This window comes from Asticcacaulis sp. P4_H10 (assembly GCF_056400965.1).
Map to the genome: position 1 here is coordinate 7,501 of NZ_JBFUKH010000010.1, position 56,449 is coordinate 63,949.

General features: G+C 61.4%; 53 protein-coding genes (1 of these 53 cut by a window edge). 39 read left to right on the forward strand and 14 right to left on the reverse strand.

What is annotated here, in order from left to right:
- Positions 1-133 precede the first annotated feature (133 nt).
- Genes hfaA through hfaD form a run of 3 tightly spaced genes read left to right on the forward strand, consistent with a single transcriptional unit; the run spans position 134 to position 2,838 of the window.
- Positions 134-604, forward strand: coding sequence for a holdfast anchoring protein HfaA (hfaA, locus tag AC1DON_RS17990; protein WP_476936195.1), 471 nt, complete (start codon positions 134-136; stop codon positions 602-604).
- Complete coding sequence (hfaB, locus tag AC1DON_RS17995) at positions 594-1,640, forward strand: holdfast anchoring protein HfaB (RefSeq protein WP_476936196.1); 1,047 nt, start codon at positions 594-596, stop codon at positions 1,638-1,640. The genes hfaA and hfaB overlap by 11 nt, the downstream gene beginning before the upstream one ends.
- Before the next feature lie 22 nt (positions 1,641-1,662).
- Complete coding sequence (gene hfaD / locus AC1DON_RS18000; protein WP_476936197.1) at positions 1,663-2,838, forward strand: holdfast anchor protein HfaD; 1,176 nt, start codon at positions 1,663-1,665, stop codon at positions 2,836-2,838.
- A gap of 65 nt (positions 2,839-2,903) precedes the next feature.
- Here hfaD and AC1DON_RS18005 read toward each other — a convergent pair whose 3' ends face one another.
- Positions 2,904-4,154, reverse strand: a complete 1,251-nt coding sequence (locus AC1DON_RS18005) for an SGNH/GDSL hydrolase family protein (RefSeq protein ID WP_476936198.1) — start codon at positions 4,152-4,154, stop codon at positions 2,904-2,906.
- 165 nt (positions 4,155-4,319) lie between these two features.
- Between AC1DON_RS18005 and AC1DON_RS18010 the strand changes: the two genes are divergently transcribed.
- Positions 4,320-7,208, forward strand: coding sequence for a M16 family metallopeptidase (locus tag AC1DON_RS18010; protein WP_476936199.1), 2,889 nt, complete (start codon positions 4,320-4,322; stop codon positions 7,206-7,208).
- 85 nt (positions 7,209-7,293) lie between these two features.
- On the opposite strand, the gene AC1DON_RS18015 is transcribed toward AC1DON_RS18010, so the two are convergent.
- Positions 7,294-8,100, reverse strand: a complete 807-nt coding sequence (locus AC1DON_RS18015) for a hypothetical protein (protein WP_476936200.1) — start codon at positions 8,098-8,100, stop codon at positions 7,294-7,296.
- Positions 8,101-8,246: 146 nt separating this feature from the next.
- Between AC1DON_RS18015 and AC1DON_RS18020 the strand changes: the two genes are divergently transcribed.
- From AC1DON_RS18020 to AC1DON_RS18055, 8 genes are all read left to right on the forward strand, one after another.
- Positions 8,247-8,831, forward strand: coding sequence for a PAS domain-containing protein (locus AC1DON_RS18020; protein ID WP_476936201.1), 585 nt, complete (start codon positions 8,247-8,249; stop codon positions 8,829-8,831).
- 57 nt (positions 8,832-8,888) lie between these two features.
- Positions 8,889-9,671, forward strand: coding sequence for a polyphosphate kinase 2 (ppk2, locus tag AC1DON_RS18025; protein WP_476936202.1), 783 nt, complete (start codon positions 8,889-8,891; stop codon positions 9,669-9,671).
- A 185-nt stretch (positions 9,672-9,856) separates the two neighbouring features.
- Entirely contained in the window at positions 9,857-10,450 is a 594-nt protein-coding gene (locus AC1DON_RS18030) for a hypothetical protein (protein ID WP_476936203.1), read from the forward strand.
- 73 nt (positions 10,451-10,523) lie between these two features.
- Positions 10,524-11,510 (forward strand): 4-hydroxybenzoate octaprenyltransferase, encoded by a 987-nt coding sequence (gene ubiA / locus AC1DON_RS18035; protein ID WP_476936204.1) that lies wholly within the window; start codon positions 10,524-10,526, stop codon positions 11,508-11,510.
- Between the two features lie 99 nt (positions 11,511-11,609).
- Complete coding sequence (locus tag AC1DON_RS18040; RefSeq protein WP_476936205.1) at positions 11,610-12,440, forward strand: DUF3298 and DUF4163 domain-containing protein; 831 nt, start codon at positions 11,610-11,612, stop codon at positions 12,438-12,440.
- Complete coding sequence (locus tag AC1DON_RS18045) at positions 12,437-13,090, forward strand: class I SAM-dependent methyltransferase (RefSeq protein WP_476936206.1); 654 nt, start codon at positions 12,437-12,439, stop codon at positions 13,088-13,090. Before AC1DON_RS18040 ends, AC1DON_RS18045 begins: the two co-directional genes overlap by 4 nt.
- The gene (locus tag AC1DON_RS18050) at positions 13,087-13,428 is read left to right on the forward strand and encodes a VOC family protein (RefSeq protein ID WP_476936207.1); all 342 of its coding nucleotides are present in this window, start codon (positions 13,087-13,089) and stop codon (positions 13,426-13,428) included. Before AC1DON_RS18045 ends, AC1DON_RS18050 begins: the two co-directional genes overlap by 4 nt.
- 15 nt (positions 13,429-13,443) lie before the next feature.
- Complete coding sequence (locus AC1DON_RS18055) at positions 13,444-14,673, forward strand: tetratricopeptide repeat protein (RefSeq protein ID WP_476936208.1); 1,230 nt, start codon at positions 13,444-13,446, stop codon at positions 14,671-14,673.
- Here AC1DON_RS18055 and AC1DON_RS18060 read toward each other — a convergent pair.
- Positions 14,630-15,529 carry an NAD-dependent epimerase/dehydratase family protein gene (locus AC1DON_RS18060; RefSeq protein ID WP_476936209.1) on the reverse strand — a complete coding sequence of 300 codons (900 nt, stop codon included), beginning with the start codon at positions 15,527-15,529 and terminating at the stop codon, positions 14,630-14,632. The two genes, AC1DON_RS18055 and AC1DON_RS18060, sit on opposite strands and share 44 nt — an antisense overlap.
- Before the next feature lie 201 nt (positions 15,530-15,730).
- Here AC1DON_RS18060 and AC1DON_RS18065 point away from each other — a divergent pair, with 201 nt between their 5' ends.
- The 3 genes from AC1DON_RS18065 to AC1DON_RS18075 all read left to right on the forward strand — a co-directional run bounded on the left by AC1DON_RS18065 (position 15,731) and on the right by AC1DON_RS18075 (position 19,683).
- Entirely contained in the window at positions 15,731-15,985 is a 255-nt protein-coding gene (locus AC1DON_RS18065) for a YjhX family toxin (RefSeq protein ID WP_476936210.1), read from the forward strand.
- 149 nt (positions 15,986-16,134) lie between these two features.
- Positions 16,135-17,676: a UbiD family decarboxylase gene (locus AC1DON_RS18070; protein WP_476936211.1), complete on the forward strand. Its 1,542-nt coding sequence runs from the start codon at positions 16,135-16,137 to the stop codon at positions 17,674-17,676.
- 99 nt (positions 17,677-17,775) lie between these two features.
- Positions 17,776-19,683, forward strand: coding sequence for a rhamnogalacturonan lyase (locus AC1DON_RS18075; RefSeq protein WP_476936212.1), 1,908 nt, complete (start codon positions 17,776-17,778; stop codon positions 19,681-19,683).
- 18 nt (positions 19,684-19,701) lie between these two features.
- On the opposite strand, the gene AC1DON_RS18080 is transcribed toward AC1DON_RS18075, so the two are convergent.
- Positions 19,702-21,681 (reverse strand): putative bifunctional diguanylate cyclase/phosphodiesterase, encoded by a 1,980-nt coding sequence (locus AC1DON_RS18080; RefSeq protein ID WP_476936213.1) that lies wholly within the window; start codon positions 21,679-21,681, stop codon positions 19,702-19,704.
- Positions 21,682-21,825: 144 nt separating this feature from the next.
- Positions 21,826-23,664: a putative bifunctional diguanylate cyclase/phosphodiesterase gene (locus AC1DON_RS18085; protein WP_476936214.1), complete on the reverse strand. Its 1,839-nt coding sequence runs from the start codon at positions 23,662-23,664 to the stop codon at positions 21,826-21,828.
- A gap of 295 nt (positions 23,665-23,959) precedes the next feature.
- Between AC1DON_RS18085 and AC1DON_RS18090 the strand changes: the two genes are divergently transcribed.
- The 3 genes from AC1DON_RS18090 to AC1DON_RS18100 are packed head-to-tail and all read left to right on the forward strand — an operon-like array spanning position 23,960 to position 26,384.
- Positions 23,960-25,333, forward strand: coding sequence for a TldD/PmbA family protein (locus AC1DON_RS18090; protein WP_476936215.1), 1,374 nt, complete (start codon positions 23,960-23,962; stop codon positions 25,331-25,333).
- Positions 25,333-26,139 carry an inositol monophosphatase family protein gene (locus AC1DON_RS18095; RefSeq protein ID WP_476936216.1) on the forward strand — a complete coding sequence of 269 codons (807 nt, stop codon included), beginning with the start codon at positions 25,333-25,335 and terminating at the stop codon, positions 26,137-26,139. The genes AC1DON_RS18090 and AC1DON_RS18095 overlap by 1 nt, the downstream gene beginning before the upstream one ends.
- 14 nt (positions 26,140-26,153) lie before the next feature.
- The gene (locus AC1DON_RS18100; RefSeq protein ID WP_476936217.1) at positions 26,154-26,384 is read left to right on the forward strand and encodes a DUF4170 domain-containing protein; all 231 of its coding nucleotides are present in this window, start codon (positions 26,154-26,156) and stop codon (positions 26,382-26,384) included.
- Here AC1DON_RS18100 and AC1DON_RS18105 read toward each other — a convergent pair whose 3' ends face one another.
- The gene (locus AC1DON_RS18105) at positions 26,385-26,888 is read right to left on the reverse strand and encodes a CYTH domain-containing protein (protein ID WP_476936218.1); all 504 of its coding nucleotides are present in this window, start codon (positions 26,886-26,888) and stop codon (positions 26,385-26,387) included.
- Entirely contained in the window at positions 26,888-27,577 is a 690-nt protein-coding gene (locus AC1DON_RS18110; protein WP_476936219.1) for a protein tyrosine phosphatase, read from the reverse strand. Before AC1DON_RS18110 ends, AC1DON_RS18105 begins: the two co-directional genes overlap by 1 nt.
- Before the next feature lie 187 nt (positions 27,578-27,764).
- Between AC1DON_RS18110 and AC1DON_RS18115 the strand changes: the two genes are divergently transcribed.
- The 8 genes from AC1DON_RS18115 to AC1DON_RS18150 all read left to right on the forward strand — a co-directional run bounded on the left by AC1DON_RS18115 (position 27,765) and on the right by AC1DON_RS18150 (position 35,668).
- Complete coding sequence (locus AC1DON_RS18115; protein ID WP_476936220.1) at positions 27,765-29,597, forward strand: ABC transporter ATP-binding protein; 1,833 nt, start codon at positions 27,765-27,767, stop codon at positions 29,595-29,597.
- Positions 29,594-30,382: a lysophospholipid acyltransferase family protein gene (locus AC1DON_RS18120; protein ID WP_476936221.1), complete on the forward strand. Its 789-nt coding sequence runs from the start codon at positions 29,594-29,596 to the stop codon at positions 30,380-30,382. The genes AC1DON_RS18115 and AC1DON_RS18120 overlap by 4 nt, the downstream gene beginning before the upstream one ends.
- On the forward strand, positions 30,379-31,647 hold the full coding sequence (locus tag AC1DON_RS18125) for a 3-deoxy-D-manno-octulosonic acid transferase (protein WP_476936222.1): 1,269 nt from the start codon (positions 30,379-30,381) through the stop codon (positions 31,645-31,647). Before AC1DON_RS18120 ends, AC1DON_RS18125 begins: the two co-directional genes overlap by 4 nt.
- A gap of 2 nt (positions 31,648-31,649) precedes the next feature.
- Positions 31,650-32,651, forward strand: coding sequence for a tetraacyldisaccharide 4'-kinase (gene lpxK / locus AC1DON_RS18130; protein ID WP_476936223.1), 1,002 nt, complete (start codon positions 31,650-31,652; stop codon positions 32,649-32,651).
- Positions 32,652-32,688: 37 nt separating this feature from the next.
- A complete protein-coding gene (locus AC1DON_RS18135; protein WP_476936224.1) occupies positions 32,689-33,738 on the forward strand; it encodes a glycoside hydrolase family 5 protein in 1,050 nt (349 codons plus the stop codon).
- Entirely contained in the window at positions 33,738-34,778 is a 1,041-nt protein-coding gene (locus AC1DON_RS18140; protein WP_476936225.1) for a glycoside hydrolase family 5 protein, read from the forward strand. The genes AC1DON_RS18135 and AC1DON_RS18140 overlap by 1 nt, the downstream gene beginning before the upstream one ends.
- 1 nt (position 34,779) lies before the next feature.
- Positions 34,780-35,091 carry a hypothetical protein gene (locus AC1DON_RS18145; protein WP_476936226.1) on the forward strand — a complete coding sequence of 104 codons (312 nt, stop codon included), beginning with the start codon at positions 34,780-34,782 and terminating at the stop codon, positions 35,089-35,091.
- 64 nt (positions 35,092-35,155) lie between these two features.
- On the forward strand, positions 35,156-35,668 hold the full coding sequence (locus AC1DON_RS18150; protein WP_476936227.1) for a hypothetical protein: 513 nt from the start codon (positions 35,156-35,158) through the stop codon (positions 35,666-35,668).
- A gap of 111 nt (positions 35,669-35,779) precedes the next feature.
- On the opposite strand, the gene purD is transcribed toward AC1DON_RS18150, so the two are convergent.
- A complete protein-coding gene (gene purD, locus AC1DON_RS18155; protein WP_476936228.1) occupies positions 35,780-37,045 on the reverse strand; it encodes a phosphoribosylamine--glycine ligase in 1,266 nt (421 codons plus the stop codon).
- A gap of 149 nt (positions 37,046-37,194) precedes the next feature.
- Between purD and AC1DON_RS18160 the strand changes: the two genes are divergently transcribed.
- From AC1DON_RS18160 to AC1DON_RS18195, 8 genes are all read left to right on the forward strand, one after another.
- Entirely contained in the window at positions 37,195-38,547 is a 1,353-nt protein-coding gene (locus tag AC1DON_RS18160; RefSeq protein ID WP_476936229.1) for a glycoside hydrolase family 27 protein, read from the forward strand.
- Positions 38,548-38,582: 35 nt separating this feature from the next.
- The gene (gene xseA / locus AC1DON_RS18165; RefSeq protein ID WP_476936230.1) at positions 38,583-40,211 is read left to right on the forward strand and encodes an exodeoxyribonuclease VII large subunit; all 1,629 of its coding nucleotides are present in this window, start codon (positions 38,583-38,585) and stop codon (positions 40,209-40,211) included.
- A 59-nt stretch (positions 40,212-40,270) separates the two neighbouring features.
- Entirely contained in the window at positions 40,271-40,489 is a 219-nt protein-coding gene (locus AC1DON_RS18170) for a DUF2093 domain-containing protein (protein ID WP_476936231.1), read from the forward strand.
- Positions 40,468-41,328, forward strand: coding sequence for a M23 family metallopeptidase (locus tag AC1DON_RS18175; protein WP_476936232.1), 861 nt, complete (start codon positions 40,468-40,470; stop codon positions 41,326-41,328). The genes AC1DON_RS18170 and AC1DON_RS18175 overlap by 22 nt, the downstream gene beginning before the upstream one ends.
- A 191-nt stretch (positions 41,329-41,519) precedes the next feature.
- Positions 41,520-42,014, forward strand: a complete 495-nt coding sequence (locus AC1DON_RS18180) for a response regulator (RefSeq protein ID WP_476936233.1) — start codon at positions 41,520-41,522, stop codon at positions 42,012-42,014.
- Between the two features lie 114 nt (positions 42,015-42,128).
- The gene (gene tipF / locus AC1DON_RS18185; protein ID WP_476936234.1) at positions 42,129-43,400 is read left to right on the forward strand and encodes a flagella assembly cyclic-di-GMP phosphodiesterase TipF; all 1,272 of its coding nucleotides are present in this window, start codon (positions 42,129-42,131) and stop codon (positions 43,398-43,400) included.
- 101 nt (positions 43,401-43,501) lie between these two features.
- Entirely contained in the window at positions 43,502-43,867 is a 366-nt protein-coding gene (locus AC1DON_RS18190) for a hypothetical protein (protein ID WP_476936235.1), read from the forward strand.
- Between the two features lie 74 nt (positions 43,868-43,941).
- Positions 43,942-44,814 (forward strand): TIGR01459 family HAD-type hydrolase, encoded by an 873-nt coding sequence (locus AC1DON_RS18195; RefSeq protein ID WP_476936236.1) that lies wholly within the window; start codon positions 43,942-43,944, stop codon positions 44,812-44,814.
- A 131-nt stretch (positions 44,815-44,945) separates the two neighbouring features.
- On the opposite strand, the gene AC1DON_RS18200 is transcribed toward AC1DON_RS18195, so the two are convergent.
- Both AC1DON_RS18200 and AC1DON_RS18205 read right to left on the reverse strand, forming a co-directional pair.
- Positions 44,946-45,851, reverse strand: coding sequence for a protein phosphatase CheZ (locus AC1DON_RS18200; protein WP_476936237.1), 906 nt, complete (start codon positions 45,849-45,851; stop codon positions 44,946-44,948).
- Positions 45,852-45,904: 53 nt separating this feature from the next.
- Positions 45,905-46,291: a response regulator gene (locus AC1DON_RS18205; protein WP_192618472.1), complete on the reverse strand. Its 387-nt coding sequence runs from the start codon at positions 46,289-46,291 to the stop codon at positions 45,905-45,907.
- Between the two features lie 346 nt (positions 46,292-46,637).
- Between AC1DON_RS18205 and AC1DON_RS18210 the strand changes: the two genes are divergently transcribed.
- Complete coding sequence (locus AC1DON_RS18210) at positions 46,638-47,063, forward strand: MaoC family dehydratase (protein WP_476936238.1); 426 nt, start codon at positions 46,638-46,640, stop codon at positions 47,061-47,063.
- Positions 47,064-47,067: 4 nt separating this feature from the next.
- Positions 47,068-48,090, forward strand: a complete 1,023-nt coding sequence (gene ribF / locus AC1DON_RS18215; RefSeq protein ID WP_476936239.1) for a riboflavin biosynthesis protein RibF — start codon at positions 47,068-47,070, stop codon at positions 48,088-48,090.
- On the opposite strand, the gene AC1DON_RS18220 is transcribed toward ribF, so the two are convergent.
- The 4 genes from AC1DON_RS18220 to AC1DON_RS18235 all read right to left on the reverse strand — a co-directional run bounded on the left by AC1DON_RS18220 (position 48,062) and on the right by AC1DON_RS18235 (position 51,933).
- Complete coding sequence (locus AC1DON_RS18220; protein ID WP_476936240.1) at positions 48,062-48,682, reverse strand: GyrI-like domain-containing protein; 621 nt, start codon at positions 48,680-48,682, stop codon at positions 48,062-48,064. The genes ribF and AC1DON_RS18220 overlap by 29 nt on opposite strands.
- Before the next feature lie 71 nt (positions 48,683-48,753).
- Positions 48,754-49,512 (reverse strand): glycosyltransferase family 2 protein, encoded by a 759-nt coding sequence (locus tag AC1DON_RS18225; RefSeq protein WP_476936241.1) that lies wholly within the window; start codon positions 49,510-49,512, stop codon positions 48,754-48,756.
- A gap of 48 nt (positions 49,513-49,560) precedes the next feature.
- A complete protein-coding gene (locus AC1DON_RS18230) occupies positions 49,561-50,721 on the reverse strand; it encodes a DUF3089 domain-containing protein (protein WP_476936242.1) in 1,161 nt (386 codons plus the stop codon).
- Between the two features lie 99 nt (positions 50,722-50,820).
- Complete coding sequence (locus AC1DON_RS18235) at positions 50,821-51,933, reverse strand: PQQ-dependent sugar dehydrogenase (RefSeq protein ID WP_476936243.1); 1,113 nt, start codon at positions 51,931-51,933, stop codon at positions 50,821-50,823.
- Positions 51,934-52,413: 480 nt separating this feature from the next.
- On the opposite strand from AC1DON_RS18235, the gene ileS reads away from it, so the two are divergent.
- The 3 genes from ileS to AC1DON_RS18250 all read left to right on the forward strand — a co-directional run.
- On the forward strand, positions 52,414-55,380 hold the full coding sequence (gene ileS, locus AC1DON_RS18240) for an isoleucine--tRNA ligase (RefSeq protein ID WP_476936244.1): 2,967 nt from the start codon (positions 52,414-52,416) through the stop codon (positions 55,378-55,380).
- Entirely contained in the window at positions 55,373-55,921 is a 549-nt protein-coding gene (gene lspA, locus AC1DON_RS18245; RefSeq protein WP_476936245.1) for a signal peptidase II, read from the forward strand. Before ileS ends, lspA begins: the two co-directional genes overlap by 8 nt.
- 75 nt (positions 55,922-55,996) lie before the next feature.
- Positions 55,997-56,449, forward strand: partial view of a DUF3035 domain-containing protein gene (locus AC1DON_RS18250; protein ID WP_476936246.1) — the 5' portion only. 105 nt of this gene lie beyond the right edge of the window; 453 of the gene's 558 nt are visible here — the first part of the coding sequence; the start codon lies at positions 55,997-55,999; its stop codon lies beyond the right edge, outside the window.

Here is a 56,449-nt window from a genome sequence, read left to right on the forward strand (position 1 = left end):
GCCAGAATCCCTAAAAACACAAAGAAATACGCCGCAGTACACGTAATTTTTAGGGTTTACGGCGACAGTGGCATCCGAATTGCTGATGGGACATTCGCCTGAGACGTGAATGTCCCAGGCCTGGAGCGTTACAATGCCAAACCTGCACACCTTCGGCCGTCTGGCCTTCATCTCTGCGGTAGCCATTGCCATTCCTGGCATTGCCTCTGCCCAGGCGACCTCCTCGCGCGGAGTATCGGCCTATGAAACCGGCTACGGCATGAGCCGCAACCAGATGCAGCACGGCGTAAACCCGTCCACTCGCGATGCCAATGGCAACCGCGTTCTGATGGACGGCACGATCGTGACGGAAGAGAGCGTCTATTCCTACTCAAAGACGCTTGGCGCCGGTGATTCCTATTCGGGCGCAGGCAATGGCGGGGCCACGGCCATCGGCAACTATCTGAATGTCACGGTCAACGGCAACTACAACACCGTCATCGTCAATTCGACCCAGACCAATAATGGCAATGTTACTGCCAACAATAATGGCACCACCAAAACCGGCGCCAACGGCACAACCAATGACACAACTTCTCTGAACGGACAGCTCAATGGCTTCTAACAGCAAAACGCATACGGGTGGCTTCAAACGCATCGCGACCCTGCTGGCCGGAACGGCCATGATCGCCGTCACGCTTTCGGGCTGCGTCTCGGCGCCTGGCGTCAACTCGGCTGGCAATTACAAAACGCCGATCGGCCGCGCGCCGGTCACCAGCAACGCCACCGCCTATTCCGATGCCCTGGTCTGCCTGGGCGAGTATGCCCGCGCCCGCCGTCTGGCCTCGCCGCGCCTGGCCGTCGGCCGGATCTCGGACTACACGGGTAAGGTCTCGCTGGAAGGCGGCCGCGAAATCACGCAAGGCGCCTCGCTGATGGCGATGACAGCCCTCGCCAAGGCCGGCGCCCGCCAGGTTGAGCGTTTCGACACCTCGGTTGGTGAGCTGGAACTGAAGTATTCCAACAACAAGCTGATCACCGACGATCAGGTCGCCAACCCGACCAAGCCGGCCGATTACCGCAAGATCATGGCCGGCCAGGTTGCCGGTTCCGACTTCTTCATCGTCGGCGGCATCACCGAGCTGAACTACAATATCCGTTCGGGCGGCTTCGATGCCCTGGCAGGCGAGACCGCCTCGACCGGCATCAAGGGCATGGCCTACAACCGCACCTATGTGATGAATGTCGCCCTGGACCTGCGTCTGGTCGATACCCGCACGCTGGAAGTGGTCGACGTCATCTCGTACCAGAAGCAGGTTGTCGGCCGCGAAGTGAAGGCCGGCGTCTTCGACATCTGGAACGGCAATATCTTCGACCTGTCGGGCGGCGCAGGCGCGCTTGAGCCGATGCAACTGGCGGTCCGCGCCATGATCGAGCGCTCGACGCTGGAATTCATGGCCAACCTGTACGGCGCCGCCGGCCCGCAGGTATGCCTCGATCCGCAAAACGACTTCCTCTACAGCGACTCGCTCGGCGCGACCGGCGGCCTGACCCCTGCTTATGACAATCTGGAGACCAACAATGCTGGTACGCGCGCCGATCCGAACCGTTGGCAGAACATTGCGGACAAGCCTGGTCACAAGCATAGCGGTAAGCACTAGTCTTCTGCTGGCCGTTCCCGCCTTGGCGCAGGAAGTCATCGACAATATCCAGGATGAAAACCGCGTCATCACGTCGGCCAACACCCTGAATGTCGTGCAAAATGACGGCCTGTCGCAGGCGAAGTCCTATGCCACCGGCAATGAAATGCAAGGCGGCAACCAGGATGTCGATGCCACACTGAATTCGACCCAGACGGTGCGCGGCTCGATTCGCGCCTCGGCCGACATCCTCGGCCAGGGCACGAACGATGATGGCCGCCAGTCATTAGGCACGCCGGTCTATGCATCGTCGCAGGCCACGGGCAATTATAACGGTTTCACCACCGAAAATGCCCGCGCGCAATCGACGTCCACCCAGACTTCGACAGCGCCTGAGATCACAGCCGCAACGCACGTCATCGCGCACAACAACTCGATCTACGTCAGCGGCGAGGCCCAGGCTTCCGCGGAGGCGAACCACACGGCTTACGAAGTGCGCAACGGCCGCCTTGACGCCGCGTCTTGGCAGTCCTCCACCAGCGACGTAAAGGTGAATACGTCGGGTGAAGTTCACTATTCGCCCTCGCCCAACCTCTACGCGGCGAAGGCAGGCCAGAACTACTACGGATCTTATTCAGACGACCGCGGCTCGCAGGAGCACGAGGTTCACCAGACTCAGTCGGGCCAGACGAATTCGCGCGCCGAGCTTTACGGCGGCAATATGTGGAATGTCGCCACCGAATCGACCTCGGTCGCCAACAACGTCAACCTGCAGAATCAGGGCGGCTCACTGGTCGTGACCAATGACCAGCATCAGGTCGGCGCAGTCCTTTCGCAGGCGGTCACCAGTGCTTATGAGTACGGCGAGGCCCACGCCACGGCTACCGGCATCGGCAACCAGCTCTCGGCCGGCAATAACGACATCTATGTCCGTCTGGATAATACCCAGATTTCGGACGGCGGCGTCGATGTGCTGGCGGAGTTCGAAGGCAATACGGGCTACGATGCCTATATTTCCGCCGAAGCCTACGGCAACCAGGCCCTGGCTTTCGCCTGTGCCGACTGCCGTGCGGACATGGGCGTCAACTCGACCCAGATCAATAACAGCGACGTCAATGCCGTGAGCAAGGCGACAGTGACCGGTCAAGGCCGTTCGATCGTGTCATCGGCCCGCGCCGTCGGCAACAGCGCGACCTACTACGTGTCCGGCAGCAAGTAATAGCTTCGACCAGCTATGAATTAGGCCTCATGCGGATTACCGCGTGAGGCCTTTTCTTTGCGAGGTTACCGGCGCTTGGCGCGCTTCAGCACGTCGAGCGGAATCGACGCGGCCATGGCAGCGGCTCCGGCCGCATTGGGGTGCAGGTGGTCGCCAAGATCATAGGCCGGCAGCATCCAGCCGGGACGCACCGGGTCTTCCAGAGCCTTGTCGAAGTCAAAGACGCCATCGAACACCGCCGATTGCCGAATCCAGGCATTGATCGCCAGACGCCGCTCTTCCTTTTCGTCGGCATAATAGTCCTTGAAGACCGTCCCCTTGAACGGCGTCAACGTCGCTGCGTAGACGCGCAGGCCGCGATCGTGCGCCCGCGCCGCCATCTGGGTCATGGCATCGGTCATCTGTCGGGCTGAAACATATTCCGTCGTTTCCGGCCCGCCTGCATGCCCCAGGTCATTAATACCGATCAGGATGACCACCGCCGCCACGTTAGGCTGCATCAGGACATCGCGGTCGAAGCGCGACAGCCCGCCTTCGCCGAACCGCACCCACGACCCGTGGTGCAGGATGCGGTTGCCGCTGATACCGGCATTGACGACGTTGAGGGGAATCTTCGCCGCGCGCAAGCGCGCCGACAGGACGTCGGGCCAGGTACCGCCGCTGTCAGCCGGAATGCCAAAGCCATCGGTGATCGAATCACCGAAGGCAACAATGACGCCGCGGTTTTTCGGCGCCACGACCTCGACCTGAGCCAGCCAGGGGAAGGCATTGCCAATACCGATATCGGTCCTGGCTTCCGGCAGTTGGTCTGCCGACGCCAACGATCCGGACGCCGTGTAGAGCACGCCGCGCTGGATATCGTGGACCGTGGTCAATGGCGCCGTCCCGGCGATGAAGACGCTGACAGACAGGTCTGAACCCGCGTCGGTTTTCAACGCAACCGGATCGCTCATCATATAGGCGCCGGGCGGGATGACGACCCCGGCGCGGCCGTTAAAGGTCACGGCCCTGTCCGTTGCAGTATCGATTCGGCTGCCCGCGAGACGGCGCGCCACACGAACGTCGTCGAGCACAAGCGGCGTCTTGCCATAGGCGTTGCTAAGCCGCAGACGCAGGGTTTCACCGCCTTCGGAGATGCGGACGATCTGGCGCAGGGTGAGATTGCTAACGGTGGCTTCGGTTCCCGACGGCTCAGGCGCGGCGTACCAGGCTGGAGTCCAGTTCTGAGGCTTTGTGTCGGCCAGCGCCTGGGTGTGCACTGTGGCAGCCAGAACCAAAGCCAGGGAAAAAGCACACAGGCGCGACAGCTTCATCATCTTCCTCCACCTCTTTTGCCAAGGCTTAGACGACGGGAAGACGGCGTGCAAGCCGGCCGTGCGGCTGCAATTTTAACTTTATTCGGCCGGAATTTCCTGCAAGGGTCCGCCAAACCGCGCGGTGTACGAAAACACCGCGACGAAGCAGCCTGGAGCGCGACCTTGATGTCCAAAGACACACCGGTAAAGTCTGTCCTGATTTCCGCCTTTGCCGTTCTTGCCTTGACCACGACGGCGCTTACGCCGGTCCGGGCTCTGGCCGAGGCATCCGCCGCCAAGGCGGTCGCGCCCGATCCCACCAAGCCGGTGTCGTTTGCCCAGGATTTTTCCGACCTGAAGCCCGATCCTGCGGTGCGCTTCGGCCGTCTGCCCAACGGCATGACCTACGCCATCATGCGCAACGCCACACCGCCGGGGACGGCCGCGATCCGCCTGCGCTTCGAAGCCGGTTCGCTGATGGAAAGCGACAAGCAGCTCGGTCTTGCCCACTTCCTCGAGCACATGGCGTTCAATGGCTCGAAGAACGTCCCCGAAGGCGAGATGATCAAGATTCTCGAGCGTCATGGCTTGCAGTTTGGCCCGGACACCAATGCCCATACCGGCTTCGGCGAGACCGTCTATGAGCTGGACCTGCCCAAGACCCACGACGAGATCCTCGATACCGGCCTGATGCTGATGCGCGAAACCGCCGGCAACCTGCTGCTCGACCAGGGCGCCATCGACCGCGAACGCGGCGTGATTCTGGGTGAAGAGCGCGCCCGCGCCACGCCATCCTTGCGCGACTATGTCAAATGGTCCGAAACCGCCTATGCCGGCCAGAAATACCCGGCGCGCCTGCCGATCGGCAGCACCGACATCATCAAGAACGCCAAGCGCGCCGACTTCGAAGACTACTATAACGCCTTCTATCGCCCCGAGCTGGCAACCCTGGTCGTTGTCGGCGATATAAACGTCGACGCGGTCGAAGCGAAGATCAAGGCCAAGTTCTCGGACTGGACCGCGCGCGGCGACAAGCCCCTGCGCCAGACAGCATTCGGCGACTACAAGGCCAAGCCCCAGGCCAGTGGCGTCTATACCGAAACGGGGCTGCCGGATGGTATTTCGCTCACCTGGTCCAAGCCGGCCGACGAAGCCTATCAGTCCAAGGCCAGGAGCACGGACGACTTTATCGATTCCATGCGTCTGGCCCTGCTCAATGACCGGCTGGAACGCCAGGCCAAGCTGCCGGAGACGGCCTTTGCCGCTGCCGGCGTTTATCAGGCCGGTGCCGAACACACTGCCGAAAGCGTCCAGCTGAACATTACACCCAAGCCCGGACAGGCCAAGCCTGCCCTCACCCAGGCCTACACGACTGTGCGTCAGTTCGCGCTTTATGGCGCCGACCAGTCGGAACTCGATCGCCTGCTGGCCGATTACGAAGCCATGTTCAAACAGGCCATGCAAGGGGAGAAGACGCGCAACAACCGCGGCCTGGCCGAAGGCATCGTCGAAGCGGTCGGCGAACACGAGGTCTTCACCTCGCCCAGCCAGGACTTCGCCTTTTTTCAGGAACTGAAGCCGCGCCTGACGCTGGGCGCGATCAATGAAGGCGTGCCGGCCCTGTTCGCCAGCGACGGCCCGCTGTTGTGGCATAGCGGCGAATCGACCGGCGATCTCGATGCCGCTGCACTTACGGCGACCTATGCCGCCATCCAGGGCGCGCAACTGGCAAAGGCCGAAGTCAGCGCCGCCAAGCCGTGGCCCTATGATAATTTCGGCGCGGCCGTTCAGCCCGCAAAGCGCGAAGAGATCAAGGCGCTGGGTGCCGTACAACTGACCTGGCCCAATGGCGTCAAGGCGACGATCAAGACGACCGACTTCAAGGACGACGAAATCGGCGTCACCGTGCGCTTCGCCGGTGGCCTGGCGGCCCTGTCGCCGTCCAAGAACCCGCCCGTCTTCGAAGCCTCGGCGCACGGCGTCCAGGAAGGCGGCCTCGGCAAGCTGACCTCCGCCGAACTGAAGGACACCCTGGCCGGCAAGATCGTCGGCATGGGCTTCGACATCGGTGAAGACGCCACCGTCCTGTCCGGCGGCACCAATCCGAGCGACTACGCCACCCAGATGCAGTTGCTGATGGCCTTCGCCACCGATTCGGCCTACCGCGCCGATTCGTGGGAGCGCCTGAAATCCTTCGTGCCCAACTACTACACGTCTTTGAACTCTACGCCCGAAGGCGTCTTCCAGCTCAAGGCCAACGCCGTCCTGCATTCGGGCGACCCGCGTTTCGGCATCCCGCCGCAAAGCGAGTTCCTCGCCACCACCAATGACCAGGTCAAGGCGCTGATCGACACGCAACTGAAGACGGCGCCGGTCGAAATCACCATTGTCGGTGATATCCCGGAAGCCGACGCCGTGGCCGAGATCAACAAGACCTTCGCCACCCTGAAACCGCGCACCGCCGTCAAGCCAGCCGCCGATGCCGGCAAGGTCAGCTTCCCCAAGACCAATCTGTCGCAGGTCTTCGAGCATCAGGGCCGAGCCGACCAGAACATGACTTTCATCGCCTGGCCCAGCGCAGACTTCTTTACCAATACCGGCCAAGCGCGCGGGCTGGAGCTGCTGTCGAACGTCCTGCAACTGCGACTGATTGACGTCGTCCGCGAGAGCAAGGCCATGACCTACAGCCCCAATGCCGGTTCCTATGCGTCGAACGCTTTTGCCGGCTACGGCTACCTGACCGCCCAGGCGTCGGTGAAGCCGGAAGACAGCCAGGCCTTTATTGATGCCCTGAGCGAGATCGTCGCCGACCTGAAGGCCAAGCCGATCAGCGACGACGAACTGCTGCGCGCGCGCAAGCCGTCGCTCGACCGGCTGGAAAACGACCTGAAGACCAACGGCTACTGGAACCGCGTCCTGCCGGGCACGGCGCGCGATCCACGCCGCATCGACGCCATCCAGTCCCGCCGCGATCAACTGACCAAGATCACAGCGGCCGACATCCAGAAGCTGGCCAAGACCTATCTGGATATGGCCAAAGCTATGAAAATCCAGGTCAAGGCGGCTGCGAAGTAAACGGCCCGTCCAAGATTTAGGACAACAAAAACCCCGCCTCGATGAGGCGGGGTTTTCAGTTTTGGAATGCTTGGTACTTTTTATATTACTGGACGAAGCCGCCAACACCGCCGTCGAAGCTCATGCTCGACATCTGGCTCGACTGGGCCGCGACGCGGCGCTCCTTCTTGATGGTCTCGCTGCGCGTCAGGGTCAGGATCTTGATGCCTGCGCCAAAGCGGCGGAGCAGCGAACGCTCATTGCACTGGCGGGCTGTGATCTGCTTGCGGCAGGTCAGGTCGCCCTTTTCAAACCACAGGGCGTCGCCCTTCTGGCAGGTGACGGTTTTGCCGCCATCGAAGTTTACCTTGCCATCATAGTCGGCATAGACCCATTGCATACGGGTGCCGGCGATGCAGCGATAGATTTCGCCGGAGTAGCCATCCAGGATATCGCGGTCGCCATTGACCTGCGAAGCCGGGTGCGGCAGGCCGCGGTCGTCGATGCAGGTCGCTTGCAGGACCATGCGGCGCGTCATCGACTTGCTTTCCGAATAGGATTCGAACTGCTCATCAGCCGTCATGACGGTAAAGCCGCCAACCTGTTGCGGATAGCCTGGCGTCTGCGACCAGTTGCCGTAGCCGCCGCCGTAGTAGGTGCCGCCAGCCGAGGCGCTGCCCGAAGCCGAGGCGCCAGCCTTGACGTTAACATTGACATTGACGTCGACACTGCCCTTGCCGCCACCATGACCGCCGCCGCCGCAGGAATTACAGGGGGGCTTGGGGTTTTGCGGCGCCTGCGGCGGTGCCGGCGGCTTACAACCGTTGTTGCAGCCTGCTGCCGCTTGACCGGCGAAGGCCATCAGGCCCAGGCTAAGTACGGCGACGATCCAATTCGAAACAAATGCGCGCATTCCGACGCTCCTAAGTGGTTTTGCCAAGGGTGTAAGCAATGACCGTGCCGCGCAATGAGTGTCTTTACGGGAAAGGGATTCGCGTATCAGGCGTATCCTTAATGAACGGCAAACTTCTTGCGTTGGGACGCCCGAAGGAGGCCGCCATGGCTCATTCCGGTACAGTGACATTCCTTAGCTACTGGCGCGGCCTGCAGATGCGGCCCGAACAGGCGCCCGCGCGCGAGCAGTTCGATCCGGCAGCGCTGAAAAGCCTTATTCCACAACTGATTATGCTGTCCGGCGATGACCACGTGCATCGCTTTCGCCTGGCCGGCGGGTTCGTGAATACCTTTCATGGCTATGAGCTGAAGGACACGGCCTTCCCGGCCCTGTTCCGCTCCCCCTTTATAGATACAGTGCATGCGGCCCTGGTCATGAGCCGCCGCCGCGAACAGCCGCTTTTGTTGACCGCGTCGGCACCGTGGCGTTCATTCGATGCTGATCTGGACGATGACCTGTCCCAGGCTGACACAGTGAGCTTCGAAATCTGCCTCTGCCCCCTGCGTGGCCGCACAGGCCAGGCTGATCGCTTTGTCGGTGTCTATCAGACAACCAGTGTGCCCCCGAAAAACCCACGCGGTGCCATCGGCCGCTATAATCTGGTCTCATCGCGTCTTTATGAGCCGAATCGCGGCGCTGCCGCCGCGCATCTGCGCCTTGTCGCCGCCGAAGGCAAAAGGATAGCTTGATTTCTTATTGGCCCGCACGTCACTCTCCGTCCCTAATCAGATGCGCGGAGACACGATATGGCCAAGGACGACAACAAGGCTGACAAGAAGGCCGAAGCCGAGGCGCGCCTCGAACAGCTTCAGATCGCCCTGGTCGACGCCCAGATCTGGACGACCGAAAACAACAAGAAGATCTGCATCCTCTTCGAAGGCCGGGACGCCGCCGGCAAGGACGGCACGATCAAGCGCCTGACCGAAGTCCTGTCGATCCGCCAGACCCGCATCGTCGCCCTGCCCAAGCCCTCGGACCGCGAACACGGACAATGGTGGTTCCAGCGCTATACCGAACACCTGCCGGCTTTCGGCGAATGGGTGATCTTCAACCGGTCATGGTACAACCGCGCCGGTGTCGAGCGCGTCATGGGCTTTTCCAGCCCAGAGGAACAGGAAACCTTTATCCGCGACGTCCCCGCCTTCGAAGCCATGATCGAACGCAGCGGCATCCACCTGATCAAGCTGTGGCTCGACATCTCGCGCGACGAACAGAAGGAGCGATTGGACGAGCGGCGCAGCGATCCACGCAAGCGTCTCAAGGTTTCGGGGCTCGATGCGGTCGCCCAGGAACGCTGGGATGACTACTCCAATGCGCGCGACGACATGCTCCTGCGCTCTCACAGCGAAACCACACCGTGGACCATTGTCATGACCGATTCGAAGACCAAGGCGCGCGAGGCGATTGTCCGCCACGTCCTGCGCGAGGTCGGCTGCCCGGAATATTCGGTCGAGGTCAAAAAGCCCGACCCCGACATCCTGTTCGACTACAGCGAAGTTATCGCGGGCAGGAAGACGCTCAACGCGTAATCATTGACGCGCTTTCTCTCAAAAAACCGCTTCACACTTTTTGGAAAGCGCTCGCGCAAAAATATATCTAAAAAATCGTCAACGCCGCCGCTAGCGGTAACCAATTGTTGACTCTGATTTGTCACGATTCGCCACGAGTTGCGGACCGGAAGCGTTCGCTCACGAACAGAAGGTTCCGATCCGCGATGACGACGAATGCGTCTGGCGTCACCAACCCTGCCCGCCGTGCCAGCCTCAAGATGTGCGGTGACTGCACCTTGTGCTGCAAGGTTTACGAAATCGAGGATTTCGAAAAGAAGCCGGGCAAGACGTGTCACAATGTCCGCGATGAAGGCGGCTGCGGCGTCTGGGGCCTGCACCCCAAGGCCTGCCAGGAATTCAAATGCCTGTGGCTCAAGCACGACGACATGGACGGCCGCTGGCGTCCGGATCATGCAGGCTTTGTCATGCGTCTTGAAGGCAAGGGTACTGTCTGCATCGACGTCGACCACGACCGCCCTGACGCCTGGCGCCGCGAGCCCTATTATTCGCAACTGAAGGCCTGGTCGGAGGTCATGCCGCGTAACGAAGGCCTGGTCCTGGTCTACGCGCCGGAAGCCATGTACGTCATCACGCCGATGGAAGACCTGCCGCTCAAGGCGCCCAAGAAGGGCGATGCGCTGGAAACCGGCATGGAGGACACGCTTTTCGGCCGCCGTCCCTATGCCCGCGTCGTTCCCGCCCGCGAAGCCAAGCGTAGCCGCGATACCGAGTTCCATTTCCATAAGCGTGCGAGCTAAGCGGCGGCAACTTGCCGCGCTCTTAGGGTAAATAACACTCGACTTTCCCCCTCTCCCGGCCCATCAAGACGCCATGTCAAAAACCGCCCCGCTCCCCGACGCTGCCCGGACGAACTGGGTCGACAGGCTGGCCCCGCCGAAGTCCCGGCCGTGGCTGAAACTCGGTCGCTTCGATCGCCCCGTCGGCATCTGGCTGCTGTTCCTGCCGTGCGCCATGGGCCTGGCTTTCGCGGTCGCCCGCCCCTATTTCACCGCCGATCCCCTGACGGGCGAAACAGTCTACGATCCGCAGGGACTGGCGAAGCATTTTCCGATCTATAAGCTCATCCTGTTCTTCGTCGGCGCCGCCCTGATGCGCGCGGCCGGCTGTGCCTTCAACGACCTGATCGACCGCGATATCGATGCCCAGGTCGAGCGTACGCGCAACCGCCCTATTCCTGCCGGCCAGATCACGCCGAAACAGGCCGTGCTCTTCATCATCCTGTGCAGTCTGGTCAGCTTCGGCATATTGATACAATTGGGCACGCTGGCCATCCTGCTCGGCGTCATGTCGCTGCTGCTGGTTGCGGCCTACCCGTTCATGAAGCGCATCACCTGGTGGCCGCAGGCCTGGCTGGGCCTGACCTTCAACTGGGGCTTCCTGATCGGCTATGCGACGGTCGGCAATGCACTCAGCGTTCCGGCGCTGGTCTTTTATGCCGGCCTGATCGCCTGGACCGTCGGTTACGACACCATCTATGCGCTTCAGGATCTCGAGGACGACGCCATGGTCGGCGTGAAATCGAGCGCGCGGCGCTTAGGCAAGAACGCCGCCAACGGTGTCAGCATCTTTTACGGCACAGCGATCGTCCTGACCGCGCTGGCGGCACATCTGGCCCAACTTCCGCCGCTGTTTTTCGGTGGACTGATGGTTGTGGCCCTGCACCTGTTCAGCCAGGTCGCGCGTATGCGGATCGACGACGGGCCCCTGGCGCTCAGGCTGTTCAAAGCCAACCGCACCACGGGACTTCTGTGGGTGGTCAGCCTTCTGGCCGTCCACCTCACCAACGCCATTGCGTGAAAAATACGTAGTAAATTTCGCCTGACAAGCGATAGACAACCAACACAGAGTCAGCGATGCAATAGAGTGTCGCAAGCTTGACCGACCGGGAGACGTGACATGGGGAATCGACTGACGATTGCACGCCTTTCGCTTGTTGCACTGGCTTTGCTGGCAATGGCGGGCTGCGACACCAAGCCGAAGACCGAAAAGACCAAGAGCGGCGACAAGCCTTTGACCGTGGCGCCGCTGGGCTTCGCCAAGGCTGACGCCGATGCCGAGGTGCGCCTGACCCTGCCCGAAGCCATCCGCGCGCATCCGGAGCTGCATACCCAGCTCTATACGACCGGCGAGCGCAAGCTGAAGGAATTCGTCACCGCCGCCCACACGGCCCGCACCGAGCAGACCGCCGAAGGCATCGAGGTGCCGAGCTATTTCCATTCGATCAACTGGAAGATCGCGGCGCAAAACCCGCGCCTGCTGTCGCTCTATGCCGAAGAAGACGACTTCCAGGGCGGCGCCCATCCCAATAGCACCTTCGAAGCGTTGCTTTGGGACAAGTCGGGCAAGGAGCTGATCAACACGGCGCGCCTGTTCACCACCGGTGCAGACCTGACCGCCGCCAACGCTTATGTCTGCCAGCAGATCGAGATCGAGCGTTCCAGGCGCATCGGCGAACCGACGACCCAGGCCGCCTCGGGTTTCACCTGCCCCAAACTAGCTGACAGCCGGCTGATTCTCATTCCTTCGACGGTCGGCGGCAAGTTCGGGGCGATCGATGTCCTGTACGCCCCCTACGAAGTCGCGCCCTACGCTGAAGGTCCCTACGTCATCCGCGTGCCGCAGACTGTGGTGCGCGGCCAGCTGAACCCGGAATTCGCCGATCAGTTTGCCGGCGAAGCCGCCAAGGAAGCGCCACCTGTGGCCTCGGAAGCCGCGCCTGAAGAATGAGTGCCAGCCTCATTGCGCGTCAGGCCTTTATAACTGCCCAGACAACGATCCAGCCTGTTCCTGGCCTGCCCATAAAGCTTTATCAGGCCAGCGAGGTCACGCCGCTATGGCTGATGACCGAAGACGATATGGTGCGCGAACAACTGACGCCACCCTTCTGGGCCTTCCCGTGGGCCGGCGGCCAGGCATTGGCCCGCTACATTCTTGAACATCCGGACATTGTTGCCGGCAAACGTGTCATCGATATTGCCTGCGGCTCTGGCCTTGTCGCGATCGCCGCAGCAAAAGCCGGCGCCGCGCAGGTACTGGCCAACGATATCGATCCCTATTGCGAAGCCGCCGTCGCGCTCAATGCCGAACTGAACGATGTTTCCATAGCGTTTCATGGCGGCGACCTGCTGGCGGGCCCCGTTCCAGATGCCGATGTCTTCCTGGCTGGCGATATCTGTTATGAAAAGCCGATGACCGACGCCATGCTGACATTTTTTCGCCGCCTTGGCGCGGAATGCTCTGTCTATATCGGCGATCCGCACCGCAGCTACTTCCCGAAGGAAGGCCTGAGGCGCTGCGCCGACTACGACATCGTCACCACGGCCGACATCGAAGACGCATCCGTCAAACCTGCCGCCGTCTGGAAGCTCGACACATGACCAAGACGCATCACACGATCGACTACGTTGAATTTTCAGCGGAAAACCTGCCCGTTGTACAGACGTTTTACGCCGCGGCATTTGGTTGGGAATTCACCGACTACGGCCCGGATTACACCTGTCCGACCAATGCCGGACTGGACGGCGGTTTCTTCACCTCGCCCGAGCAAGTCAAGCCGCTTGTGGTCCTCTACAGCGCCGATCTCGAAGCGTCTCTGCAGTCGGTCACTGACAGCGGCGGAAAGATTACACGCAATATATTTGACTTTCCCGGTGGCCGCCGCTTTCACTTCAGCGATCCCGCCGGCAACGAACTGGCGGTATGGTCGGATAAGTAAGCCTTGCGAACCGGAATGACACTCACGTCCAAACTCCTAATTGCCGCAGTCCTCGCCTGCCTGCCGTCACTGGCCATGGCAGCGCCGTCCGAGGAAGCCTTGCGGGCCAATCCGCAGGCGTTGGCGGCCGTCAAGGCCAAGGCGGAAAAGGGCGATGTCGCCAGCCAGTACGCCTATGGGCACGCGTTTCTCAATGGCACCTATGGCCAGGCGATAGATCCGGCGCAGGGCGTAACCTGGCTGACCAAGGCGGTCGACGGCGGCAGCGGCGGCGCGGCCTATGACCTGGCCCGCCTCTATGACGACGGCAAGGGCGTGCCCAAGGACGCGACTCTGGCCATGATCTTTTACCAAAAAGCCAGCGAACGTGGTGTACCGGCCGTCCAGGAACACGTCTGCCAGACCAAGGCTGCACTGGCCGGCTCCGCCGAGGACTGGGCCCAGGCCTTCCCCTACTGCCAAAAGGCGTCAGCGCAGGGCAGCATCGAAGCCAACCACGCGCTCGGCATCGCCTATATCGAGGGCCGCGGAACAACCCAGGACACAGGTCTTGGCATCCAATTCCTGCAGCGTGCCGCCGCCAAGGGCAATCTGGCGTCTATGACGCGCCTGGCCCAGATATATTCCGACGGCAACATAGTGCCGCAGGACCAGGCCAAGGCATTCAACTGGCACCGTCAGGCGGCGCGCTACGGTTCAGTACCGTCGATCCTGGCCATGGCCCGGCAGTACGAGGCAGGCCTTGGCACCGATGTCGACATGGACGAAGCCGCACGGCTGTATGAAATTCTGGCGCGGCACGGCAGCGTCGAAGCCGCCGAATGGTTCACCACCCATCCCGACGTGTCGCGCAACAAGATCGTGCATAACATTATCACGCCGGACCAGATCCCGTCGGGCCTGATTCTCTACGCCGTGGCCAGCCACGATCCGCGCTTCACCACGCTCGACATGCAGGGCTATGTCCGCCAGATGTCGCTCGATATCTATCCAATGAGAGCCCAGGAAGCGGCCATGGCCGGTATGGCGACCGCCGAGTGTCGCATAAAAGCCGATGGCACGTTCAAGGACTGCATCGTCGTTGATGAAAGCCCACCGGGATACGGCTTTGGGCCATCGATCATCCGCATGGCGGATGCACTGCAGAATTCGGGTAACAAGAGCGCCTGGACGCGCCGCTATGCCGGCAAGGTGCTGCAGGTCACTGCGCGCTGGAAGGTGCCGGAGTTGGATCCGTTCCGCTAAAATCGGGCGTGAAGCCATCAGGCGCATAGCCGAAGTCTTCGACAGCGGGTTTAACGTCGAAGTAAAGGTCCTGGTTCATCCGCGTGACCATGCCGATATTGCGCTTAAGCTTCTTGCCCGGCTGGATAAGGTTCAGTGCAGCAAAGCCGAGGCGCCACACCCATTCCGGAACATCAACGATCAGGGGCTTGCGGCCCAGCGCTGTGAAGATGGCCTCTGCCATGGCGCGATACGTCATATACTCGCCCCCCGGCACATTGTAGGCCTTGTTTTCCGTCCTGGCCGTCAACGCACAAATAAGCGCCGCCGCCGCGAGGTCACGCGCATGGACCGGCTGGCGCAAACCATTGGCCGGCGCGCACACCGGAAAGAAACCAAGCTTTCTGATCATCGCCGCCATGCGGGTAATGTTCTCGTCGTGCCCTTCGTCATAGATCAGCGTCGGACGCAGGATCGTCCAGGCAACACCAGCCCGCTCGCAAAAATCAATTGTTGATTTTTCACCTGAAGCGAGTTTGGCAACGACCTCCCGCTCCTCTTGCGTTTCCGACTCGCCCTTGGTGAACAGGCTGGTCGAGGAGAAGGCGACAAGACGCTTCATACCCAGCTTAACCAGATGATTTAACAGGCTTTCCTGAAGCAGCCAGATCGGCGTACAGACGATGACCGTCAGAAAATCCATGCCAGGATCGAAGCTTTGGGGCGCCTCAAAATCCAGAATCAACGATTGACCAGATAGCTGTTTGCGCGAAGTGAAGCGCACGGGCCCAGACCATCGGTCGGCAAAGTCACGCAGCCGTCGCCCGATAAGCGAACGGGCGCCAATGACCAGCAAAGCATTGTCCTGCGATTCCATGCGGTCAGTCCTAACAGCTTGACAGCCGCCACGACAAGCTTAAGGAGGCAGCTCTTGCGCCGGGCCTTTCCGGCGTTTCCGGAACTGCCTATGCCTGAGATTGTGCGAAGCCGCTAAGGGTCTCGCTACCGAGACCTGAACCACCCGCCGCAGACCTGGTCGCGGCGCGGTTTGTTGTGGTTTCATATCCCGGACATTCCCATGAATATCTCCCGTGCGGAGCAGCGTGTGCTGCACGTTCTGGCACAGGGCGGCCTGATCCGCCTTGAGCGGCTTGACGGCTGCATTATCGCCGCCGATTGCCTTACCCGCGATGGCCATCTGCTGGCCGACTGTACCCTTGCTGTCTTCAGGAAACTGAAGCGACGGCGCCTGATTGGTTCCCAGGACGGCGCGCCGTATCGCATCACCTATCTCGGCCGGCAGAGCGTGCAGTCGCAGTTGGATAATCGATAGGCTTTTGCTTTGTCGCGATATCAAGGCGAAAACCGCTAACACTTTTCGCCATATCGCGTCCGTGGGCCGGTCGCTGCGGCGATCGGCCCATTTGCCTTGGCCGCCAAACCCGCCTATGTCAGCGGCACATCTACGCGTTGAGAACACACATGGCTGCCTACAAATCGCTCAGAGACTTTATCGCCAAGCTGGAAGCCGCAGGCGAACTGGTGCGCGTATCGACGCCGGTCTCAACGCATCTGGAAATGACCGAGATCCAGACCCGCCTGCTGGCCGAAAAAGGCCCGGCGGTGCTGTTCGAAAACGTCCTGATGCCGGATGGTTCCAAGTCTTCTATGCCCGTGCTGGTCAACCTGTTCGGCAACGTCAAGCGCGTTGCCATGGGCGTCACGCTCGACAACAAGGAACGCAGCGAGCCCGCCGACCTGCGCGAAGTCGGCGAACTGCTGGCCTTCCTGCGCCAGCCTGAACCACCGCGCGGCTTCAGGGACGCGTTGGAACTTCTGCCTTTGGCCAAGACGATCATGGGCATGCGCCCCAAAGCCGTAAAATCCGCGCCGGTTCAAGAGGTTGTCCTAACGGGCGAAGACATCGACCTGACGAAGTTGCCGATCCAGGGATGCTGGCCGGGTGAGCCGGCGCCGCTGATCACCTGGCCGCTGATCGTCACCAAGGGCCCCTCGGACAGCCGCGAAGACGACTACAATCTCGGCATCTATCGCATGCAGGTGCTGGATAAGAGCCGGACCATCATGCGCTGGCTGGCCCATCGCGGCGGCGCGCAACACCACCGTCGCTGGAAGGCCGGCGGCAAGCGTGAGCCCCTGCCCGCCGCCGCCGTCCTCGGCGCCGATCCCGGCCTGATCCTGGCGGCCGTCACCCCCGTGCCGGACACCCTGTCGGAATACCAGTTCGCCGGCCTGCTGCGCGGCCAGAAGGCCGAGCTGGTCGAGGCCAAGACCGTGCCGCTGCTGGTGCCGGCCCACGCTGAAATCATTCTCGAAGGCCACGTCCTGCTCGACGACTATGCCGACGAAGGACCTTACGGCGACCACACTGGCTATTACAACAGCGTCGAAAAATTTCCGATCTTCCAGGTGTCGGCCATCACCATGCGCCGCGATCCGATTTATCTGTCGACCTTTACGGGCCGTCCGCCCGATGAGCCGAGCGTGCTGGGCGAGGCTTTAAATGAAGTCTTTATCCCCCTGATCCAGCAACAGTTTCCGGAAATTGTTGATTTCTGGCTTCCGCCGGAAGGCTGCTCCTATCGCATTGCCGTCATCTCGATGAAGAAGGCCTATCCCGGCCACGCCAAGCGCGTGATGATGGGCGCTTGGTCGTACCTGCGCCAGTTCATGTACACCAAGTGGATCATCGTCGTGGACGACGACATCAATGCCCGCGACTGGAAGGACGTCATGTGGGCGCTGTCGACGCGCATGGACCCGGCGCGCGATATCACTGTCGTCGAAAATACACCGATCGACTATCTCGACTTCGCCTCGCCCGAAAGCGGCCTGGGCAGCAAGATCGGGCTGGACGCCACCAACAAGTGGGAGCCTGAGACGCACCGCGAGTGGGGTGAGAAGCTTTATATGGAGCAGGACGTCATCGATCGCGTTTCGGCCAAGTGGGCAGAGATGGGCCTGCCCGGTTCCGGCAAACCCATCTGGACAAAGGGCAGGTGATCGAATTTGCGCAATAATGCGTAAATTTCGTTTGGTCGTGACGGATTTTGCAGCATAGTCGGTTTAACTCTGCAATCATAATCCAGAGAGGCCGCGCTCATGTCCTACCGCCCCAAGTCGTTTCGCTGCATTGCCCTTGTCACCACCGCCCTGGCACTGATCGCCGGGGTCGCCTATGCCCAGGCTCGCAAGATGGAGCCCCTCGATCGCGGCGCCATCGCCGTCGCTGCCGACAAGGGCGTTCTGGTCAGTTGGCGGATACTGGATAGCGACACCGCACAGACGTTCGACATCTGGCGGGACGGCAAAAAGGTCAAGACGGTCAAGGGCGTCAGCAACTGGCTGGATACCGATGGTGCTACAGGCTCTAGCTACCAGATAAAGATGGGGAAGGCGGCGACGCCGGTCTTCAAGCCGTGGGGCGCCAACTATCTCGAGATCGCGCTCGATGTTCCGGCCGGCGGCACCACACCCGACGGCAAGCCCTACACCTATACCGCCAACGATGCTTCGGTCGGCGACCTCGACGGCGACGGCGATTACGAAGTCGTCCTGAAGTGGGAGCCGACCAACGCGCAGGACAATAGCCGTGGCGGGTATACCGGCAATGTCCTGCTTGACGCCTACACGCTGGAGGGCAGGAAGTTGTGGCGCGTCGACCTCGGCCGCAACATCCGCGCCGGCGCGCACTATACCCAGTTCATGGTCGAAGACTTCGACGGTGACGGCAAGGCCGAACTGATCGTCAAAACCGCCGACGGCACGAAGGACGCGGCAGGCAAGGTAATCGGCGACGCCAGTGCCGACTGGGTGTCGACAGCTGGCGAACTCGAACAGACCGACCGCACCGGCTCGGTCCAGACACCTGACGGCAAGCTGATGGCGCAGTTCCAGGGCCGCATCCTGAAGGGCCCGGAATATTTGAGCGCCTTCGAAGGCCGGACCGGCCGTGTACTGGACACCGTTCCCTACTGGCCGACGCGCGTGCCCGAAGGCGACACGGCGACGCCGGAACGCCTCAAGGAAATCTGGGGCGACGGTTACGGCAATCGCTCCGAACGCTACCTGGCCGGCGTGGCCTGGCTCGACGGCGCCCTGCCCTCTGCCGTCATGGCGCGCGGTTATTACGGCCGTACAACGTTGGCGGCCTACGATTTCCGCAATGGCAAGCTGAGCCAGCGCTGGAATTTCGATTCGATCGCGCCTGGTGTGCCCGATGGCTTCAGCGGCCAGGGCAACCATCAGCTCAGCGTCGCCGACGTCGATGGCGACGGCCGCGATGAGATCATCTACGGTTCGATGGCTCTCGACGATACCGGCAAGCCGCTATGGACGGCGAAGCTGTTCCACGGCGACGCCATGCACGTGGGCGATCTCGATCCGACGCGCCCGGGCCTGGAAAAATTCGGCGCCCACGAAGTCATGAAGGCCAATGGCAACAAGGGTTCGGCCCTGCTCGACGCCCGCACGGGCGAGGTGCTGTGGACGACCTATGCCGAAAAAGATACCGGCCGCGGCCTGGCGGCCGATATCGACCCGCGCTATCCGGGCGCCGAGGCCTGGGCGTCGAACAGCAATAACCTCTACAATATCAAGGGCCAGGTCATCGGCGACAAGCATCCGCGCCAGACCAATTTCGCCATCTGGTGGGACGGCGATTCCCTGCGCGAACTGCTCGACAACATCACCATTTCCAAGTGGGACTGGAACACCGGTGAGACCCGGCCGCTGCTCCAGGCCGACGGCATGGCATCGAACAATGGCACCAAGGCGACCCCGGCCTTGCAGGCTGACATTCTGGGCGACTGGCGCGAGGAAGTGATCCTGCGCAAGGCTGACAATACGGCACTGCGCATCTATTCGACGCCGATTCCGTCCGAGATCGGTATGGTGACCCTGATGCAGGATCCGCAATATCGCGCGGCCGTCGCCTGGCAGAACACGGCCTATAACCAGCCGCCGCACCCCAGCTTCTCTATCGGCAAAGACGGCAAGGCGAAGAAGTAGCGCGCTTTGCCGACGAACTTACCCGGCGGCCCGAACCTCAGTTTGGGCCGTTTCCTTTTGTAGCTCCTCGATCCGCCCCGTTGGTCGGGTCGTCTCCTTCTGCAGATAGCCATTGATCTGATCGGCCGGCATGGGCCGGGCGAACAGGAAGCCCTGGATATGCCGCGCCTTCACCTGCAACAGCTGGTTCAGTTCGCGTTCGGTTTCGACGCCTTCGACGACGCAATCGAGGTGCAGGTTGCCGCACAGGTCGATAATCGTCTTGATGATCTTGAGCGCCGCGTCGTGCTTGACCAGCTGGGTCACAAAACTGCGGTCGATCTTGATCTTGTCCACCGGCAGCCGGTGAATGTAGCTGAAGCTGGAATAGCCTGAACCGAAGTCGTCGATCGCCACGCGGCAGCCCATGCTCTTCAACTGCAGCAGAGCTTCGCACGCCTGCTCGAAGTCGGTCAGCATGGCTGTTTCCGTGATTTCGAACTCGATACGGCGTGGATCGACACCCGATCGCTTCACAGCTTCGCGGATATTGTTGATCGACAGGCTTGAGCGCAGGTCGCGCGCCGACAGGTTGAACGAAACGCGCAGATGCGACGGCCAGGCAGAAACCTTCGCCAGTGCCTTTTCCAGCAGGATCAGCGTAACGCGGGTGATCAGGCCGGAACGTTCCGCCGCCTTGATGAAGACGTCGGGGCGGACATCGCCCAGTTGCGGGCTTTTCCAGCGGGCCAGGGCCTCGAAACCGGTTGTCTGGCGGACAACGGCATCGACCTGCGGCTGAAAGACGATGGACAACTCGCGATCCAGGTCGGCGGCGCGCAAGGTCTGGTCGACGACGCTGAAGTCGTGCATCGCCGTTTCATGCGCCTTGGTGAAGACGACCGGCGCGCCACGCAGGTTCTGCTTGGCGAAATAGAGGGCGTAATCGGCGCGCTCCAGCAACTGGGACGTCGTCATGGCGCTGTCAGCCGCGCGGACAAACCCGACCGAAGCCGAGATATTCGCCGCCACGCCCCCCAGGAAATAGGTTTCGCGCAAGCCATCGCACAGGGCCGCGCCAAACGCCTGAAGATCATGTTCTGACCGGCTGCCGGGCAGAATGACTGCGAATTCGTCACCGCCGATGCGCGCCGCAAAGCCCTGCCCGCTGCAATGCGCGTTCAGGCGCTGGGCAACCTGGATCAGCAGTTCATCGCCGACCGAGTGGCCGTAAATGTCATTGACCGGCTTAAAGCCGTCGAGATCGATCAGGGCGAGATCAAACGGCGCGCCCTTACCGGCTTCGACCTGACGGAAGAAGCTACGGCGGTTTGGCAGGCTGGTCAGTGCGTCACAATTTGCCATGGCGGAGGCTTCGGCGTGCAGCTTTTCCGCGACGACGCGCGCGCGGATGGCCTGGAACAGGGTGTTGCGCACAGACACAGAAATCATCATGACCACCGGCACGATCAAAATCGCCAGCACCGCGGAATCCTTGCGGACCATCGTCCCGTTCGCGACGGCGAAGCCAATCAGGGCGCCCAGGGTGACGACGAAGCTTGGCAGCATGACGCGCAGCCGCACACTTGTGGCGCCGAAAATCAAACCCAGGAAGGCAAAATAGACCAGCCGCTGCGAATCGTAATGCATGAACTGGTAGACGATCGGATTGATCAGCAGCAGCGCATTGACGGTCGCGCTGGCGATGTCGAGACGCAACAGGCTCTTGGTGTTGCGCAGGTAACGGAAATAGAAGAAGAAGCTGGCGGCCGAATTGAGGACGGCCAGGGCCAGCAGGATGGCCAGATTGACCCCGGTTTCCGTCTGGAAACGGTTATAGATGACGATGCCATAATAGACGCCCGTGATCAGGCAGAAGGTCCGCACGATCGGCACGATGGCGTCGAATTCATCAGCCGGCGCCAGCCCTTTCGGCGCGGCAAGACCGTGGTTCCGGAAGAAACTTAAAACCCGGTTTGCCCAGCTGCGCCATGGACGCTCGGTCTTTTGCTCTGCCACAGTACTGCCAACCCCTTGTTCCTTAGGTGTTGTTTAGCACATATCCTTGAAAGAAAGCCTAATGGCGGAACGAAACCCGCTAAGCAGATACCGCTGTCGATTCCCGGAGGGGGCCGGCCAGGCGCAGGATGCCCCCTCCGCGCCTCAGCTTGCTGCCTTTAACTGCGGCGGCAATATATTGACCTCCCGGGCCAGATAACCGGAGACGTTCTCCGGGCTCATCGGGCGTGAGAACAGGTAGCCCTGGACGTAGCGGGCGTTGATCTCGCGCAGGGCCGCGCACTCGGCTTCGGTCTCCACGCCTTCGATGATGTGTTCCAGGCCCAGATTTCCGCACAGATCGATCATGGTCTTGACGATCATCCGCGTCTGGCTGGTGTCGATCTGCGTGATGAAAGACCGATCGATCTTCAGGGTGTCGATGGGCAGGCGATGCAGGTAGCTGAAACTGGAAAAGCCCGAGCCGAAGTCATCGAGCGCGATCTTTACGCCCAACCCCTTCAACGCGTTCAGCCCCTTCAGCGCCCGGTCGAAATCGGTCATCATCGCTGTTTCGGTGATCTCGAACTCGATACGGCTGGGTGCTACGCCGCTCGACAGCACAATGTCGCGGATGGCGTCGATGGCGCGGCGCGAGTGCAGGTCGCGTGTCGACAGGTTGAAAGTGACGAACAGGTCTTCGGGCCATTCGCGCACGGCCTTCAGCGTCTTGCGCAGCAAGATTTCCGTCAGCTTGCCGATCGCGCCGGAGCGCTCAGCGGCCAGGATGAAGACGTCGGGCATGACCGCGCCCAGTTGCGGGCTGTTCCAGCGGGCCAGGGCTTCGAAGCCCACTGTCCGCTCGGCCTTGAGGTCATATTGCGGTTGAAAGACGACGTGCATTTCCGCGTTGAGGTCGCCGTTGCGCAGGGCGGCATCGACGCGGTTGAAGTCGCGCATCTCGCCTTCGTGACGCGCGTCGAAAATGACCACTTCGCCCCGCGCATTGGCCTTGGCGCGATATAGCGCGTAGTCGGCGCGCTCCAGCAGCAGCGTGCCGCTGGCTTTTTCAGTACCGACGCGCACCACGCCGATCGATCCGGACAGGCTGGCCGTGGCGCCGCCCAGATGGAACGGCTGGCGCAGACCGGCGCAGATGTGCCGCCCGAGTGCCAGAAGATCGCTCCGGCTGCGGCGCGACGGCAGGATAAGCGCAAATTCGTCCCCGCCAAGGCGCGCAATAATGGCGTCATCGGGACATGCGGCCTGCAACCGGTGACCGACCTCGATCAGCACAGCGTCACCGGCGGCGTGGCCATAGACGTCGTTGATGGGCTTGAAGCCGTCGAGATCGACCAGCCCGAGATCGAAGGGGTGGCCCAGGCGCATGCGCTCTTCCAGCGCTGCAAAGAAGCTGCGCCGGTTGGGCAGGCCGGTCAGGGCGTCATTGTGCGCCAGGGCCGAGGCTTCGTCGCGATGGCGGTCGGCCATAACCCTTGCGCGCACCGCCTTGAGGATCGTGATCCGCAGGATTACGCTCATGCACAAACCGGTCATCAAAGCCGTCAGCGCAATCCAGGCATATTGTTCTGTATGCGCCGGCTCGCGTCCAAGCGCGATCAACGCGAATGTGCCGACACTGACCAGGGCGCTTGGCAGGACAACGCGCATGGACACGCCTGAGACAGCAAAGATCGGCAGGGCCAGGGCGAAATAGATCAGCTTCAACGGATCATAGAGAATGGCGATGTCGATGGCAGTATTGTAAAACAGCAGGAAGTTGCCGATATGCCCGGCCACCATCAGCCGGCGCATCGAATAGGTCTGCCGCGTGTAGTTTAACAGCACCGCGCCGGTAATGACCGAGACAAAGGCAGCCCCCGGCACCAGACCCCAGTCGCCGGGCACATGATAGGTCAATCCGTTGACCAAATAGTAGCCAACAATCGCCCAGAGATAGCCCCGCACGACGGGACGCATGGTCGCCGCCAGCTCACGCCGCATGACCGCGGCATCGGCAGTGTCCAGACGGTGGCCACGACGACGCCACTGGAGCCTGCCGATAACAGTTTTGATGCCTATAACAAGCTGATCGCAAACGATTGTAAGCGGTCTTACAATTGATGATTGCTGCTGCGACACCGGGGAACCACTCTACGCCTACAAAGTACGGGGGCTGTTTCTAACAGTCCCGCGTCAATGCAATGCTAAACGATGTGGTTAAAAGGCGGCGCCATCCCTATCGATTTGTCACAAACGAGACTTGCCTTGTGGCTGCGGGCGGGCCTATACAAATTTCATGTTGCAAACGCGAAGCAAGCCCGTTTCCCAGACGCCTTTCGAACGCCTGAACGACGTGATCGAAGCCGCGAAGGCGCGCGGCGCAGATGCCGCCGAAGCGGTGTTCGCCGAAAGCCGTTCTTTAAGCGTCAGTATCCGCAAGGGTGACCTTGAAACCGTCGAACGCGATGAGACGGCCGACCTGGGCCTTCGGGTGTTCGTCGGCAAGAAGCAGGCCGTGGTCTCGGTGTCCGAATTCTCGCCCCAGACGCTGGACCGGCTGGTCGAACGCGCTGTCGTTATGGCGTCGCTGGCGCCTGACGATCCCTATGCCAGCCTGGCCGATCCGGCTCTCCTCTACCGCTCAGGCGGCTCCGAAGACAGCCTGCAGATTTACGATGACACGCCGTTGTCGGCGGAAACCCTGCAGAACCAGGCCCTGGCCATCGAAGCCGCCGGTCTGGAGATCGATCCGCGCCTGCAGGGTGACGCCGCGTCCACGGGCTACAGCCAGAACTGCTGGCACATGCTGACTTCGGGTGGGTTTCAGGCGACGCACCACACCAGCCTCTTCTTCCTGTCGGGCCGTTTCATCGCCACGGGCGCAGATGGCGCCATGGAACGCGACGGCGAAGGCCGCAGCACGCGATTTGTCGCCGACCTGCCAGGTGTGGCCGAAATCGGGACGACCGCCGCCGAACGCGCCATCAAGGCGCTGGGCGCCCGGAAAATACCTACCCAGAAGGCCCCGGTCCTGTTCGACAAGCGCATCGCCAAATCGCTGATCGGCCAGTTCCTGGGCGCGATTTCCGGCACGGCCATCGCACGCGGCTCCAGCTTCCTGAAGGACAAGCTGGGTCAGCGCCTGTTCGATCCGTCGATCCAGATCATCGACGATCCCTTACGCGTGCGCGGCCTCGGTTCCTGCCTGTTCGACGACGAAGGCGTGGCCACAAAGCGCATCTCGCTTATCGAAGACGGCGTTTTGACGACGTGGCTGCTGAACACCGCTGCAGCGCGTCAACTCGGCATGACATCCACCGGCCATGCTTCGCGCGGCCTGGCCAGTCCTCCGGGCGTCGGCGCGCACAATATCGTCCTGTCGGCTGGCCCTAAGTCCTGCAGCGAACTGCTAAAGGACGCGGGCAAGGGCGTGATCGTCACGTCGATGTTCGGCCCCAGCGTCAATTCCGATACCGGCGACTGGTCCGCCGGCGCATCAGGCTTCTGGTTTGAAAACGGCGAAATCCAGTATCCGGTCAACGAAATCACCGTCGCCGGCAATCTGATCGACATGTATCCGCGCCTGATCCCCGCCTCTGACCTGGAAATCCGCGGAACTATGGACACGCCCAGCCTGCTCATCGATTCTTTGAGCGTCGGGGGCAAGTGATGGCCAGCGCGGTGACGCTCAGCGACCTGGACCTGATCATAGACAAGGTGCGTCGCGCCGGCGCCCTGGCTCAGCACCTCAAGGCGCACGGTCTGATCACCAGCTTCAAGTCCGACGGCTCCATCGTCACCAATGCCGATACCGAGGTCAATCTCTGGCTCAAGGAAGCCCTGCTCGAGGCCCGCCCGGACTATGGCTGGCAGAGCGAGGAATCGCCCGACAACGCCGAACGGCTGAATGCACAACGAACCTTCGTGCTCGATCCGATCGACGGCACGATGGGCCTCTCCAAAGGCAGCCCCTACTGGACGATCGCCCTGGCCGTTGTCGAGGCCGGCCGGCCGGTTGCGGCGGTTGTCTATGCGCCGGACGCCCACGAACTGTTTAGCGCCGCGACGGGCAAGGGGGCGAATCTCAACGACCAGCCCGTCCGTGCCCGTGACAGGCAGACTCTGGAAGACGCTGAAGTCGTCGGCGATTCACGCCTGTTCGGCCGCGATATCTGGCCCGAAGCCTGGCCGCGCATGGCCGTCCAGTCCCGCCCATCTGTGGCCTATCGCATGTGTGTCGTCGCCGCCGGCCGCGCCGACTTCACCATGGCGCTGACGCCCAAACGCGACTGGGATGTGGCCGCGGCAACGCTGATCGCCCAGGAAGCCGGTGCGATTGTGTCCGATCATTTGGGAAATCCTTACGGTTTTAATGGCAAGGATAGTCTCAAACCCAGCCTGATCTGTTCGGGTCCGGCGCTGTTCCCAGAAATCATCCGGCGCTGCGCCCACCTGCTGACGTTGGAAAACCCCTAAGTCTGAGTGTTACAATGAGCGACAAACAACTTCTCCATCTCGTCATCGGCGGCGAATTACAGGACCTGAATGGCACAACCTTCAAGGACCTGAAGGCGATCGAGTTCGTCGGCGCCTATGCCAACAATGCCGAAGCCGTCAAGGCGTGGCGAACCAAGGCGCAATCGACCGTCGACAACGCGTTGATGCGCTACTTCGTCATCCACGCCCACAAGCTGATCGACCCTTCGACCGAAGGCGAATAATCAACCCGTGACAAGCTGATAGATGCCGGCGGCGTAGTCGCGGTCGGCCAGCTTCTTGTTGGTAAAGCGATTGTCAGCTGCATCCACCGAATGGCGGATGCCGTTTTCTATTTCCGCCGGGATATGCCGAGGCGCAGCCTGACCGCGCGGCAGCTCAGCCTCGGCCAGAACGAAGTACACCTGGCCGTTATCGTCGCGCAGAAAATCGACCACCCATTCGACCTCATCCTGCATCAGGACGTACCGCGTCTTGGCGATGCGCTGGACGCACAGCGGCCACAGCAAATCGAAATCATCTTGTGAAACTGGCGTTTCGATCTCGACCAGCTCGCCGGCGTGCGGCACCCACTTCTTGTAGGTGAAGATGTAGTCCGCATCGCGTTGGCGGATACGCGGGCCGTCGTCGAGATAAGCCTGACGAATGTCGTGCCTGGTCCAGCCCTTCAAATGCCCGGCGTCGAAGTCGATATCCAGCACGTATTTGCGTTCGTTCTCGACAGGCACTATTCACGCCTCAGGAATTTTTCAGTCATCATCGTCCCCCACCAGGACGCCTTGAAATCGTCCTTGATGCGGGCGGGGTCGAATTCCGGGCTGTCGACCCATTCCAGAAAGCTGATGCCCCTGGGTTCGATATCGCGCAGATAGACTTCGAATAGGTAGTCGAGCACACCGGTCAGCCCCGATTTCATGTGCAGATATTTAAAACTCAACTGTTGACGCGCCTGTTCAATCGGCTGGCCGAGATGCAGGTGGGCATAGAGGACGCTCATCATGCCGGCGCGGTCCGCGCCCGACTTGCAATGCAGCAACGCCGGGTATTCGATGCGGTCGAATAGCGCCTTTGCCGCGAAGATTTCATCACGCGTCGGCAGGCTGCGCGAGGTCAGGCCGAAATTCTCCAGCTTCAGCCCCAGCTTTTCACAGGCGTATTTTTCCAGGTAATAGAAAGATCCGAACCCGCCACGCAGGTTGATGACGGTCTTGATGCCCTTCTTCTGCCATTGCGCCAGCTGGAACGGCCACGGCTGGTTGGTCCGCAGCATCTTGTCGTCGATCCAGTGGGCGTTGGTGAAGCCGAGACGCAAGTAAGCGTGGTCACCCCACAGATAGTGCAGATAGGTGCCGAACCGCTGGGCACGCGTTTCCGTCGGAAACCTGGTCTGGCGAAATTTCTTTGGGTACAGCTTCAAAAACGGCCTCAAAACAATCTTCCGAAGCCATGGCTTCGGCAAGCACGACTGTGCGCCCGAGCGTATGCGAGGAGCCCAGCGGCGCTCGAGCGGCAAGGAATCCGCCATTAACACAAAAGCGCGCGACAGGCTTACGGAAATGACGCATAAGCCTATATAAACACTGACAAACCGTTTGCCAGACCGAATGCCGCTCGAACCCAAATCCCTGCCATCCGCTGAGATGCCCGCGAAAGCGATCGCCCGCCGGATCTGGACGCAGTACCTGGCGGCCCAAAAACGCCTTCTCGGGATTGCTCTGGTATGCGCGGTCATCGTCGCCCTGGCTACGACCCTATTTGGCGTGCTGATGGGCTCGGCTGTCGATCTTCTGTTCCGCACATCGTCGGCCGGCAAGTCGCTTGATTTCCTGCCTGGTGAAATCGTCGCCGCCATCGTCGCCAATCCGATGCTGATGATCCCGCTGATCATCATCGCCGCCGTCATTGTCCGCTTCGCTGGTCAGCGCGGCCTCACCGTATCGCTGAATACGATCGGCAACCGGCTGGTCGGCAATATCCAGCGCGATCTGTTCTCCCGCCTTGTCCACGCCGACCTTGGCCGCCTGCAAAAGGCCCATTCCGGCCAGCACCTGTCGTCGGTGCTGTACGACGCCGACCTCGTCCGCGACGCGGCCTCGACGGGCATGGTGCAGTATGTCCAGAGCGGTCTGATCGCTGTCGGCGCCATCGCCAACATGATCTATTTCGACTGGACCATGACCCTAGCCGTGCTGCTGATCGCGCCGGTCATCGGCCTGGTCATGGGCAAATACCTGAAGCGCACACGGACGGCGGCGCAGGGCGCCATGGCCGAGACGTCGAGCCTGTCGACTGCCATCATGGAAAGCCTCGACGGCATCAAGGTCGTCAAGGTCAGCAACCAGGAAGCGGCCGAAGAGGCACGCGTCGGTGATGTCATCGACCGCCGCCAGGGCCATATGATCAAAGGCGCCAATGCCCGCACCATGGCCGCGCCCGCTACCGAATTGCTGACCGGCCTGTTGCTGGCGGGCCTGCTGGCCTATGCCGGCTGGCGCGCCCAGGGCGGCTTTATCACGGCTGGCGACCTGTTCGGCTTTGTCACGGCGCTGGGCATCGCCAGTCAGGCCCTGCGGCAACTGACCGGCCTGCAAGGCACATTCAGCCAGGGCATGACCGCCGCAAGGCGCCTGTTCGCGGCGCTCGATATCAAACCGGAGATTATCTCGGCCGCCGACGCCGTAGCCCTGCCGCGCGATTTTAAGCGCTTGGGTTTCGACAAGGCCAGCTTTGCCTATGGTGAGGCGCCTGTGCTGAATGAAGTCAGCTTCGACGTTTCGGCTGGACAGAGCATTGCCCTTGTTGGCCCAAGTGGCTCGGGCAAGTCGACACTGCTCAACCTGATCCCGCGTTTCTTCGACCTGACGTCCGGCGCCATCCGCTTCGACGGCATCGATCATCGCCAAATTTCGCTCGGCTCACTGCGCGACAATATCGCCCTGGTGACGCAAGACCCCTTCCTGTTTGACGACGCTATTCACGCCAATATCGCCTACGGCCGCCCGGACGCCACCACCGCCGAGATCGAACAGGCCGCGCGCGATGCTGCCGCCGACGGCTTTATTCGCAGCCTGCCGAAAGGTTACAACACCCGTGCCGGTGAGGCAGGCTCTCAGCTTTCGGGCGGACAAAAACAACGGATTGCGATTGCACGCGCCTTCCTGAAGAACGCCCCTTTACTCCTGTTGGATGAGGCCACATCGGCGTTAGACACCGAGTCCGAAGCGCTGGTTCAACAAGCGTTAGAACGCCTGATGAAGGGCCGCACGACCTTTGTCGTTGCCCACCGACTGTCGACGGTACGCAATTGCGACCTGATCCTCGTGCTCGACAAAGGGCAGATTCGCGAGCATGGCACGCATGACAGCCTGATGCGTTCGGGCGGGCTCTACAGCCGCCTGGCGGCAACGCAACTTGGCACCTCCCCGGAGGCCGCATGAAAGACATCCTGAAACGCCGCAAGATGCAGAACATCCTGGGCAGCATGATCTCTGCCTACCTCAAGTTCTGCTACGCCACGACGCGCTGGCGGAGCGAAGGCCGCGCCGAGGTCGAGGCCGTGTGGGCCAGCGACAGCCCCGTCGTGCTGATGTTCTGGCACGAGCGCCTGCATTTCGGCCATTCGAGCTGGCCGCTGGAAAACGCCCAGCCAATCGCGGTGCTGAGTTCGACCTCAAAATTCGGCGACGTCATCACCAAGGTTACCGATGATTTCGGCCGCTATACAATCCGTGGGTCTTCGGCCAAGAAGTCCAATCCCGGCAAGGACAAGCGTGGCGCCCAGGCCTTCCGCGATATGCTGCGCTGGCTGCGCGACGGCAAGGGCGTGGCAACAACGCCTGACGGCCCGCGCGGCCCGGCCCGGACGATGACCGAGGGCAGCCTGAAGCTGTCGCAGATGAGCGGCGCGGTGCTGGTTTGCCTGGGGCAATCGGCGAAGCACTACGTCGAGTTCAACACCTGGGACAAGATGCGCCTGCCCCTGCCGTTCAACCGCGGCGCCATGGTGTGGCGCGTCCTGCCGGCAGTCTCTTCCAGGATCGACGAGGCGGAATTCGAACGCCTGCGCGTCCAGGCCGAAAGCACTTTAAGCGAAGCTACCGACCGTGCCGACGACCTGATCGGCGCCAAACGCGGCAGCGGCGGCGGACGTCAGCTGGGCTGGCTGGAACGCCAGGACGCTGAGAACACTGACACCTTGGCTGACGCGGACAGGGTACAATGACCCTGCCTCTGGCCGTCTATCGCGGCGCGGCACGAACCTTTCACGCGTTTGCGCCCAAGCTTTTGCGCGACCGCGTCGCCAAGGGCAAGGAAGACCCGGCACGGTTCACCGAGCGGCTGGGCCAGACTACGCAGGCCCGGCCGGACAAGCCTGTCATTTGGTTTCACGGCGTCAGCGTCGGTGAGAGCCTGTCGGCCATCCCGATCCTTGAGCGCCTGAAGGCCGAGCGCCCGGACCTCGGCCTGCTGATCACCACAGCGACAACGACGTCTGCTGAAATCCTGAGCCGCCGCCTGCCTGAAGGCGTCATCCATCAGTATGCGCCGATCGACACGCCTCAGGCGGTCGAGGCCTTTCTCGATCACTGGCAGCCGCGCCTGGCTGTGTTTATCGAAAGCGACATCTGGCCGAACCTGCTGCAGGCCCTGACGCAGCGCCATGTCCCGCATGCGCTGCTGAGCGCGCGCATCACCGAAAAGACCTTTCGTGGCTGGCAGACCTTCCGGCGCAGCATGCAGTCCCTGCTCAAGGGCTATGCGCTGGTCATGGCGCAGGACGACGCCTCAGAACAGCGCCTGCGCGCCATGCAGGTGACCCCGGCGGTCCAGGCCAATCTCAAGACCATCGGCGCGCCGCTTACGGTCGATTCAGCACAGCTCTTTGCCCTGCGGGAGACCTTGGCGGGGCGACGGGTGATCGTCGCCGCCAGCACCCACTATGGCGAGGACAATATCGTCGTCAGTGCGCTTGGGCCTCAGCTCCACAACGGTGACCTGCTGATCCTCGTGCCGCGCCACCCGATCAAGGCCGAAGACATCCGCCTCGATCTCGAAGCATTGGGATTCCGGGTCGCGCAACGTTCGCGCGATGAGGCGATCACGACAGAAACACATGTCTATCTGGCCGATACCCTGGGAGAATTGGGCATTTTCTTCTCGTTGGCTGATCTGGTCATCATGGGCGGAAGCTTCCTGAACGGCATAGGTGGCCACAATCCGCTGGAGGCCGCACGTCTCGGCAAGAGCGTCATCACCGGCGACGATATCGGCAACTGGGAAGGCATTTTCGATACCCTCCTGACCAAAGGCGCGGGCTGGCGCGTGCAGGGACGCGATGAACTGGCCTTCCTGAGCGGCGAATTGCTGCGCGCCCCTGAGGCGGTCAAAGCGGCCGACGCCCGCGCGCTTGAGATAAGCCAGGCCGAGGCCGGCATGCTCGATCGCGTCTGGCAGGCGCTGTCGCCGCTCTTGCCAGGAGACGCCTGATCATGGCGCTCAATACGCCCACATGGTGGTACAAGCGCAAGGCAGCAGGCGCGCCGTGGTGGCGTCCGGCACTCTGGCCGCTGTCGCTGATCTGGCGGGCTGTCAACGACGCCAAGCGCGCCAGCGCCAATCCCTATCGTTCATCTGTGTTTGTCATCAGCGTTGGCAATCTGACGCTCGGCGGCTCCGGCAAGACGCCGATCACGGCTGAGATTCTGCGCCTGCTGGACGGCGCGTTCGGCCTGTCGAAGGGGTATGGCGGTACGCTGGAAGGCCCGGCACGCGTGGATCCGGCAAGGCATACAGCCGCCGAAGTCGGTGATGAACCCTTGATGCTGGCCCAGCACGCGCCCTTCATGATTGCCAGGGATCGCGCCGCCGGTCTCAAGGCGCTGGAAGGTCAGGCGCAGGTCGCCGTGGTCGATGACGCGCACCAGAATCTCCAGATCGCCAAGGACCTGCACGTGTTGGTCGTTGACGGCGATACGCGCAATGGCGCCTGGCCGTTCGGCGACGGCGGCATCTGCCCTTATGGCCCTCTGCGTGAACCGTTCACCGAAGGCTTGGCCCGCGCCGACGTCGTCGTCCTGTGGATGCCGGATGGTTCGGCGCCCGACGCAGGCCTGCTGGCACTTCTATCGTCACGGCCGGTCTTCATCGCCCGCCTGGTGCCGCAGACGCCGTCCCTCACCGGCCCGGTCTATGGCTTTGCCGGTATAGCCAAGCCGTGGAAGTTCGAAGCGACACTGACATCGCTGGGGCTGACCGTCGCCGGCTTCGAAGGCTTTCCCGACCACGCCGCTCTGTCCGAGAAAACACTCAATCGCCTCGCCACCACCGCCGGCAACGCGCAACTGATCACAACCGAAAAGGACTGGATCAAGCTATCGCCCGCCTGGCGTGCGCGCATTACTCCGTTACCGATCACGGCGCGCTTCGATAACGAAGTCGGTTTCAAATCGGCACTTTCGAGGGCGCTCGACAAGGGTCATTCAGCGCGATAGGCTTTCCGAAAATCGATATAAGAATTCGGAGGATACCTTGCTGAAATCCCTGATGACCGGCGTGTGCCTTGCCGCCGCGCTCGTGGCCTCATCCGCCCTGGCCGACAATCCCGCACCAAATCCGCCGCCCGCAACCTCGCAATTCAGCGAAATCTCGGCCCACGACCAGGTCCGTCAGATGGGCCGCGGCGTCAACATCATCGGCTATGACCCATTCTGGCAGGACGGTGGCAAGGGCAATTACAGCGAAAAGCACTTTGCCGAGATCAAGGCTGCCGGCTTTTCGACCGTGCGCGTCGTGCTGTTCACCTTCAAATTCCTCGATGACAAAAACACGCTCGATTCGAAGTGGCTGAACCGCCTTGACTGGGTCGTCGCCAACGCCAAGAAAAACGGCCTGACCGTCATCCTCGATGAGCACGATTTCGACCAATGCTCGAAGGATATCGCTGTCTGTACGCCCAAGCTCAAGGCCGTTTGGTCGCAACTAGCCGAGCGTTACAAGAACGAACCCAACACGGTCGTCTTCGAGCTGATGAACGAACCGCACGGCCAGTTCGACGCCGCCAAGTGGAACGCCACCTTCCCGGAAGTGCTGGCGATCATCCGCAAGACCAACCCCAAGCGCAATGTCATCATCGGCGGCGTGCAGTGGAACAGCCGTCATACGCTGAAGGATCTGGCCCTGCCGGCGGACGACCGGCACCTTATCGCCACCTTCCACTATTACGACCCGTTCCACTTCACCCACCAGGGCGCAGCGTGGGCGCCGCCGGAAATCACCAAGCTGAAGGACATCCGTTTCGGCAAACCCGAAGAGATCGCCCAGATCGACGCCGACTTCAAAGTCGTGTCCGATTGGGCCAAGGCCAATGACCGGCCTGTTTTCCTGGGCGAATTCGGCGCCTATGACGCGGCCGCCATGGAAGACCGCATCCTTTGGACCTCGACCGTCGCGCGTACCGCTGAAAAATACGGCTTTGCCTTCGGCTACTGGCAGTTTTCCAGCGACTTCCTGCTCTACGATTTCAAGACACAGTCCTTCGTCAAGCCGATCCTGAAGGCGCTCGTCCCGGAGACCAAGTGATGAAAGCTTTTCTCTTTGCCGCAGCCCTGATGGCGCTGCCCTTTGCCGCCCTCGCCGACGCCTATAAGGGCAAGACGGCCTACAGCGAGATCACGCCCGAAGCCCAGGTCGCGCGCCTGGGTGCCGGTATCAACATCATCGGCGGCTACGATCCGTGGTGGAACGGCGGCACGACCAAGTTCCGCGAGAAGGATATCGAGGAGGCCGCCAAGGCCGGCTTCACCCATATTCGCGTGCCCTTGTTCACCTTCGACCACCTGACCGCGGACGGCAAGCTCAAGCCCGCCTATCTCAAGAAGGTCGATGAAATCATCGATCTGGCGGCGGCGCAAAACCTCGATGTCATCCTTGACGTGCACATGTTCGAGTATTGCGCCAAGAACGTCGATTCGTGCGCCGAGAAGCTGGCGGCCACCTGGTACGAGTTGTCTGAGCACTATAAGGATGCACCGAATTCGGTCGTCTTCGAATTGCTGAACGAACCCAATGGCCTGGTCGATGACGCCATCTGGAACGCCTGGGTGCCGGACCTGATCTCCATCATCCGCGAGACTAACCCGACGCGCAATGTCGTCGTCGGCCCGACCATGTGGAACAGCATCGACAAGCTGGCCGTCCTGCAACTGCCGGCGACCGACCGGCACCTGATCGCGACTTTCCACTACTACTCGCCTTTCCATTTCACGCATCAGGGCGCTTCGTGGGCGGGTGCGGAAGTCATGGCCATGAAGGACGTGCGCTGGACAGGCAAGCCGGAAGAGGTCGCGGCCGTCCATGCCGATTTCGACCGGGCCGTTGCCTGGTCCAAGGCCAATAACCGTCCGATGCTTTTGGGCGAATACGGCGTATACGGCCTGAACGCGCGCATGGCAGACCGCGTCGCGTGGACCAAGGCTGTCTCGAAAGCCGCCGACGATCGTGGCTTTGCTCGCGCCTACTGGTATTGGGATGGCGGTGAAACCAGCTTTGGCGTATGGGACCAGGATAAGCGTCAATGGGTCAAGCCGATCCGCGATGCACTGGTTCCCAAAGGAAAATAGCATGGTCGCCAAGGCCAAACGTTCGATGGAAGATGTCGCGACTGTCGACGGCGTCAAATACCGCTGGCAGATCCACCGTGAGCCGCAATGGGCGACGGTGGATGGCGGCAAGGGGCTGTGCATCTCGGTGCAGCACGAAGAGAATCCGCAGAAGGTGCTACTGCTGGAATATCCCTTCCCCAAGCCCAGCCGCCACGCCCAGCGCCCCAAGGTCTCAAAGCACGACGTCGCCGTTCAAATCGGCAAGGCGATCGAAGCTGGCTGGGAGCCCGAATCGCGCGGCAAACCGTTCACCTACATGATCGAGGCGTGATCATTGGGGTAAGGTGTAGCCGCCGCACCGATCTGTGTTAGGCTCCGAGGATAAAGGGGGCGCGATGGATACCGAGCACGAACTCTGCGAAACCGTACGGGAATACAGCCGCGAAAGCTGGCTGCACGCGCGGCACAATGAGACACAGCGCTCGGCTGTCTCGGGCGCCATCATTGCCATCTCAGCGGCAGTCGTCGGCTTTATCACCCGTCATGAGCTGACCCAGGCCGACCTGCCGCTGACGCTGTTTTTGATGTTCCTGGGGCTATTCGGCGCCGCCTTCTGCGCCAAGCACTATGAGCGCTTCTCACTGCACATGGAGATCATCCGCGAAAGCCAGGCCTATCTCGACCGCCTGTTGCCCGGTGAGCCGCTCGACAATATCTTCACGGCCGCCAAGGCCGCGCACAAGCGCCGCGGGCACTGGCTGCGCGGCGTGCGGCTGAACCATTTCTGGATCCTGCTGCACCTGATGATCGCGACGCTGGGCCTGCTGCTGTCGATCTATATCAACGCGAATCTGTTGGACGGCCTCGTGACCTGGACGCAGGAGCTTTACTCAAGCATCCATCTCTAGCTGCGTCAGCCTTTAAGCCAGAGATTTGAGTCGCATAATAGCCAGCAAGCGCCGCAGGTACTTAAGTACCTGCAAGCGCAGACTGCGTATTAGGCGGCCAAAGATCGCCGCTTAAAGGGCGCGCCAGCCGATGTCGGTTCGGTAGAACCCACCTGGCCAGTCTATTTGATTGATGGCCGCATAGGCCTTGTCGCGAGCTTCCTGGATCGTCTTGCCGCGCGCGCAGATGTTCAGCACGCGCCCGCCGGCGGCCTTAAGCGCGCCGTCATCGCCGCGCGCCGTACCGGCGTGGAACACCGTGACATCATCGCCGAAGTCCTGGTCGGCGCCGCGAATGAGCGAGCCCGTCAGCGGGCTGTCCGGATAGCCCTTGGCGGCGTAGACGACGCAGACAGCGGCGTTGTCGTACCATTGCGGCGCCGGCATGGCCTTCAGGCCCCCCTTGGTCGCAGCCACCAGATAGGGCACGATGTCGCTCTTGAGGCGCAGCATCAGCACCTGGCATTCCGGATCGCCGAAACGGGCATTGTATTCGACCAGGCGCGGACGGCCGTCTTCGACCATCAGCCCGGCATATAGTACGCCGGTATACGGATTACCCTCGGCCTTCATACCGGCCATGGTCGGATCGAGAATTTCGTCCTGGGTGACCTTCAGCAGATCCGGTGTGACGATCGGCGCCGGCGAATAGGTGCCCATGCCGCCGGTGTTCGGGCCGGTGTCGCCGTCGAAAGCGCGCTTATGATCCTGGGCCCAGCCGAACAGCAACGCGGTTTCCCCGTCGCAAATGGCAAAGATCGAGGCCTCTTCGCCCATCATGAACTCTTCGATGACGATCTGGCTCGAGGCAGGGCCATAACGCCCGCCCAGCATAGCTTCGATCTCGGCAACCGCGTCCGGATAATCGGGCGAGATGGCAACGCCCTTACCGGCGGCCAGGCCATCGGCCTTGATGACGTAGGGCGGCTGATAGGTCTTCAGGAAATCGCGCGCTTCGGCGACCGTGGTGAAGGTCTCCGACGCAGCCGTCGGGATATTGTGACGCTTGCAGAAGTCCTTGGTGAAGGCCTTGGACGATTCGAGCTGCGCCGCCGTCTGCATTGGGCCAAAGCAGGGGATATTCAGCCTGGCGCAGGCATTAGCGATACCTTCGGCCAAGGCGCTTTCCGGACCAACCACGACCAGGTCAGCGCTGATCTCCTGCGCCAGGGCCGTCAGCCCGGCGACATCAGTCGCCTTTATCGCATGGCATTCCCCCAGGGCCGCCATGCCGGGATTGCCTGGCGCGATGACCAAACGCTCGCACAATGGCGATTGACGAATTTTCCAAGCGAGGGCGTGTTCGCGGCCGCCCGAGCCGATCAGCAGGATGTTCATGGGCGCTTCGCTTCCCTCATGTGGACGGACAGGTCAAGAGGTTTGTCATTCCTGACGAAACCTGCAATAGTCTGACAATAAGAAAAGACGAGGAAAAGTCAGCGCGTTTTTCAACGCTTGTTGTGAAACACTATTATTAGGAACGTCATATGACCGACTTGAACCGCCGCGCCGCCCTGACGGCGACGGGGCTTTGGGGCTTGGCAGCCGCCCTGCCGGCGTCAGCAGCGGCCAAGAAATCCGCATCCGCCGCCAAGGCCAAGCTCTTGGCGCCAACGCCCCCAATGGGCTGGAACAGCTGGAACAGCTTTGCCACGACCATTACCGAAGCGCAGTCGCTGGAGACTGCGAAGATCATGGCCGACAAGCTCTTGCCATCGGGCTACGACATCTTCACCATCGACATCCAGTGGTACGAGCCCGAAGCCGTCAGTTACACCTATAACAGCCACCCCATGCCCGCCATGGATGGCTACGGCCGTCTGATCCCCGCACCGAACCGCTTTCCGTCGTCGGCGAATGGCTCAGGCTTCACGGCGATCGCCAAGCAGGTTCATGCGCTTGGCCTGCGCTTCGGCATCCACCTGATGCGTGGCATCCCGCGCCTGGCGGTTGAAAAGAACCTGCCCGTGCTCGGCACCCAATATCACGCGCGTGACATCGCCGACACCTCCAGCACCTGCCCATGGAACCCCGACATGTACGGCGTCGACATGTCAAAGCCGGGCGCCCAAGCCTACTACAACTCGGTCTTCAAGCTCTACGCCTCGTGGGGTGTCGACTTCGTCAAGATGGACGATATGAGCCGGCCTTACGACGCCCATGCCCCCGAAATCGAAGCGGCGCATAAGGCGATCGTCGCCACCGGCAGACCGATTATCCTCAGCCTCTCCCCCGGTGAAACACCTGTGCCCAGCCACGCCCACGTGGCAAAGTACGCCGAGATGTGGCGGATCAGCGACGACTTCTGGGACGAATGGCGCCTGCTCGACGAGCAGTTCACGCGCCTTGAAAACTGGAATGAACATCGCCTGCCCGGCCACTGGCCGGATGCCGACATGCTGCCGCTCGGCCGCCTGGCGCTCGGCAATCGCGACACCAAGTTCACCCCAGATGAGCAGCAGACCCTGATGACGCTGTGGTCGATCGCGCGCTCGCCGCTGATCATGGGCGGCGACCTGCGTCACCTCGACGCGCCGACACTGGCGCTGCTTACCAATGCGGAAGTCCTGGCCGTCAACCAGAAGAGTCATGACACGAAACCATGGTTCATGGCCGATGGCATGCGCATCTGGACAGCCAAGGCAGCGAATGGCGACGCCTACCTGGCGCTGTTCAACACCACCGACAAGACCAAGGCGGTCGGCTTCGATCTCAAGAACCTCGGCCTTAAGGCAGCGCGCGTTCGTGATCTGTGGACGCACAAGGACCTGGGCAGCGTGTCTGGCCGTGTCAGCGCCGACCTTCCAGCGCACGGCAGTGCGCTCTACCGCCTAAGCTAATGGACAGTGCCGGCCATGCCGATTAATGAGTAGGCATGGCCGATCTGCTGACCGAATCATCCAATGCCGCTCCCTATTCCGTTTCGGAACTGGCGGGCGCGCTCAAGCGTACGCTCGAGACAACCTACGACCATGTCCGGCTGCGTGGTGAAATTTCCAAGGTCACGCGCCATTCATCAGGCCACGTCTATCTGACGGTAAAGGATGACAAGGCGGCGATTGATGGCGTCATCTGGAAGGGCCAGGTGTCGCGTCTCCAGGCCCAGCCCGACCACGGCCTCGAAGTCATCGTCACCGGCCGCATCACGACGTTTCCGACTTCATCGAAATATCAGATCGTTATCGAGCAGATGGAAGTGGCGGGCGTCGGCGCCTTGCTGGCCCAGCTTGAACGCCTCAAGCAAAAGCTGCATGGCGAAGGTCTGTTTTCGCCGGAGCGCAAACGCCCCCTGCCCTTTGCCCCCAAGGTCATCGGCGTCATCACCTCGCCGACAGGCGCCGTCATCCGCGACATCCTTCACCGCATCCGCGACCGCTGGCCGTGCCGCGTCATCGTCTGGCCGGTCGTAGTGCAGGGCGACGCTGCGCCGCCGCAGGTCATCCGCGCCCTGAAAGGCTTTGAAGCCGGCGAGAACGGCTTGCCCCGCCCCGACGTCGTCATCGTGGCACGCGGCGGCGGCAGTGTCGAAGATCTGTGGCCCTTCAACGATGAAGGCCTGGCGCGCGCCGTCTCGGCCTGCACCATCCCCGTGATCTCGGCCGTCGGTCACGAGACCGATACGACACTGATCGACTATGTCTCGGATCGCCGCGCGCCCACGCCGACCGGCGCAGCCGAAATGGCGACGCCTGTACTGGGCGAACTGCGCGCCTTTGTTTCCGATCTGGAGCGCCGCCGCCAGACGATTATTTCCAGAATACTGGAAGTGCGGCGTGAGCGCGTTGTCCTGCTGAGCCGCGCCTTACCCAAGCCGCAGGAACTGATCGACACGGCGCAGCAGCGACTCGATTTCGTGGCGCATCGACTGAGTGGCGGATTGACGGCGAATCTCAACGCCCACGAAGTGGCGCTGCAACGGACCTCGGCGCGCTTCCGGCCGGGCCTGCTGGAGCAGCCACAGCGCCTGAAAACCGACCAGTTGGCGCAGTTATCGCAACGCCTGGCGGGTGCCGTGACGCGCAAGCTGGCCCTGACTGAAAGCCACGCCCGCCTGCCGCAACTGGCCACGCGCCTGGACGACGGACTGAAGCGCATTGCCACGACCAAGGGTGAACGTCTGCCCGACCTGTCGCGCCGCCTGGATGAAATCCTGCGCCGCGCCGTCACGCAAAAGGGCGAGCGCCTGCCGGAACTGACGCGCCGTCTCTCCGAAGCCATGACGCGCGCCCTCGGCCAGCGCACCGACCGGCTCAGAAGCCTGGAGCAATTGCGCACCAGCCTCGATCCCGACCGGCCGCTGGAACTTGGCTTTGCCCGCGTCAACCGCAAGGACGGCCAACTTGTCACCACGCCCGACATGGTGTCGGCCGGCGAAGGGCTTGAGCTGACCTTCAAGGGCAACCGCAAACTCGAGGTCACCGTCGGCGAAGGTGCGCCCCCCGCGCCCAAACTCGCCGTCAAAAAGCCGGGCGGCCTGCCGCCGCAACAGGGCAGCCTGTTCTGACTGTTCTTCTTGATCCGGGCCCTCTTGATTAGCATCAGGGCGCGGCATATGTTTAGATTATGAATATGCATGCCTCTCAGCCCCTCCTGCCCGGCCAGGCCGTCCTTCACTACGGTGACGGCGAATACAATGTCATGCGGCCCGGCAAGTTCGTCATCTGCGCCGTCTCCGGCCGCCAGATTCCGCTGGAGGCGCTGAAATACTGGAATCCCCGCACGCAGGAGGCCTATGCAGGCCCCGAGGAAGCCACGGCCCGATGGAAAAACCAGACGGCCTGAACCGCAGACATCTTCTGACAGCCTTGGGGGGGCTCGGCATCGCCGCCGCCTGGCCGGCTGCCGCGACACCGGAATTCGACACCCTGCTGCCTTTCGACCTGAAGGGACGGTTCGTGCAAGGCGGCTATTGCGTCGGCCATGGCGCGCCTTTCGCTGAACTCTGGGTCGATGGAAACCTGCGCGGACGCACCGCGGCCGATGGCTGGTTTTATGTCGGCTTCGATCGCGACAGCAGCCAGTCCTGCCGGATCAGCGTCAAGGATCACGGCAGGACGACCAGCGTCATGCTGGCCATCACGCCAACCCTTTACGATATCCAGAGAGTCGACGGCCTGCCGCAGCAGACGGTGACGCCGACCGAACCCCAGGTCTTGGAACGGATCAAGCGCGACGCCGAACTGAAAAACCTGGCTTTTACCAGCCGTGCCGTCGAGGAAGGCTTTCGCAAGCCCTTCCAGTTTCCGCTCAGCGATTTCCGCGTGTCCGGCCGTTTCGGCAATCAGCGCATACTGAACGGCACACCCGGCGCCCCGCATTACGGCTTTGACATGGCCGCGCCGACGGGCACGCCGATCCGCGCCCCGCAATCTGGCCTGGTCGTGCTGGCTCAGTCCGACATGTTCTACGAAGGCGGCCTGGTCTTCATCGACCACGGCCAGGGCGTGATCTCCATGTACCTGCATCAGTCGGAGGTCATCGTCCGAACCGGCCAACGCGTTTCTGCGGGTCAGATCATCGGCAAGGTCGGCGCCACGGGCCGCGCTACAGGGCCGCACCTATGCTGGCGCCTCAAGTGGAACGACCGCCGCATGGACCCCAGCCTGATGGTCGCAACCTGAAGTTGCCGCTCTTTTGCGTTGCGCCACTTCTATAAGTCCAACGGTATCGGTGTGCCGCAAATGACGTGTCTTTTTACCGACAGGCGAATTATTCGCTTGAATTTGCTACGCTGTTCTTCATAACAGCGAATTGCGCCCAATCATAAAATCAAATCCATGGCGCTCGTCACCGCACATCTTCGTCCAGGAACATGGCCGATTACAGCAGTTTGAAAATCCTGCTGGTTGAAGACAACCAGCACATGCGATCGATCGTTGGCGCCATTCTTAAGGGCTCCGGCATCCGGAATGTCCGCGAAGCGCGCGACGGCGCGGAGGCGCTTGATCTGCTGCGCCAGTTTCCCGCCGACATCGCCCTCGTCGACTTCAACATGGACCCGATCGACGGCGTTGAATTTACGAAATTACTGCGCAATGCCCAGGATAGCTCCAACCCCTATCTGCCGATTATCATGATCACCGGCCATTCGGAGCGTTCGCGTGTCATTCAGGCGCGCGATGCCGGCGTCAATGAATTCGTCGTCAAGCCTCTGACGGCGCGCGCCCTGCTCGGCCGGCTCGACAGCGTCATCATGCGTCCGCGCCCCTTTATTCGCTGCCGGAATTATTTCGGCCCGGACCGCCGCCGCATTGCCGACCAGGCCTATGCCGGTCCGTTCCGGCGATCAACCGACGGCATGATCTAGACGCGGATTTCGGGCCCGCGCAATAGTTAACAAGCCTCTTTGCGAGGCAGGCAAATCGTCCCATAGTAGTTTGGTGATTCTATCTGCGCCCCACCTGTGGCCACGGAAGCCTCGATGAGAAAACTCACCCCAGTCCTGCTGATGGGCACCTATTTCCTGCTTTCCGCCAGCCTGGGCGCGACCCTTTACAATGGCGCGTCGGGTCCGGGCGCCGCATTGGCTGCCGTGCTCGGTTGCCTGGGCGTATGCGTTGCCTTCCACGTCTTTGTCGGTCAGCGGCTGGTCGAGATGCGTGTCACACGCGATATCGAACAGGTTCGTGAAGCGCACCGGCTGATGGTCGACGCCATTGACTCGACGCAGAAGGACATGATCGAACTGGCCGACCGCGTCCAACATCAGCGTACCTCGCGATCCGAAGAGCTGACCTCAGAGGTCCGGATGCTCGAAGACCTGGTCAAGAAGCTGGGGGAAAGCATCGAGGACCGCCTGGCTGATTGGCAAGCGGCGCCGGCCGTCATGGCCCAGCCTCGCAATGCGCGCGAAGCCCAGGCCCTGGCGCTGATCGAGACCATCCGCGAAGCCCTTACGCAGAACCGGGTGGACCTGTACCTGCAACCCGTCGTCAGCCTGCCCCAGCGCAAGACCATCTTCTACGAAAGCTTCTCACGCCTGCGCGACGTCTCCGGCCGCGTGCTGATGCCGGCGGAATATCTCAACGTCGCCGATGCCGAAGGCCTTGTGCCGTCGATCGACAACCTGCTGCTGTTCCGCTGCGTGCAGATCGTCCGCCGCCTGGCCAAGCAGGACCGCCGCATCGGCATCTTCTGCAACATCTCGCTGACCTCGTTGCGCGACGAAACCTTCTTCCCGCAGTTCCTGGAATTCCTGAACGAGAACCGCGATCTGGCCGGCGCGCTGATCTTCGAGCTGGGTCAGGACGCGTTCGCTTCGCGCGGCTCGGTCGAAGCACGAAACATGGCCAAGCTGGCCGATCTCGGCTTCCGCTTCTCGATCGACAAGGTCGCGAGCATCGATTTCGACCTGCAGGACCTGCATCGTTCGGACGTCCGCTTCGTCAAGGTCGGCGCCAACATCCTGCTCGACCAGTTGCTGAACATCGAAGGCAAGCCGGCCCTGAAGTTCATGAAGGACATCCACGCCGGCGATTACGCGTCGATGCTGGCGCGTTATGGGATCGAAGTCGTGGCTGAAAAGGTGGAGAACGAAAAGCAGGTCGTGGACATTCTCGACCTCGATATCGGCTACGCCCAGGGGCATCTGTTCGGAGAACCGCGCGCCATCAAGGAACAGGTCCTGGCCGAGACCGATCCGCCGGCCGGCTTTATCAAGTCCACCCTGCCCCAGGTCCGTCGCCGGGCATGAGGTGGGGGCCTCCTTGTATCGCCTTAGCCCTATTGGCGGTTACGTGTGCCTGTTCGCCATCAGCACAACAAGCGAGGCAAGAAAGCCAATCTGCCACGTCATTGCCCAGCGAAGATGAACTCAACAGGCTGGGCGAAGACATCTTTTTGATGTGCTCACGGCCCAATCTTTCGGCATTGCCGGCATTTAATATCAAGGCCCGCCCCTTACCGGATGAGGCTACGGCGTTAGAATTTGCATCGGACACCTTCGACAAGGTCTACGGTCGTGAAAGTATGCAAAGACAACAGCCACTGCGTATCGTTCGGCTGGATTACCCTTACGCTGATCCCCCAGGCGTGACGCGCTACAATGGTAACTGGGTCATCCAAAGTACCTGGAATGAACCGGCAGGCACAAAAGGCGGCACAGGCATAATGATTGCCAACCCAAACGGCGAAATTCTTTGCCTGACGCACGGGTTATAGAATAAAGGCCCCTTCCCCTGCCGCAGCGCACTCGTTAAACAACCGGCAACTGTAGCGCCTATTGCGAGTGTGGAATGTCCCAACCCGAACTGCTGTCTGGTCTGTCGGCTGTATCCGATCAGTATGATGCCGTCTTCTGCGACATCTGGGGCGTGATCCACAATGGCCGCCAGCATTTTCCGCCCGCCTACGAGGCGCTGAAGCGCTTCAAGGCCGATCGTGGTCCGGTCGTGTTGATTTCCAACTCGCCGCGCCCGCGTGACAGCCTGGTCGCGCAACTGGCCAGCCTCGGCATCATGGAAGACGGCTTTTCTGCTGTCATTTCGTCGGGCGACGCCACGCGCGAATATCTGCGCAAGTTCGCGCCGACCGGCCCCGCCTGGCGCATCGGTGACCCGCGCGAACAGTCGCTCTACGAAGGCATTGACATCGACCTCGATGGCACGCCGGAAACCGCCGCCTTTATCTCGTGTACCTCGCCCTATAACGACGAGACCGATACGGTCGAGCAGTATCGCACCGACTTCGAAGCCGCCATCCAGAACCGCCAGGTCATGATCTGCGCCAATCCCGACAAGGTCGTCCAGCGCGGCGACAAGATCATTATCTGCGCCGGCTCGCTGGCCGATCTGTACGCCGCCATGGGCGGAGAGGTCATCATGGCGGGCAAGCCATATGCCCCCATCTATGACATGTGCTACGCCGAGCTTGACCGCCAGACGGGCCGCGCGCACGACAAGTCGCGGATACTCGCCATCGGCGACGGCCTGCCGACCGATGTGCTGGGTGCCAACGGCCAGGGCCTGGACCTTCTGTTCATCGCCGCCGGCATCCATGCGCTCGAAGCCACCGACGATGCGGGCAAGCTCGATCCGCTGCTGCTCAAGAAGCTGCTGGATGTCCAGGCCGCCCAGGCGCGCTACGTCGCCGAAGCCTTGCGCTGGTAACGCAAAAACGCGGTGGCCATTCCGACCACCGCGTTCTCGCACCATCGCAATATATCCGCTTGCAGCTCTAAGGCTGCTTGTCAGCGTCTTTGCTTATTATTCAGGCGTTTCCTGGCTCTAGCTATGTCGCTTTAGTCGAACAGGGCGTCGATATCGTCCTGACTGTTCGTCTTGCCCATGTCTTCGGGGGCGATGTCGAACATGGAGTCGATATCCTCCTGGCTGTTCTTTTCCTCGGCGGCCGGCGCAGGGGCTGGCGCGGGTGCCGGGGCAGCGGGTTTCGGCGCCGGAGCGGGTTCAGGGGCTTTGGCGACAGGCGCCGGAGCCGGTTTGGGGGCAGGCGCAGGCTCGGGAGCTTTCGCAACCGGAACCGGCGCGGGCGCAGGGGCCTTGGCTGCCAGGGCATCGGGCATCACGGCAGGGGCTACCGGATCCTCGTTGAACATGGCGTCGATGGCATCCTGCTTGGTTTCCGGACCGCCGATGGCGGGGCCGTTGAGCAGCAGGTCGTGACGGCGCTTCTCTTCGGCCGTCATTTCCAACGGGGCGCTGTCATCGATACCCAGCGTGTTGGCCAGCTTGCCGACACGTTCCTCAATCTGCTTCAGAACATTGACGACCTTCGACACGCGCTGGCCGGTGATGTCCTGGAACGAGCAGGCTTCAAAGATCTTCATGACCTCGTCATCGACCTTCGACTTGTAATCGGGGTCAGACGGACCGAAGCCCATAATGGCTTCGGCGGAGTTCATGATATTGTGGGTCGCGTTTTCGGTATCGCGAGTGATCGCTTCCAGCTCAGCGCCAGCGGTCGGGATACGATCTTGCGAAATGTCGTGCGGACGCATTTCGCGGATCTCTTCCTTCGCCTTGGCAATATAGCCGGCAATGATGCTGAATTCATCAGACCGGCGCTTGTCCAGTTGCTGAAAGAAGCCGCGCATCAGGGCGACCAGCGCTTCCGACTGCTGCATCAAATTGATCAGCTTGGGTTCGAGTTCGCCGACCATCGCGGGATCGAAATCCCCCGAATCCATCGCGTCTCGTTTTTCTGCTGGCATGGCCATAATGTTGTATTCCAAAAAGAGACTTAGAACTCGCCGAGAACGGCCGTGATCTTCTGCTTGAGAGTCGCGGCATTAAAAGGCTTAACAATGTAATTGTTAACGCCGGCTTTCTTGGCAGCGATAACGTTCTCAGTCTTGCTTTCGGCGGTGACCATGATGAATGGCGTACGCTTCAGGCCGTCATCGGCGCGGACCTTGAGCAGCAGCTCGTAGCCCGTCATCGGTTCCATGTTCCAGTCGGAGATGACCAGACCATAGGAGCCTTTTTTCATTTTTTCGAGCGCTTCGGTACCATCCGAAGCCTCTTCAACATTCTCGAAACCCAGCTGTTTCAGCAGGTTTGAGATAATCCGCAGCATGGTCTTGTAATCGTCGACTACCAGGACCGGCATGGACATATCGATGGCCATGAGTGAACGCCCCACTTTTTCTAAGTGAACCCACAACGTGCGGGCCCTTCGGATAAGATATGAGCCAATATGGAGCAAAGTGGATAAAATCAGGTTAAGGTCGTTTTTGAAATTTATTGATATATTTCAATGATATAAGCTATATTAACCACGAAATATGGTGAAAGCTGTCTGTAAATCGGCATTCGGCACAAAGAAAGTTGGCGCTCAAGCCCGGTACAGCTCCCTTTGTAGCTTACTCCCCCGGACAAAGACGGGTTTTTATTTGTCGCGATATTTTTGCCGAAAACCGCTTACACTTTTCGGCATATCGCTCTAGATGAACGTGAAACCAGCGGGACGCCTTATGAGCAAAGCCTATTACCTCGACGAACTCAGCCTGGAGCAGACAGCGTCGCGCCTATTTGTCGTCGATGACGCCGCCATCAACGCTTTTGCCGACGTGTCGACCGATCACAACCCGGTCCATGTCGACGAAGCCTTCGCGCTCGCGTCCCCGTTCAAGGGGCGCATCGCCCATGGCATGCTGATGGGCGCCTATATTTCCGCGACCCTGGCCGGTGAGCTGCCGGGCCAGGGCGCCATCTACGTCTCGCAGTCGCTGAACTTCAAACGCGCCGTCCGTCCCGGCGACGAAGCGACCGTCATCGTCACCATTACCGATATTGACCCGAAGTCGGGCCATGTCACCCTGTCGACCGTCGTCAAGGTACGCAACAAGACCTTCGTTGACGGCACGGCCGTTGTTATTGCACCGAAACGCCCACAGTAGCCTTATGTTCCCTGACCTGCCCCCTGCCCTGCGTCCGGCCGGAATCCAGATTCACCACCTCAGTCTGGATGCGCAACGCTATGTGCAGGACGACCCGGAGCCCAGCGCCTCGGACCTGCCCGACGGCGCGGCTGCGGCGATCGGTAGTTTCGACGGCGTCCACACCGGCCATCAGCAGGTCATCGCCACAGCGGTCGCCGCCGCCAGGGCCAATGGCAAACCGTCGGCCGTCATCTGTTTTGAACCCCACCCCCAAAGCCTGTTCCATCCCGACGGCAAACCCTTCCGCCTGATGGACCTGTCGCAGCAGCTACGCGCGTTCGCGACGCTCGGCGTCGACTACGCCTATGTGCTCGATTTCGACCGGCGCATGTCGCAGTTGGGCGCCGAGGATTTCGCCAGGATGATCCTGGCCGAGCAGTTGCGCCTCAGCCACGTCTCGGCCGGCTTCGACTTCCGCTTCGGCCTGCGCGGCCAGGGCGAAGCCGAGGACCTGACGGCGTTCGGACAGCGCTTCGGATACACAACCGATATCGTCCCCTGCCAGATGGACGACACCGGCAACAAGCTGTCATCATCGTCCGTGCGTGAGGCGCTGCTAGGTGGTGAGGTCGAGCGCGCGACGCAGATTCTTGGCCGCCCGCAAGCCTATCTCGGTGAAGTCATCCACGGCGCCAAGCAAGGCCGCACGATCGACTTCCCGACGCTCAACCTGAAACTCGGCAGCTACCTGCGCCCGCGCTACGGCATCTACGTGACGCGAACGCACTTCGGCGACGGCCGTATAGTGAATGGCGTCAGCAATATCGGCATCCGTCCGACCGTTGGCGGTGATATCGAGTTGCTGGAGACATACCTGTTCGATTTCGCCGAAGAGGTCTATGGCCAGATCGTCGAAACCGAACTGCTGCACTTCGTCCGCCCCGAAGCCAGGTTCGCCTCGTTCGATGCGCTGAAGACCGCCATCGCCGAAGATGCCGCCAAGGCGCGCGCCTGGTTTACTGAAGCTTCGCCACCGGCTGCCTGAGCAGCGTCCTGAGCTTTTCCGGCGCCGTTTTACGCGGATCCCCCAGATAGATTTCGTGGTGCCTGCCGGTTTCCCTGAGGCCGTTCGCCGGCAGCCACTCTTCGTGAAGCCGTTTTAAGGTGGGCCCTTCATCGTCATAGGAACCGATGTGCAGGATCTGGGCGCTCAGCCCCTCATCGAGCACCTCCAGCCGCGCCTGTTCGACGCCGGGCAGCCCCTTCTTCATCATGACCTCGGACAGCGCAGCCCTTACGTGATCCTCAGTGATCCAGTCGGGTTGCAGGATCATCATGGTCCACGACCATTTCGACTTCTGCCGGGACGCAAACGTCCTCATGTCGTCCGCCCACCACAGGCCTTCCAGCGGCCCCACGACATAGTCGCGGTCGAAGGCACGCTTCGACATGAATTTCAACGTATAGGACAGCGAATAGAGCGCCTCGACCGCCTGCTTGTATTCCGGCGCCGTATTCGGATCGCCCGCGCCATCATACATCAGGTAGGTCAAAGGCGGCACATCGACCAAGACGAAGTCCTTCGACGGGGCGCTATACAGGGACTTGTATTCGTTTTTGAAATCGATCTTGGACATGGACGCATCCTTTGGCAGCTTAAACTAGCCTCAAGTCTGCCCGGCATGCCGTCAAATTCCGGCAGTACCGTTTAGAACGGCGACTTGAGAATGCCGGCATAGTAGAGCTGATACTTCCAGAAGCGGATATATTTGCCGATCTTGGTCTTGGGGCGCGGCGCCGTGCCGGGGTCCGAGACATTGCGGCCGTGGCCGATATGGCGCGCCACACCAGGCAACAGAAAGGCCTGTGTGCCGACCTCCTTGATGATGGCCGACATGCGGTCAGGCGTCACGCGGTTGAATGGCTTGTAGCGATGATAGATCTCGGTCCGGAACAGGCCGGGATTGGGCGACCAGCCGAACCATTCCGGATGGGCATCGGGCTTGATATGGGCGAATTCCCGCCCGGCATAGGTTTCCGGCGTCGAACGCCTGCGGTACTTGCCCTTGATCTCTTCGAAGGCGCGAACCGTGACATTGGCAATCTGCGGATTGGCATCAAAAGCCGCCAGTGCGCCTTCCCAGTCCACCGGACCATCAAACGCCCAGTCGTCCTCGAGATGAAAGAGATAGGGCGTTTCGACCGCCGAATAGATGCGGTCGATCGAGGTCATCAGGCCCGTGCGTCCCGAACCTGTCAGTACCTGGGCATACGGCATGCGCGTCTTGACGGCGTTGATGACGCCCTCATCGGCCGAGTCTTCCGAGACGATGTACTTGCCGCCAGTATTATAGCGCTGGAAGCTTTGGAGCGTCTTTTCCAGCAAATCCAGACGGCCACAGCTGGTGATGCAGATCGTCACGCTGTCGGGAATCGCCCGGGGAGTCTGATCCGTCTGTTCCGCCATGGTGCCTCACATGCTTCGCGGGCAGTTAGTCCGCGCTATCCGTCCAAGTCAATTTTTTTCCGGTGTTGCCCGGAACAGGTCGGCCCGCGCCTGGAAATCAGCCTGCAGGTCGCCGTAGAACAGGTTATAGCTGTTGACCTTGCGCGCGCCTTCCCAGGTGTCGGCCGCCTTGAAGGCCGGCGAGGACGGCTTATCGACGGTCAGCAGTCCGCGCACGCACCGCGCCGACACCTTGTGCGGAATAAGCGGCGGCGGCGTGCCCCACTCCAGGCCAGTTGCGTTGGTCGCACCCAGCGACGCTTTTTCGTCGATGCCGCCACCGCCGGCAGCGCCGGTTAACGGGTTGACGCAGATAGCCGGGCGACTGTCGAGTGCGTCCAGATAGCCGGCGTCATTCCAGTAGACACCACGGCGCAGCAGCAGGAGCAGGCTTTCCGGCTCTTCCGAGGCGACGGTCTGGTAGGCGATGACGCAACCGGTCTGTACCCGCGCGGCGCAGGTCGGCAGGTCGAGATAGGACTTACCGTTGATCTCTTCGGGCACCAGGCTTTCGAGCAGGTAGACGGCGACGAGCTGTGCCTTAAGCTCCGGATCGGAAGCTATGTGCGTGCGGACCAGTTTTTGCGCCAGCAGGGCGCCCTGTTCCAGTCCGACAATGGCGAAGCCCTTGCCGCCCCGGCGGCTTTTGAGAAAGCGAGCGAAGGCGGCCTCGATATCGGTATAGGCGAACTCCCGCGCCTGACGCGCATCCTCGCGGCCGGTCAACTGCGTGAAGAGGCTGGCCTGGCGGTATTTGGGCGCATAGATGTTGCCGCCGACGGCAAACGGCCCGGCATAGTTGGGCAACTGGATCTGTTCGACCTCACGAATAGCCGAGCCCTTGTCGATGGGCCCAAGCCAGCCACCGCCGCCATCATAGCTGGTGGCGTGAATAAAAAAGACGTCGACCTTGCGCGGATCGGCAGAATATTTGGCGATGGCCGGGTTGAGGAACCAGCTTTCCGCCTTGCGGTAATCCGGGGCTTCCGGCGGCACGTAGATCTGGAATGGAATTTTTGGGTCGAGTTGGCCGCGGTGGAAGTCATTCTGCAGGTAAGACCATGCCATTCCCACAATCATCACGGCCAGCGCCAGCGACAACAGAAAGACGCGGTTGCGCAAGGCGCGCTGCAGCCACTCCGGCAGGGACTTGATCATGGCCGGGAGCATATTAACTCCCGGCCGTTTTGGGAAGGCCGATCCGCCGAAGTGTGTAGCGGTTTTTGGCGGAATATCGCGGTCGAAGCAAAAATAGCGATTCGGATCGCGTCACGACTTGGGGGACAGTTTCAGCAGACGACCCTCGCCGTCCTCCAGCAGGTAGATATTGCCATCAGGTCCCTGTTCGACGTCGCGGATGCGCGTCTCCATATCCCACTGGTCGGCCTTGGTCGCCTTGGCGCCGTCGATATCGACGCGAATCAGGGCCTGGCCGGACATGGCGCCGATGAAGGCGTCGCCCTTCCACTGCGGGAACTTGTCGCCGGTATAGAAGATAAGGCTCGATGGTGAGATCGACGGATTCCACCACACCTTAGGCGCTTCGAACTCCGGGCGCGTCGGGTGGTCGGGAATGTCGGCATCGTCATAACCGCTGCCATTGGATACCACCGGCCAGCCATAGTTCTTGCCGGCGACAATCAGGTTCAACTCGTCACCGCCCTTGGGGCCCATCTCGTCTTCCCACAACTGGCCATCGGGCGCAAACGCCAAACCATAAAGGTTTCGGTGGCCGTAGCTCCACACTTCATCAGCGGTTCCCCCCTTACCCGCGAAGGGATTTCCCGGCGCCGGTTTACCATCGAGCGTCAGGCGCAGCACCTTGCCGAGATTGACTTTCACGTCCTGGGCCGGGTCCTTCTTGTTGCGTTCGCCGGCAGTGACGAACAGGTATTTCTTGTCGGGTGACAGGGCCAGCTTCTGCGAATAGTGGAAGTCGGTGTCGGCAACCTTGGCCTGGCGCCAGATCACGGTCAGGCCTTCCAGGCGTGGATTGGCGTCGAGGACCAGTTTGGCGCGGGCAACCGCCGCGCCATTGCCGCCATCGCCGGGTTCGCTGAAACTTAAGAAGACATTACCGGTCGTGGCGTAGTCGGGCGCGGCGAGAATATCCCCAAGCGAACCCTGGCCGTTGTCGTCAACCTTGGGCGTCCCGGCAACATCCTTTGACACGCCTTTGGACAGCCACTTCAAGGTGCCGGACTTTTCGGTGACCAGCATGTCGCCATTGGGCAGGAAGGTCATGGCCCACGGCGTGTCGAACTTCGCGACTTCGGTGATGGTGAACGGCGCGCCATCGGCGGCGACGGACGGCGTCTGCTGGCAAGCTGTGATCGCCAGGGCGGACAGGGCGGCGGTGAACATCAGTTGGAATTTACGCATGGATCGGGTTCCTTTGCAGCGGAAAGGCGGGCGAACGCGGTACGTCCTTAGTCGGTGAAACGGACTTACAGGAGGTTTTCCGTCTGATGCAATATGGAAGGTTTAGCGTTGTTGATCGCATGCTTGTCACGAAAACCCGGTTTCCACTTTTTCGCTGCATGCTCCAGTGTCGTGATTTCGAAGTTCGTACGATTTTGATATCGCCCTCCGAAACGAACTTCGAAATCGAGAACGACACTGGAATCTAGGAGTTGCTAGTGTCCTTTTGATTCTGAAATTCGCCTGAGGTCGATATCAAATGCGCGCGAATTTCAGAATCAGGACACTAGGCATGACACGGACGCTCTGATAAAGCCGTGGCCATGTCGAAAACGGGCGCCATTATACGAATTATGGCCCCGGCACGGGCCTGAGTGCGCCCTGCCGGGTCACCAAGACGCGCCCTCTTCCCGACACTTTTTTATCAGACGCAAAGTCCCCATGTCCGATTCCCAAAATACTACCGTCACCGGCCGCGACTACCGCGAAACCGTCTTCCTGCCCGAAACCGAATTCCCCATGCGCGCCGGCCTGCCCAAGGCCGAGCCCGAAATGCTGAAAAAGTGGGATGAGGCGCAACTTTACCACAGCGTGCGCAAGGCCCGTCAGGCGGCGAATGCACCMCTGTTTGTGCTGCACGACGGTCCGCCCTACGCCAACGGCAATATCCATATCGGCCACGCCCTCAACAAGATCCTGAAGGACTTCGTCGTCCGCTCCAAGTTCCTGATGGGCTATGATGTCGACTACGTGCCGGGCTGGGATTGCCACGGCCTGCCGATCGAATGGAAGATCGAAGAACAGTTCCGCGCCAAGGGCCGCAAGAAGGACGAGGTGCCGGCTGCCGAGTTCCGCAAGGCCTGCCGCGAATATGCCGCACAATGGATCGACATCCAGCGCGAAGAGTTCAAGCGCCTGGGCGTGCTGGGTGACTGGCAAGAGCGCTACGCCACCATGGACTACGGCACCGAAGCCAAGGTGACGGCCGAGTTCCACAAGTTCCTGATGTCGGACCAGCTCTATCGCGGCTCAAAACCCGTCATGTGGTCGCCGGTCGAGCGCACGGCCCTGGCCGACGCCGAGGTCGAATATCATCCGCACGTCTCACCGACCATCTGGGTGCGCTTCCCGGTCGCCAATGCCACGACCTCATCGGTCATCGGCGATTCGGCCGAGGACGCCGACGATCTCAACACGATCATGTCCGACACATCGGTCGTTATCTGGACGACCACGCCGTGGACCATCCCGGCCAACCGCGCCGTCTCCTTCAACCCAAAGGTCGCTTACAGCGTCTGGCAGATCACGGCCATGAAGACGGAAGAAGATCTGGGCTTTGCGCCGTGGGCCAAGCCCGGCGACAAGTTGATCCTGGCCGACAAGCTGGCCGAGGACGTGCTCAAGGCCGCCAATGCGACCGCCTGGACCAAGCTGATCGACCTGGCGCCGACCGTTCTGGCCGGTCTGGAACTCCGCCATCCGCTGGCGGCGATGGATGATGGCTACGGCTTCGAAGTCCCCATGCTGGCCGGCGATCACGTCACCGACGACGCCGGTACGGGCTTTGTCCACACCGCGCCCGGCCATGGCGCCGACGACTATATCGTCTGGCTGTCGTCGGGCCGCTCGCTCGACACCATCCCCGACACGGTCGATCCTGACGGCGCCTACTACCCGCACGTCCCACTGTTCGGCGGCCTCAAGGTGCTGGAAACCGAAGGCAAGAAGGCCGGCAAGTTCGGCGAGGCCAATGGCGCGGTCATGACCAAGCTGATCGAGGCCGGCAACCTGCTGGCGCGCGGCCGGGTCGAACACTCCTATCCGCACTCCTGGCGCTCGAAGGCGCCGGTTATCTTCCGCAACACGCCGCAGTGGTTCATCCGCATGGACGGTAAAACGGCTCTGCGTGACAAGGCCAGCGTCGCGATCAACACGACGCAGTTCTTCCCGGATTCGGGCCGCAACCGCATTGGTTCCATGGTCGAAAGCCGCCCGGACTGGCTGATCAGTCGTCAGCGCAACTGGGGCACGCCGCTCGCCATGTTCGTCGACAAGACGACCGGCCAGCCGCTCAAGGACGAAGCGGTCAATGCCCGCATCATCGACTATATCCGCGAAGGTGGCGCCGATGCCTGGTTCACCCGGCCGGATACCGACTTCCTCGGCAATGATTATGATGCCGCGAATTTTGAGAAGATCACCGACATCCTCGATGTCTGGTTCGATTCGGGCTGTACGCACGCCTTCACCATCGAAGGCCGCGCTGATTCGCACTGGCCGGCCGACCTCTATCTTGAAGGCTCGGACCAGCACCGCGGCTGGTTCCAGTCATCGTTGCTGGAATCCTGCGGCACGCGTGGCCGTGCGCCCTATGAGGCGGTCCTGACCCACGGCTTCGTCCTCGACGAACAGGGTGAGAAGATGTCGAAGTCCAAGGGCAATGTCGTTGCCCCGCAGGACATCGCCAAGGAATCGGGCGTCGAAATCCTGCGCCTGTGGGTCGCCCTGTCGGACTATTCCGAAGACCTGCGCATCGGCAAGCAGATCATCCAGACGACGGTCGACGCCTATCGCAAGCTGCGCAACACGGTGCGCTACCTGCTGGGCGCGCTTAACGGCTACACTGATGCCGAAGCCGTCGACTATTCGGACATGCCGTCGCTGGAACGCTATATCCTGCATGAGGTCCACCGCCTCGACCAGCAGGTGCGCGACGCCTATGCGCGCTACGACTTTGCCGATGTCATCCGCCCGGTCAGCGACTTCTGCTCGCAGACCCTTTCGGCCCTCTATTTCGATATCCGCAAGGATTGCCTCTACTGCGACAAGCCGTCAGACCTCAAACGCCGCGCTGCCCGCACAGTGATGAACATCCTGTTTGAGCGCCTGACGCTGTGGCTGGGGCCGATCATGACCTTCACCATGGAAGAGGCCTGGGCCAGCCGTAATTCCGACAGCCAGCAGAACCTGTTCCGCGTGCTGGAAGCGGCGCCCGACAGCTGGATCAGCACAGCCGAGGCAAACCGCTGGAACCGGATCGAAACCGTCCTTGGGGTCGTGACCGCTTCGCTCGAAGGCAAGCGCCGCGACAAGGTCATCGGCTCGGCGCTGGAAGCCGCGCCCGTCGTCTATGTTGCCGACAACAGTCTCTATGAGGCGTTCGAAGGCATCGATGCCGCTGAGGTCTTCCGCACCTCGCAGGCCACGCTGACCTATGAAACCGCGCCTGCCGACGCCTTCCGCGTCGAAGGCGTCAATATGGTCGCGGTCGGCTTTGCCCTCGCCATCGGCCAAAAGTGCCAGCGCTCGTGGCGCATCCTGCCCGAAGTCGGCGATGATCCGCGCTATCCGGACCTGTCTTTGCGCGATGCCGAAGCCGTTGCCGAGTGGGACGCCCAGCATGGGTGAGTTGTTGAGCGCATTTAAAAAGGCCTGGCACGCCCCGGTCACGCGTCTTGGCCTTTCGGCTCTGGCGCTCGGTATTGTTATCGTCGTGCTCGATCAGGCCAGTAAGGCATGGATGCTGTACGGATTGCGGATCGAAAATGGTCCGGTCAAGATTTTGCCCTTCTTTTCCTTCACTCTGGTGCACAACACGGGCATGAGCTTCGGCCTGCTGGGTGGGTCGGCGTTCGGACGTTGGTTCCTGACACTGTTCCAGCTTAGCGCCGGGATCGGGCTCGGCTTCCTGACGCTCAAGCAGGTGACACGGCTTCCGGCCGTTGCACTTTGCCTGATCGCAGGCGGGGCGATAGGCAATGTCATCGACCGTATCCGGTTCGGGTTCGTGGTCGATTTCCTCGATTTTTCGGGGACGCATATCTTCCCATGGGTATTTAACGTCGCCGATAGCGCCATCTGCATCGGGGTCGCGCTTCTGGCCTGGCATTTCCTCAAGTCCGAGGACACAGCCAAGACGCCGCAACCGGGGCCTGATGTGCAAGGTTAAGAACGCCGCTTGGCAGGTGACGACAAACGCAGTACACATCTTTGTCCGCTGGACAGGGGAATTTGGAGCGAATTGATGAAGTCGGTAAAGATCGCGGGTTTGGTGATTTTGGCAGGGTTTGCCCTGTCGGGGTGCGAGTCGACCCGTAATGCGCTGGGCCTCAACAAGGTCGTACCCGACGAATTCCGCGTCGTGACCAAGGCGCCGCTGGTCGTGCCGCCGAACTTTGCGTTGCGTCCGCCTGCGCCGGGTGAGCCCCGTCCGCAGGAACTGCAACCCGACAGCGTGGCGCGTCAGGCCCTTTTGGGTGAACGCGACGCCGTCAGCCGTACCCAGGGCGAACAACTCTTCGTCGCCCAGGCCGGCGCCGGCAAGGCCGATCCGTTGGCCCGCTACGTCGTTGACGATGAATTCGGCGACCTCGCCTACAAGGACGCAAGCTTCGCCGACAAGGTGCTGTTCTGGCGCAAGCCGGAAGCGCCGGCTGCGGTAAATGCCAATGCGCAGCTGGCGTCCGAAGCGACACCG

What these genes read in the sequence shown, in the direction of transcription:
- ppk2 (WP_476936202.1), top strand. Translation starts at nt 8,889, where the DNA reads ATGGCCAAGGACGACAACAAGGCTGACAAGAAGGCCGAAGCCGAGGCG.
- AC1DON_RS18140 (WP_476936225.1), top strand. Translation starts at nt 33,738, where the DNA reads ATGAAAGCTTTTCTCTTTGCCGCAGCCCTGATGGCGCTGCCCTTTGCC.
- AC1DON_RS18045 (WP_476936206.1), top strand. Translation starts at nt 12,437, where the DNA reads ATGAGTGCCAGCCTCATTGCGCGTCAGGCCTTTATAACTGCCCAGACA.
- AC1DON_RS18230 (WP_476936242.1), bottom strand. Translation starts at nt 50,721, where the DNA reads ATGCTCCCGGCCATGATCAAGTCCCTGCCGGAGTGGCTGCAGCGCGCC.
- AC1DON_RS18065 (WP_476936210.1), top strand. Translation starts at nt 15,731, where the DNA reads ATGAATATCTCCCGTGCGGAGCAGCGTGTGCTGCACGTTCTGGCACAG.
- lspA (WP_476936245.1), top strand. Translation starts at nt 55,373, where the DNA reads ATGGGTGAGTTGTTGAGCGCATTTAAAAAGGCCTGGCACGCCCCGGTC.
- AC1DON_RS18210 (WP_476936238.1), top strand. Translation starts at nt 46,638, where the DNA reads ATGAGCAAAGCCTATTACCTCGACGAACTCAGCCTGGAGCAGACAGCG.
- AC1DON_RS18010 (WP_476936199.1), top strand. Translation starts at nt 4,320, where the DNA reads ATGTCCAAAGACACACCGGTAAAGTCTGTCCTGATTTCCGCCTTTGCC.
- AC1DON_RS18115 (WP_476936220.1), top strand. Translation starts at nt 27,765, where the DNA reads ATGCCGCTCGAACCCAAATCCCTGCCATCCGCTGAGATGCCCGCGAAA.
- AC1DON_RS18220 (WP_476936240.1), bottom strand. Translation starts at nt 48,682, where the DNA reads ATGTCCAAGATCGATTTCAAAAACGAATACAAGTCCCTGTATAGCGCC.
- AC1DON_RS18120 (WP_476936221.1), top strand. Translation starts at nt 29,594, where the DNA reads ATGAAAGACATCCTGAAACGCCGCAAGATGCAGAACATCCTGGGCAGC.
- AC1DON_RS18235 (WP_476936243.1), bottom strand. Translation starts at nt 51,933, where the DNA reads ATGCGTAAATTCCAACTGATGTTCACCGCCGCCCTGTCCGCCCTGGCG.
- AC1DON_RS18125 (WP_476936222.1), top strand. Translation starts at nt 30,379, where the DNA reads ATGACCCTGCCTCTGGCCGTCTATCGCGGCGCGGCACGAACCTTTCAC.
- AC1DON_RS18055 (WP_476936208.1), top strand. Translation starts at nt 13,444, where the DNA reads ATGACACTCACGTCCAAACTCCTAATTGCCGCAGTCCTCGCCTGCCTG.
- lpxK (WP_476936223.1), top strand. Translation starts at nt 31,650, where the DNA reads ATGGCGCTCAATACGCCCACATGGTGGTACAAGCGCAAGGCAGCAGGC.
- AC1DON_RS18040 (WP_476936205.1), top strand. Translation starts at nt 11,610, where the DNA reads ATGGGGAATCGACTGACGATTGCACGCCTTTCGCTTGTTGCACTGGCT.
- AC1DON_RS18205 (WP_192618472.1), bottom strand. Translation starts at nt 46,291, where the DNA reads ATGGCCATCGATATGTCCATGCCGGTCCTGGTAGTCGACGATTACAAG.
- AC1DON_RS18075 (WP_476936212.1), top strand. Translation starts at nt 17,776, where the DNA reads ATGTCCTACCGCCCCAAGTCGTTTCGCTGCATTGCCCTTGTCACCACC.
- AC1DON_RS18015 (WP_476936200.1), bottom strand. Translation starts at nt 8,100, where the DNA reads ATGCGCGCATTTGTTTCGAATTGGATCGTCGCCGTACTTAGCCTGGGC.
- AC1DON_RS18005 (WP_476936198.1), bottom strand. Translation starts at nt 4,154, where the DNA reads ATGATGAAGCTGTCGCGCCTGTGTGCTTTTTCCCTGGCTTTGGTTCTG.
- AC1DON_RS18195 (WP_476936236.1), top strand. Translation starts at nt 43,942, where the DNA reads ATGTCCCAACCCGAACTGCTGTCTGGTCTGTCGGCTGTATCCGATCAG.
- hfaB (WP_476936196.1), top strand. Translation starts at nt 594, where the DNA reads ATGGCTTCTAACAGCAAAACGCATACGGGTGGCTTCAAACGCATCGCG.
- purD (WP_476936228.1), bottom strand. Translation starts at nt 37,045, where the DNA reads ATGAACATCCTGCTGATCGGCTCGGGCGGCCGCGAACACGCCCTCGCT.
- ubiA (WP_476936204.1), top strand. Translation starts at nt 10,524, where the DNA reads ATGTCAAAAACCGCCCCGCTCCCCGACGCTGCCCGGACGAACTGGGTC.
- AC1DON_RS18050 (WP_476936207.1), top strand. Translation starts at nt 13,087, where the DNA reads ATGACCAAGACGCATCACACGATCGACTACGTTGAATTTTCAGCGGAA.
- xseA (WP_476936230.1), top strand. Translation starts at nt 38,583, where the DNA reads ATGGCCGATCTGCTGACCGAATCATCCAATGCCGCTCCCTATTCCGTT.
- AC1DON_RS18225 (WP_476936241.1), bottom strand. Translation starts at nt 49,512, where the DNA reads ATGGCGGAACAGACGGATCAGACTCCCCGGGCGATTCCCGACAGCGTG.
- AC1DON_RS18085 (WP_476936214.1), bottom strand. Translation starts at nt 23,664, where the DNA reads ATGCGGCGTGAGCTGGCGGCGACCATGCGTCCCGTCGTGCGGGGCTAT.
- AC1DON_RS18175 (WP_476936232.1), top strand. Translation starts at nt 40,468, where the DNA reads ATGGAAAAACCAGACGGCCTGAACCGCAGACATCTTCTGACAGCCTTG.
- AC1DON_RS18095 (WP_476936216.1), top strand. Translation starts at nt 25,333, where the DNA reads ATGGCCAGCGCGGTGACGCTCAGCGACCTGGACCTGATCATAGACAAG.
- AC1DON_RS18200 (WP_476936237.1), bottom strand. Translation starts at nt 45,851, where the DNA reads ATGGATTCGGGGGATTTCGATCCCGCGATGGTCGGCGAACTCGAACCC.
- AC1DON_RS18180 (WP_476936233.1), top strand. Translation starts at nt 41,520, where the DNA reads ATGGCCGATTACAGCAGTTTGAAAATCCTGCTGGTTGAAGACAACCAG.
- tipF (WP_476936234.1), top strand. Translation starts at nt 42,129, where the DNA reads ATGAGAAAACTCACCCCAGTCCTGCTGATGGGCACCTATTTCCTGCTT.
- AC1DON_RS18145 (WP_476936226.1), top strand. Translation starts at nt 34,780, where the DNA reads ATGGTCGCCAAGGCCAAACGTTCGATGGAAGATGTCGCGACTGTCGAC.
- AC1DON_RS18030 (WP_476936203.1), top strand. Translation starts at nt 9,857, where the DNA reads ATGACGACGAATGCGTCTGGCGTCACCAACCCTGCCCGCCGTGCCAGC.
- AC1DON_RS18090 (WP_476936215.1), top strand. Translation starts at nt 23,960, where the DNA reads ATGTTGCAAACGCGAAGCAAGCCCGTTTCCCAGACGCCTTTCGAACGC.
- hfaA (WP_476936195.1), top strand. Translation starts at nt 134, where the DNA reads ATGCCAAACCTGCACACCTTCGGCCGTCTGGCCTTCATCTCTGCGGTA.
- AC1DON_RS18170 (WP_476936231.1), top strand. Translation starts at nt 40,271, where the DNA reads ATGAATATGCATGCCTCTCAGCCCCTCCTGCCCGGCCAGGCCGTCCTT.
- AC1DON_RS18070 (WP_476936211.1), top strand. Translation starts at nt 16,135, where the DNA reads ATGGCTGCCTACAAATCGCTCAGAGACTTTATCGCCAAGCTGGAAGCC.
- AC1DON_RS18020 (WP_476936201.1), top strand. Translation starts at nt 8,247, where the DNA reads ATGGCTCATTCCGGTACAGTGACATTCCTTAGCTACTGGCGCGGCCTG.
- AC1DON_RS18060 (WP_476936209.1), bottom strand. Translation starts at nt 15,529, where the DNA reads ATGGAATCGCAGGACAATGCTTTGCTGGTCATTGGCGCCCGTTCGCTT.
- AC1DON_RS18150 (WP_476936227.1), top strand. Translation starts at nt 35,156, where the DNA reads ATGGATACCGAGCACGAACTCTGCGAAACCGTACGGGAATACAGCCGC.
- AC1DON_RS18100 (WP_476936217.1), top strand. Translation starts at nt 26,154, where the DNA reads ATGAGCGACAAACAACTTCTCCATCTCGTCATCGGCGGCGAATTACAG.
- AC1DON_RS18160 (WP_476936229.1), top strand. Translation starts at nt 37,195, where the DNA reads ATGACCGACTTGAACCGCCGCGCCGCCCTGACGGCGACGGGGCTTTGG.
- ribF (WP_476936239.1), top strand. Translation starts at nt 47,068, where the DNA reads ATGTTCCCTGACCTGCCCCCTGCCCTGCGTCCGGCCGGAATCCAGATT.